51 protein-coding genes (2 of these 51 running past the window's edge) are annotated in these 57,671 nt (G+C 65.3%); 27 read left to right on the top strand and 24 right to left on the bottom strand.

Annotated features, from left to right (window positions below; translation table 11 throughout):
* The 17 genes from FQK05_RS18040 to FQK05_RS18120 form a co-directional block, all read right to left on the bottom strand.
* Positions 1 to 87, bottom strand: partial view of an arylsulfatase gene (locus FQK05_RS18040; RefSeq protein ID WP_233270564.1) — the 5' portion only. The gene continues 1,623 nt to the left of window position 1, outside the view; 87 of the gene's 1,710 nt are visible here — the first part of the coding sequence; it begins with the start codon at positions 85 to 87; its stop codon lies beyond the left edge, outside the window.
* A gap of 112 nt (positions 88 to 199) precedes the next feature.
* Positions 200 to 1,066, bottom strand: coding sequence for a fumarylacetoacetate hydrolase family protein (locus tag FQK05_RS18045; RefSeq protein WP_158969438.1), 867 nt, complete (start codon positions 1,064 to 1,066; stop codon positions 200 to 202).
* Positions 1,067 to 1,076: 10 nt separating this feature from the next.
* The gene (locus FQK05_RS18050; protein ID WP_158969440.1) at positions 1,077 to 1,466 is read right to left on the bottom strand and encodes a nuclear transport factor 2 family protein; all 390 of its coding nucleotides are present in this window, start codon (positions 1,464 to 1,466) and stop codon (positions 1,077 to 1,079) included.
* Positions 1,467 to 2,200: 734 nt separating this feature from the next.
* Positions 2,201 to 2,524, bottom strand: coding sequence for a non-heme iron oxygenase ferredoxin subunit (locus FQK05_RS18055; protein ID WP_158969442.1), 324 nt, complete (start codon positions 2,522 to 2,524; stop codon positions 2,201 to 2,203).
* Positions 2,525 to 2,553: 29 nt separating this feature from the next.
* On the bottom strand, positions 2,554 to 4,152 hold the full coding sequence (locus tag FQK05_RS18060) for a gamma-glutamyltransferase family protein (protein ID WP_158969444.1): 1,599 nt from the start codon (positions 4,150 to 4,152) through the stop codon (positions 2,554 to 2,556).
* A gap of 17 nt (positions 4,153 to 4,169) precedes the next feature.
* Positions 4,170 to 4,535: a putative quinol monooxygenase gene (locus FQK05_RS18065; protein ID WP_158969446.1), complete on the bottom strand. Its 366-nt coding sequence runs from the start codon at positions 4,533 to 4,535 to the stop codon at positions 4,170 to 4,172.
* A gap of 33 nt (positions 4,536 to 4,568) precedes the next feature.
* The gene (locus FQK05_RS18070) at positions 4,569 to 5,408 is read right to left on the bottom strand and encodes an ABC transporter permease (RefSeq protein ID WP_158969448.1); all 840 of its coding nucleotides are present in this window, start codon (positions 5,406 to 5,408) and stop codon (positions 4,569 to 4,571) included.
* Between the two features lie 3 nt (positions 5,409 to 5,411).
* Positions 5,412 to 6,212, bottom strand: coding sequence for an ABC transporter ATP-binding protein (locus FQK05_RS18075; RefSeq protein ID WP_158969450.1), 801 nt, complete (start codon positions 6,210 to 6,212; stop codon positions 5,412 to 5,414).
* Between the two features lie 15 nt (positions 6,213 to 6,227).
* Positions 6,228 to 7,268 (bottom strand): ABC transporter substrate-binding protein, encoded by a 1,041-nt coding sequence (locus FQK05_RS18080; protein WP_158969452.1) that lies wholly within the window; start codon positions 7,266 to 7,268, stop codon positions 6,228 to 6,230.
* A gap of 96 nt (positions 7,269 to 7,364) precedes the next feature.
* Positions 7,365 to 7,892: an aromatic-ring-hydroxylating dioxygenase subunit beta gene (locus FQK05_RS18085; protein ID WP_158969454.1), complete on the bottom strand. Its 528-nt coding sequence runs from the start codon at positions 7,890 to 7,892 to the stop codon at positions 7,365 to 7,367.
* Complete coding sequence (locus tag FQK05_RS18090) at positions 7,889 to 9,166, bottom strand: aromatic ring-hydroxylating oxygenase subunit alpha (RefSeq protein WP_158969456.1); 1,278 nt, start codon at positions 9,164 to 9,166, stop codon at positions 7,889 to 7,891. The genes FQK05_RS18085 and FQK05_RS18090 overlap by 4 nt, the downstream gene beginning before the upstream one ends.
* A gap of 357 nt (positions 9,167 to 9,523) precedes the next feature.
* Entirely contained in the window at positions 9,524 to 10,642 is a 1,119-nt protein-coding gene (tcuB, locus tag FQK05_RS18095; RefSeq protein ID WP_158969458.1) for a tricarballylate utilization 4Fe-4S protein TcuB, read from the bottom strand.
* Positions 10,635 to 12,038, bottom strand: coding sequence for an FAD-dependent tricarballylate dehydrogenase TcuA (gene tcuA / locus FQK05_RS18100; RefSeq protein WP_233270565.1), 1,404 nt, complete (start codon positions 12,036 to 12,038; stop codon positions 10,635 to 10,637). Before tcuA ends, tcuB begins: the two co-directional genes overlap by 8 nt.
* Positions 12,031 to 13,038 (bottom strand): NADPH:quinone oxidoreductase family protein, encoded by a 1,008-nt coding sequence (locus FQK05_RS18105; RefSeq protein WP_158969460.1) that lies wholly within the window; start codon positions 13,036 to 13,038, stop codon positions 12,031 to 12,033. Before FQK05_RS18105 ends, tcuA begins: the two co-directional genes overlap by 8 nt.
* Positions 13,035 to 13,442 carry a PaaI family thioesterase gene (locus tag FQK05_RS18110; protein ID WP_158969462.1) on the bottom strand — a complete coding sequence of 136 codons (408 nt, stop codon included), beginning with the start codon at positions 13,440 to 13,442 and terminating at the stop codon, positions 13,035 to 13,037. The genes FQK05_RS18105 and FQK05_RS18110 overlap by 4 nt, the downstream gene beginning before the upstream one ends.
* Complete coding sequence (locus FQK05_RS18115) at positions 13,442 to 15,121, bottom strand: class I adenylate-forming enzyme family protein (RefSeq protein ID WP_233270566.1); 1,680 nt, start codon at positions 15,119 to 15,121, stop codon at positions 13,442 to 13,444. Before FQK05_RS18115 ends, FQK05_RS18110 begins: the two co-directional genes overlap by 1 nt.
* Before the next feature lie 159 nt (positions 15,122 to 15,280).
* Positions 15,281 to 16,534 (bottom strand): amidase, encoded by a 1,254-nt coding sequence (locus tag FQK05_RS18120; RefSeq protein WP_158969466.1) that lies wholly within the window; start codon positions 16,532 to 16,534, stop codon positions 15,281 to 15,283.
* A 152-nt stretch (positions 16,535 to 16,686) separates the two neighbouring features.
* Between FQK05_RS18120 and FQK05_RS18125 the strand changes: the two genes are divergently transcribed.
* The 13 genes from FQK05_RS18125 to FQK05_RS18185 all read left to right on the top strand — a co-directional run bounded on the left by FQK05_RS18125 (position 16,687) and on the right by FQK05_RS18185 (position 31,041).
* A complete protein-coding gene (locus tag FQK05_RS18125) occupies positions 16,687 to 17,592 on the top strand; it encodes a helix-turn-helix domain-containing protein (protein WP_158969468.1) in 906 nt (301 codons plus the stop codon).
* A gap of 259 nt (positions 17,593 to 17,851) precedes the next feature.
* Complete coding sequence (locus FQK05_RS18130) at positions 17,852 to 18,841, top strand: TAXI family TRAP transporter solute-binding subunit (protein WP_158969470.1); 990 nt, start codon at positions 17,852 to 17,854, stop codon at positions 18,839 to 18,841.
* A 76-nt stretch (positions 18,842 to 18,917) separates the two neighbouring features.
* A complete protein-coding gene (locus FQK05_RS18135) occupies positions 18,918 to 20,858 on the top strand; it encodes a TRAP transporter permease (protein ID WP_233270567.1) in 1,941 nt (646 codons plus the stop codon).
* A gap of 4 nt (positions 20,859 to 20,862) precedes the next feature.
* The gene (locus tag FQK05_RS18140; RefSeq protein ID WP_158969474.1) at positions 20,863 to 23,199 is read left to right on the top strand and encodes a xanthine dehydrogenase family protein molybdopterin-binding subunit; all 2,337 of its coding nucleotides are present in this window, start codon (positions 20,863 to 20,865) and stop codon (positions 23,197 to 23,199) included.
* Positions 23,196 to 25,529 (top strand): xanthine dehydrogenase family protein molybdopterin-binding subunit, encoded by a 2,334-nt coding sequence (locus FQK05_RS18145; RefSeq protein ID WP_158969476.1) that lies wholly within the window; start codon positions 23,196 to 23,198, stop codon positions 25,527 to 25,529. Before FQK05_RS18140 ends, FQK05_RS18145 begins: the two co-directional genes overlap by 4 nt.
* A complete protein-coding gene (locus FQK05_RS18150; RefSeq protein WP_158969478.1) occupies positions 25,526 to 26,251 on the top strand; it encodes a class II aldolase/adducin family protein in 726 nt (241 codons plus the stop codon). Before FQK05_RS18145 ends, FQK05_RS18150 begins: the two co-directional genes overlap by 4 nt.
* Positions 26,248 to 27,108: an FAD binding domain-containing protein gene (locus FQK05_RS18155; RefSeq protein WP_158969480.1), complete on the top strand. Its 861-nt coding sequence runs from the start codon at positions 26,248 to 26,250 to the stop codon at positions 27,106 to 27,108. The genes FQK05_RS18150 and FQK05_RS18155 overlap by 4 nt, the downstream gene beginning before the upstream one ends.
* 12 nt (positions 27,109 to 27,120) lie before the next feature.
* Positions 27,121 to 27,615 carry a (2Fe-2S)-binding protein gene (locus tag FQK05_RS18160; RefSeq protein ID WP_158969482.1) on the top strand — a complete coding sequence of 165 codons (495 nt, stop codon included), beginning with the start codon at positions 27,121 to 27,123 and terminating at the stop codon, positions 27,613 to 27,615.
* Complete coding sequence (locus FQK05_RS18165; RefSeq protein ID WP_158969484.1) at positions 27,612 to 28,508, top strand: polysaccharide deacetylase family protein; 897 nt, start codon at positions 27,612 to 27,614, stop codon at positions 28,506 to 28,508. The genes FQK05_RS18160 and FQK05_RS18165 overlap by 4 nt, the downstream gene beginning before the upstream one ends.
* Positions 28,505 to 29,197, top strand: a complete 693-nt coding sequence (locus tag FQK05_RS18170; RefSeq protein WP_158969486.1) for a cysteine hydrolase family protein — start codon at positions 28,505 to 28,507, stop codon at positions 29,195 to 29,197. The genes FQK05_RS18165 and FQK05_RS18170 overlap by 4 nt, the downstream gene beginning before the upstream one ends.
* A complete protein-coding gene (locus FQK05_RS18175) occupies positions 29,194 to 29,922 on the top strand; it encodes an isochorismatase family protein (protein ID WP_158969488.1) in 729 nt (242 codons plus the stop codon). Before FQK05_RS18170 ends, FQK05_RS18175 begins: the two co-directional genes overlap by 4 nt.
* A 96-nt stretch (positions 29,923 to 30,018) precedes the next feature.
* Positions 30,019 to 30,267, top strand: coding sequence for a C-type lectin-like domain-containing protein (locus FQK05_RS18180; RefSeq protein WP_158969490.1), 249 nt, complete (start codon positions 30,019 to 30,021; stop codon positions 30,265 to 30,267).
* A gap of 54 nt (positions 30,268 to 30,321) precedes the next feature.
* Entirely contained in the window at positions 30,322 to 31,041 is a 720-nt protein-coding gene (locus tag FQK05_RS18185) for a calcium-binding protein (RefSeq protein WP_158969492.1), read from the top strand.
* A 285-nt stretch (positions 31,042 to 31,326) separates the two neighbouring features.
* On the opposite strand, the gene FQK05_RS18190 is transcribed toward FQK05_RS18185, so the two are convergent.
* Positions 31,327 to 33,048 (bottom strand): flavin-containing monooxygenase, encoded by a 1,722-nt coding sequence (locus FQK05_RS18190; RefSeq protein WP_158969494.1) that lies wholly within the window; start codon positions 33,046 to 33,048, stop codon positions 31,327 to 31,329.
* 124 nt (positions 33,049 to 33,172) lie between these two features.
* Entirely contained in the window at positions 33,173 to 33,844 is a 672-nt protein-coding gene (locus tag FQK05_RS18195) for a TetR/AcrR family transcriptional regulator (RefSeq protein ID WP_158969496.1), read from the bottom strand.
* A 358-nt stretch (positions 33,845 to 34,202) separates the two neighbouring features.
* On the opposite strand from FQK05_RS18195, the gene FQK05_RS18200 reads away from it, so the two are divergent.
* Genes FQK05_RS18200 through FQK05_RS18225 form a run of 6 tightly spaced genes read left to right on the top strand, consistent with a single transcriptional unit; the run spans position 34,203 to position 40,945 of the window.
* Positions 34,203 to 35,471 (top strand): aminotransferase class III-fold pyridoxal phosphate-dependent enzyme, encoded by a 1,269-nt coding sequence (locus FQK05_RS18200; protein WP_158969499.1) that lies wholly within the window; start codon positions 34,203 to 34,205, stop codon positions 35,469 to 35,471.
* Positions 35,472 to 35,505: 34 nt separating this feature from the next.
* A complete protein-coding gene (locus tag FQK05_RS18205) occupies positions 35,506 to 37,092 on the top strand; it encodes an ABC transporter substrate-binding protein (RefSeq protein WP_158969501.1) in 1,587 nt (528 codons plus the stop codon).
* A 4-nt stretch (positions 37,093 to 37,096) separates the two neighbouring features.
* Complete coding sequence (locus tag FQK05_RS18210; protein WP_158969503.1) at positions 37,097 to 38,110, top strand: ABC transporter permease; 1,014 nt, start codon at positions 37,097 to 37,099, stop codon at positions 38,108 to 38,110.
* Positions 38,110 to 38,967: an ABC transporter permease gene (locus FQK05_RS18215; RefSeq protein ID WP_199252704.1), complete on the top strand. Its 858-nt coding sequence runs from the start codon at positions 38,110 to 38,112 to the stop codon at positions 38,965 to 38,967. Before FQK05_RS18210 ends, FQK05_RS18215 begins: the two co-directional genes overlap by 1 nt.
* On the top strand, positions 38,964 to 39,950 hold the full coding sequence (locus FQK05_RS18220; RefSeq protein ID WP_158969505.1) for an ABC transporter ATP-binding protein: 987 nt from the start codon (positions 38,964 to 38,966) through the stop codon (positions 39,948 to 39,950). The genes FQK05_RS18215 and FQK05_RS18220 overlap by 4 nt, the downstream gene beginning before the upstream one ends.
* Entirely contained in the window at positions 39,947 to 40,945 is a 999-nt protein-coding gene (locus tag FQK05_RS18225; protein ID WP_158969507.1) for an ABC transporter ATP-binding protein, read from the top strand. Before FQK05_RS18220 ends, FQK05_RS18225 begins: the two co-directional genes overlap by 4 nt.
* An 11-nt stretch (positions 40,946 to 40,956) precedes the next feature.
* On the opposite strand, the gene FQK05_RS18230 is transcribed toward FQK05_RS18225, so the two are convergent.
* The 3 genes from FQK05_RS18230 to FQK05_RS18240 are packed head-to-tail and all read right to left on the bottom strand — an operon-like array spanning position 40,957 to position 44,174.
* Positions 40,957 to 41,889, bottom strand: a complete 933-nt coding sequence (locus tag FQK05_RS18230) for a CobW family GTP-binding protein (RefSeq protein ID WP_158969509.1) — start codon at positions 41,887 to 41,889, stop codon at positions 40,957 to 40,959.
* A complete protein-coding gene (locus FQK05_RS18235) occupies positions 41,886 to 43,535 on the bottom strand; it encodes an amidohydrolase (RefSeq protein ID WP_158969511.1) in 1,650 nt (549 codons plus the stop codon). Before FQK05_RS18235 ends, FQK05_RS18230 begins: the two co-directional genes overlap by 4 nt.
* Before the next feature lie 27 nt (positions 43,536 to 43,562).
* Positions 43,563 to 44,174: a helix-turn-helix domain-containing protein gene (locus tag FQK05_RS18240; protein ID WP_158969513.1), complete on the bottom strand. Its 612-nt coding sequence runs from the start codon at positions 44,172 to 44,174 to the stop codon at positions 43,563 to 43,565.
* Positions 44,175 to 44,375: 201 nt separating this feature from the next.
* Here FQK05_RS18240 and FQK05_RS18245 point away from each other — a divergent pair, with 201 nt between their 5' ends.
* From FQK05_RS18245 to FQK05_RS18270, 6 genes are all read left to right on the top strand, one after another.
* Positions 44,376 to 45,896: an ABC transporter substrate-binding protein gene (locus FQK05_RS18245; protein ID WP_158969515.1), complete on the top strand. Its 1,521-nt coding sequence runs from the start codon at positions 44,376 to 44,378 to the stop codon at positions 45,894 to 45,896.
* Between the two features lie 66 nt (positions 45,897 to 45,962).
* Positions 45,963 to 46,931: an ABC transporter permease gene (locus FQK05_RS18250; protein ID WP_199252705.1), complete on the top strand. Its 969-nt coding sequence runs from the start codon at positions 45,963 to 45,965 to the stop codon at positions 46,929 to 46,931.
* Positions 46,928 to 47,800 (top strand): ABC transporter permease, encoded by an 873-nt coding sequence (locus FQK05_RS18255; RefSeq protein WP_158969517.1) that lies wholly within the window; start codon positions 46,928 to 46,930, stop codon positions 47,798 to 47,800. The genes FQK05_RS18250 and FQK05_RS18255 overlap by 4 nt, the downstream gene beginning before the upstream one ends.
* On the top strand, positions 47,800 to 48,795 hold the full coding sequence (locus FQK05_RS18260) for an ABC transporter ATP-binding protein (RefSeq protein WP_158969520.1): 996 nt from the start codon (positions 47,800 to 47,802) through the stop codon (positions 48,793 to 48,795). Before FQK05_RS18255 ends, FQK05_RS18260 begins: the two co-directional genes overlap by 1 nt.
* The gene (locus tag FQK05_RS18265) at positions 48,792 to 49,799 is read left to right on the top strand and encodes an ABC transporter ATP-binding protein (protein ID WP_158969523.1); all 1,008 of its coding nucleotides are present in this window, start codon (positions 48,792 to 48,794) and stop codon (positions 49,797 to 49,799) included. Before FQK05_RS18260 ends, FQK05_RS18265 begins: the two co-directional genes overlap by 4 nt.
* 89 nt (positions 49,800 to 49,888) lie before the next feature.
* Positions 49,889 to 52,357 carry a GcvT family protein gene (locus tag FQK05_RS18270; protein ID WP_158969525.1) on the top strand — a complete coding sequence of 823 codons (2,469 nt, stop codon included), beginning with the start codon at positions 49,889 to 49,891 and terminating at the stop codon, positions 52,355 to 52,357.
* Between the two features lie 85 nt (positions 52,358 to 52,442).
* On the opposite strand, the gene FQK05_RS18275 is transcribed toward FQK05_RS18270, so the two are convergent.
* Together FQK05_RS18275 and FQK05_RS18280 are read right to left on the bottom strand one after the other, a co-directional pair.
* Entirely contained in the window at positions 52,443 to 53,501 is a 1,059-nt protein-coding gene (locus FQK05_RS18275; RefSeq protein WP_158969527.1) for a ParB/RepB/Spo0J family partition protein, read from the bottom strand.
* Complete coding sequence (locus FQK05_RS18280; protein WP_158969529.1) at positions 53,498 to 54,808, bottom strand: AAA family ATPase; 1,311 nt, start codon at positions 54,806 to 54,808, stop codon at positions 53,498 to 53,500. The genes FQK05_RS18275 and FQK05_RS18280 overlap by 4 nt, the downstream gene beginning before the upstream one ends.
* A 376-nt stretch (positions 54,809 to 55,184) precedes the next feature.
* Between FQK05_RS18280 and FQK05_RS18285 the strand changes: the two genes are divergently transcribed.
* Positions 55,185 to 55,865 (top strand): hypothetical protein, encoded by a 681-nt coding sequence (locus tag FQK05_RS18285; RefSeq protein ID WP_158969531.1) that lies wholly within the window; start codon positions 55,185 to 55,187, stop codon positions 55,863 to 55,865.
* 402 nt (positions 55,866 to 56,267) lie between these two features.
* A protein-coding gene (gene mprF, locus FQK05_RS18290) for a bifunctional lysylphosphatidylglycerol flippase/synthetase MprF (RefSeq protein ID WP_158969533.1) crosses the window boundary here: on the top strand, positions 56,268 to 57,671 show its 5' portion. 1,224 nt of this gene lie beyond the right edge of the window; 1,404 of the gene's 2,628 nt are visible here — the first part of the coding sequence; the start codon lies at positions 56,268 to 56,270; the stop codon falls past the right edge of the window.

The raw sequence follows: 57,671 nt of genomic DNA on the forward strand, positions 1-57,671 counted from the left end.
CTGCGCCTCTACGGGCTGTCCGAGCGCCAGCGTCGCGGCTCCAAGCATGAAACACGCCGCCGATCTGTTTGAAAGAAACCCTGTCATTGCACTCCTCCATTGCTGACAGATGCGGTACTGGCTCGTGTCCGAGCCATTCGCATGGCCACCGCGACGTACTCCTCGACGTGGCGGGGCTCTCGACGTGTCCGTCCGTCGTTCATTCGCTGACAGCTACGTTCCGGATATGCCCAAGACCCGTGATCGCGGCATGCATCACGTCGCCCGGCTTGACGAAGGTCGGCGGCTGCATGGCGATGCCCACCCCGCCGGGCGTGCCGGTCGCCAGGATGTCGCCTGGCTTGAGCGTCATGACCTGCGACAGGTAGGACACTTGCTCGGCGATGCTGAACACCATGTCCCGGGTATTGGCGCTTTGCCGGATCTCGTCGTTGATCCGCATCTCAAGGTCCAGGTTCTGCGGATCTTCGATCTCGTTGTCGAAGGTCAACCAGGGACCTGTCGGTCCGTGCGTGTCAAAAGACTTGCCCAGCGTCACGCTGGGGGACCTCATCTGCCAGTCGCGCGCGGAAACATCATTGGCGACCATGTAACCGCCGATCACGCTGCGCGCCTCGGCTTCATCGACATATCGGCAGCTCTGCCCGATCACGACGGCAAGTTCGACTTCGTAATCGACCTTTTCGCTGACCGAAGGAATGACCACCTCGTCTACCGGACCGACGATGCAGGACACTTGCTTGTTGAACCACACCTGCGTTTCCGGCGGCTTTAGGCCCAGCCGCTCCGCTTCCGCGCCGTGCGCCTTGTAGTTCAGCCCGATGCCGAGGAACTTCTCGGGAGCCGGGATCGGAGCAAGGAGGCGCACATCTTCAATCGCGATCCGGCCCGGCGCATCCGGCCCGATTGCATCGAAGCCCGCACGGGCTTCCGAAGCCGGGTCGAGATAGGCCACGATTTCGCGAGGAAGATCCGGCGCGGCGACGGAGAGATCCACCATGAAGCCGTCGAACACCTTTGCAAGTGCCGTCGCTCCATCGGATTTGCAAATGCGGGCAATAGGCATGCTCTGTCCCTCACCCTTCCTGCGCCAGCATGGCGTTGTGACAGGTGTTCAAGAGCCACCGTCGATCCTGCTTTCGCCAGACCTGGGTGGACATTGCGGTTGCCGACAGGCGCTGTCCGGTGTCGTTGGCCACTATGGTCTGGCGCAGCTCGCCGATCATGACGGCGAACCCATCGTAGACGCGGATCTGCAACGGACCCCGCTCGATGTGTTCGACGCTGAACTTCGTTCCCACACTGGCCAGATAGCCCACCTTGTCATCAAGCACGCCGTTCAGGTGAACATGCGCAAGATCGTCGCTGAGCATTGGGCCAAGCGCATCAAGATTGGCGGCGAGAATATAGTCGCAGCGCTCCCGTTCCCGGGCTTCAAGCTCTGCGGTTTCGGTTTCCTCCAACATGCCTGTCCTCCCTGACGCATGCCCCGTTCATTGCGGGGGGGCTGTGACAGCCATTACTTCCCCGCGTCGTCAAACCTATGCCCGCGGCAACCGGTTTGCCTCGATACCAATATCCCCGCCACGATGCCCCCAAGGCATCGCAACGGCCTGTCAGTCAGACTGATCTAGACACCGGCACTGAACTGATGCGGTGGATGCCCCCACGGAACGGCATCTCATATGCCCTGATCGTTCCATCGGAACCAAACGGAGGGCGCATCGATGACGACGAAGATCGGTATGCTGGCGATCGACCTGGCGAAGGGCACCCTCCAGGTCTGAGCAAGCGGAGCGGATGGGGGGTTCTATACAACCGAGTATTATCACGGACGCGCCTGATGACGCTTCTCGCCGGGCAGCCGACCTGCATTCTTTGCGATGGACGCTTGCGCCCCGTCGCATCGCTGGGCCCGAGTGGCGCTTTCGCACGGTCACGAGGTGCGCCTGGTTCCGGCGGCGTATGTGAAGCCGTTTGTCAAACGGCAGAAAGACGACAAGGCCGAAGCTACAGCGGAGGCAGCCGCCCGAGGCCATCTCGATGTCTACGAGTTCGCCGACGGGCGCTTGCGGGTCTGGCCTGCTGCCGGTTTCGTGTACGGCAGTTTAAGCGCTCATATCCCGCTGCGCCCACAGCCTCCGGCCATAATGCGCGAAGCCGCTGGGCAGCCGATAGGCGCTGGTCGAATCGGGACGGATCAGACCTTGGCGGTCTCGGTGATCTCGACCATCAGGCGGTCGTTTTCCACCTTCACCGGATAGGTTTTCAGCGGCCGCTTCGCAATGCGCGACCGGGCTTCGCCCGTGGGTACGTGGAACAGCGCCTGGTGGACCGGGCATTCGATGCAGTCGTCTTCCAGATACCCGTCCGACATCAGCGCGAAGGCATGGGTGCAGATGTTCGAGGTGGCATAAAACACGCCTTCGATCCGGTAGAGGGCGATCATTTCCTCGCCGATGGTCACGCCCAGCACCTGGCCTTCGGCCACTGCGCTTGTTTCGGTCACGTCATGCCAAGCCATGGGTCTTCGTCTCCGTCAAATCCAAATGTTCACCAGGCCACCGCCGCGCCGTCCTTGCGGCTGTCGGTGGCGGCCAGCCAGGCGTCGTCCAGACGCCACAGCATCTGTGCGGACCCGAAATCCATGTAGCCGGGCACCGGCGGCACGATCTTGTGCCCACGTTCGGCCAACGCCGCTACGACATGGGGCGCGATGCCCGCCTCCAGGTTGATGTCCAGCCCGGCGACGTGGCGGTGGCGCGGGCCGTCGATGGCAGTCTGGGGTTCGCCCCCCGCCGCAAGCAGGCGCAGGGCCAGCGCGATCTGCACCTGCGGCTGCATGTTGCCGCCGGATACGGCGACAGCGGCCTGTCCCAGTCCGTCCACCGTCAGAAGCGACGGCATCAGCGTGTGCAGCGGCCGTTTCCCTGCCACCAACAGGTTCGGATGACCGGGTCGCAGGGAAAAGCCGCCCATCCGGTTGTGGAAACTGATCCCCGTACCGGGCACCACGACGCCGGATCCGAAGCCCACGAAATTCGACTGCAGGAAGGACACCATACGCCCTTCGCGGTCGGCGGCGACCACGGCCACAGTGCCGCCACGTCCCGGCAGGCCAGGCTTCCGCGCCGCGGCCCTGCGTTCGACCCGTGCCGCCCGCCTCGCTGCATGGTCCGGGTCGCGCAGTTCGTTCAGCGGCAGCCGCTGCCCGGCCGGATCGCCAAGAGCCGCGGCAACATCGGCCGAGGCGCATTTGAACGCCTCGATCTGAAGATGCCGGCCTTCGACGCTGTCGGGGTCCTGCAGGGGCGCATCGAAATGCGACAGGATTCCCAGCGTCAGTTCGATCACCAGCGCCTGCGTGTTGGGCGGTGCGACGTGCATCACGGCCTCGGGCGCGCCCGGGGGCGTGGACGACAGCGCCACACCCCATTCGGACCGGTGTTGCACCAGATCCTCGTGCCTCAGAAGGCCTCCATGTTCCACCGCGTGCGCCACCATCGCATCGGCCAGCGGACCCTCGTAGAAGGCGCGCCCCCGTGTGGACGCGATCAATTCAAGGCTGGCGGCCAGGTCGGGCTGGCGGAAGATCGCGCCGGGTTGTGGCACCAAGCCCTGCGGCAGGTAGGCCTCGGCAAAGCCAGGCTGGTCCTTCAACCCGTCGACCTGGATCTGCCAGCGGCCCCGGACGCCCGGGGCCAGCGGCGCGCCTTCGCGGGCCCAGTCGATGGCCGGTTCGAACAGGGTCTCGAACGGCAGACGGCCGAAACGCTCCGACAGGTCGACCCAGGCCGCAACGGTGCCGGGCGTGGTGACGCTGCCCCAGCCACGGGGTGGGATCCTGTCCAGTGCCGCGACCCGGTCTTCGGTCCAGGCCAGGGGGGCCCGGCCGGTGCCGTTCAGAACGACCGGATCCTGACCCGGTTCGGACACCATGGCAAAGGCGTCGCCACCCAGCCCGGTCGACACCGGTTCCAGCACGATCAGCGCGATACCTGCCGCGAGCGCCGCATCCACCGCGTTTCCACCGGCGCGCAACATCGCAAGCCCGGCCTGCGCGGCAAGCGGGTGCGATGTCGCGACCGCGTCGCGGCCGATGGCGGGCGCCCGGGCGACGGTCTTGCGGCTGTCCCAGCGGACGTCCTTCACGTCAGGCGCTCCGGTCTTCAGGCCCGGTCGAGGATTTCCTGCGGGGTCGAAACCACCACCTCGACATAAAGCGGCTTCATCGACGCCGGGCCATCCGCCAGCAGCGGCGCGTAGTCGGGCTTCAGTTCGGCGATCAGGGGCAGGATTTCCTTGTGCTCGGCGATGCTTTTCCATTCGCCGATCAGGAAGAACCGGTTGGGATCGTCCGACGCCCGGCACAGCACGCCGTCACGGACCTGCGCGGGGGACTTGTGCATCGGGTTCTCGTCCGAATAGTCGAACTTTTCGAACCGCTTGATGAACTCGTCGCCCATCCCGTCCTTCACCTTGAAGTCAAAGATGTGGAGAATGTTGCCCTTGTCGGCAAGTGCGGTCATGGCCATGGGTTCTGGTCCTTCAGTTTGATATGGGTGGGATCACGCCTTGGCGTCGCTGGCGACGGGCTGTGCGACAGGTCCCTTGGCGGGCTTGGACGGGGCGGTCGGCCGGGCATGGCTGCGGCGGCTTTCGTGCCAGGGGATCAGCTTCGCCTCGGCATATTCCATCATGTAGTAAAGCGCGGTGCCGATGGCGGCCAAAACGATGATCGAGGCATAGACACGGTCGGTCCGGAAGGCGCCCTGCGACGACAGGATGACGAAGCCCAGGCCGTTCTGCGCGGCCACGAATTCGCCCACGATGGCCCCCACCAGTGCCAGCGAGATGGCGACCTTCATGCCGGCCAGGATCGACGGCATGGCATTGGGCAGGCGCAGCTTCATCAGCACCTTGAATTCGGACCCGCGCATGGCGCGGCCCAGGTCGATCAGGTCGGGATGAAGCGAGCGCAGGCCCAGCACCGTGTCGATGACGATGGCGAAGATGGAAATCAGGACGCCCATCGCGATCTTGGACGCGTTCCCCGTGCCCAGCCAGATGACGAAAAGCGGCGCCAGCGCCACCTTCGGCACGTTGTTGACCGTCACCAGCAGGGTATAGAGCGTCTTTTCCAGGAATTTCGAATAGACGATGCCGATGGCCATGCCGACGCCCGCGACGACGGAAATGGCAAAGGCGATCAGTGTATTGCCCAGCGTATGACCGCCGTGGCGCAGGTAGAGGCCGAAATTACCGAAAAGTTCACCCAGAACCTTGGGCACGGGTGGCAGGATGATCGGCTTGATGTCCAGCACCATCACGCAGGCCTGCCAGACGGCAAAGATGCCGACGATGGTCCAGACCTGCATCGGGATATAGGCCAGAGGGTTCTTCTTCATGGCTCAGGCCCTCCGGGCGCTGTGGCCGTCCAGCACGCCGCGCAGGTGGCGGGCGATGCGGCCGAATTCCGGTTCTTCCCGGATTTCAAGCGGACGGGGACGTTCGAAGGGAATTTCCGTAATGTCGACGATCCGGCCCGGCTTGTCGGAAATCACGACGACACGGTCCGACAGATAGACGGCTTCGTTGATCGAGTGGGTGACGAAGACGGCGGTCTTTTCCGGATCGGGCCACAGGGCCTGCAGTTCGAAATTCAGGTCGTCCCGGGTCAGCGCGTCCAGCGCGCCGAAGGGTTCGTCCATCAGCAGAAGCTGGGGATCGTCGATCATGGCGCGGCAGATCGCGGCGCGCTGGCGCATGCCGCCCGACAGTTCCCACGGGTTGCGATCCTCGAATTCTGCAAGACCGAAGGTGGCCAGCAGGTCCCTGGCCCGCTGATATGCGGCTTTGGTCCGGCGGCCCTTGAATTCCAGGGGCAACAGCACGTTTTCGATGATGGTGCGCCAGTTGACCAGAGCATCGCGCTGGAACACGAAGCCCAGGCCATCCAGCCCCCGACCCGGCAGCCAGATGCTGCCCTGGGTCGGGTCTTCAAGCCCCGCGATCATGCGCAGAAGCGTCGTCTTCCCGCAGCCCGAAGGGCCCAGCAGGCTGATGAATTCACCCTTGCGCACGTCCAGGTTTACCAGGTCGAGTGCCGTCACCGCACCGTCGCCAGAGCCGTAGGTCTTGCCCACGCCGTCGATCTCGATGGCGTAACGCGGGTGCGTTTCGGGGGCGGGTGCGGTGAGGGTCTCGGTCATGGTCCCTTGGTCTTCTTACTGGCCGACGATGCTGCGGCCGTAGTCGGCATCGTTGTAGGTGGTGGCGATGTAGTCCGCCGGATCGGTGCTGGCGTCGATGATGCCGGCGGCCTTCATCTCTTCCAGGACGGTGGCCCATTCCTCGACCGACATGGTGCCGGGGAAGGCGCCGTCGCCGGCATAATAGGGCTTGTTCAGGTTGAATTCGGACACCAGCCGTTCGACCGAGGTCGGCGCGTCGGGGCGCTGTGCCATCACCGCTTCGGCGGCTTCCTGTTCATGGCCGTCCAGGATGTATTCCCAGGCTGCCGAAACCACCGAGGTGAAGCGCTTGATCGCGTCGCCCTTGTCGGCCAGCGAATCCGTGTTGGCGATGATGCCGAAGGCCGGCAGGTTCAGGCCGTGATCGGCAAACAGGAAGTAATCCGAGTCACGCTCTTCTTCGACGTGGGGCATGTCGCCCGGCACGGTGGTGATGAAGGCATCGGCATTGCCGGTGGCATAGGAAGAGATCTTGGCCGACGCCTCGACGCCCACCAGTTCGATGTCCGACGGGTCGATGCCGTTCATCTTGAAGAAGGGTTCGATGAAGGGCGTTTCGAAGGACCCGGGCGTGTAGATGACGGTCTTGCCCTTCAGGTCTTCCAGCGTCTCGATGCCGGCATCCTCGGCATATATGATCCCCAGCGGGCTTTTCGCCATGTAGGAGGCAAGCGCCGTCACGTCGAGGCCCGCGGCCGCACCCACGGCTGCAGACGACAGCGCGGCATGGCCCAGGTCGAACTGGCCGGTCCCGACCAGGTTGACGGTAGTGGTGGATCCGTTGCCGTCCTCGATCATCACGTCAAGGCCGGCATCCTTGAACCAGCCCTTCTCGACCGCCAGATGCAGCGGCAGGTGGGCGACGAAGGCGGTCCATTCCAGGCGCATCGTCAGCGGATCGAGGTCCTGCGCCCTGGCCGCACCCGGGATCGAGGCCAGCGGCAGCATCGCGGCCAGGCCGGCCAGCAACGTCCGCCGGCCGAACCGGCCGGAAAGGAAGGAATGTCTGGTCATTGCACGTCTCCTTGTTGGCCAGTCTGGCCGGTCCAGTCCTGGTCGATTTTTTCTTGTTGTGAGTGGTGGCCCGGACGGGCCGGGGTCGTTTCGAGTTTAAGGCGGAAACACGACGCTGACCGGCACGCAGACCGTGTCGTAAAGCGCGCAGCGTTCCTTCAGCAGAAGCGTTTCGCCATCCAGCGCGAACCGGTCGTGATAGCTGCCGACCTGCAGGATCCGGGTCGGTTCATCCACATGGGTTTCGAAGATGACATAGTTGGACCGGGCCGACAGGATGTTGCCCTCCAGCCCAAGGATACGGGTGTTCGTCACCTGGTGCTTGCTGTAGCGGGGGCCGAACATCTCGGTATTCTCGATCGCATAGGCCCGGTCCTTCAGCATCCCCCGGCCGTTGCAGTACATCAGCGACAGCGGCAGCCCGGCTTCGGCATTGTCCCGCGCCAGCAGGCGATAGACGCCGTCTTCGGTGAAGAAATCGGGCCAGTCCGCGATCCGCCCGGCATCCAGCACCTCGGCATAGAGGCTGTTGAACTCCTCGACCAGGAAGGTCAGGCGGAGGCGTTCGTCGACCGGCAGGGTCGAAATCACGGAAACGGGTGGCTCCATCTCGGCGATGTTCACAGGCCCATCTCCTTGCGATACCACGCGTACATGCCGCGCAGGGCACGGTCGGTGATGACGGTGTCGTCGGGCTCGTCGTCCTTGCCCAGAGGGATGACCCCGTCGCGTTCCGACCCGCGCAACGCGCCGTCGGACACGAACTTGATCACCTCGTTGTCGTCGATCCCGATGAACCCGCCCGGGCCGAAGATGTTGTTCTGTTTCAGCCGGTGTTCCTGCATCGCCTCGTCATCGTCGGCATAGCCGTAGCTGGCCCAGATCAGCATGAACTTGTCCGGCCCCATCGGCACGATCTGCCGGGCGGAAAAGATGTTGGTCTGCCGGATCAGGATCATGTTCGGCCAGATCGTCAGCGCATTCGACGTCCAGGGGCTGTCGGATTCCTTGACGATGTTCAGCACAGACGGATCTTCCAGCTGCATCGCCGAATGGAAGGACCCGATTTCGGCCGTGGTCTCGTCGTTTTCGGGGCGGCCTTCAGGGCGGCGGTTGCAGGTCGCGCTGTGGCGGCCGGCCTCGTCGGTGATCACGAATGTCTCGTTCGATGCCACGAACAAGCCGAAGGTCGTCAGGTAGGTGTGCAATAGCGTGGCGTGGTACGTGTCCTTCAGGTTTTCCTGGTACAACTTCCAGTTGCCTTCCAGGATGTTCCGGTGGACCCCCAGCAGCCGCAGCGGACGTCCGTCCATCGCGGTGTCGAACTGTTCCAGCATCTGCGGACCCAGATAGTCTTCGAAGGGTTCCATGTCGTCATGGGCCGACACGAAGATCGCACCGTTGCGCGTCGTGACGTTCAGGCGGCGCAGCGAATTCGCCCCCATATCGAAGTCCTTGGGCATGCCGCCCTTGCCCTTCACGCCACGGCGGAACGGGACCGACTGCAGGCTGCCGTCCAGACCATAGTTCCACTGGTGGTACGGGCAGGTAAAGCTTTCGGCCTTGCCGCGATAGCTGCGGCAGAACTCGGCGCCGCGATGGGCACAGCGGTTTTCGAAGGCGCGGATCACGCCTTCCTCGTCGCGGACGACGATGATCGGCATGGATCCCAGATAGGACCGGATGAAGCTGCCGACTTCGGGCACCTCGACTTCCAGTCCGGCATAGTTCCAGGTGCGGCCCTGGAAGATGCGCTGCTGTTCCAGCTCGGCGATGTATTCGTCCGTATAGATCCACTCGGGCACATGGTGGGGATCTTCCGGCCACGTGTAGTCCTTCAGCCGTTCGGCATCCGGGGCAACCTTCGAGCGGTCGGGGAATTGGGTCATGTTGCCCATGGCAGTCCTCCGCATCGGTACGCCCGTCCAGAACGGTCGGGCGGCCTGTCGTTCCGGGATCAGACTGCGGCCCGCAAAACGTCCTGTCAAAGCAAACCGTACGAATTTTGAAACTTTTCGTATTTTTGGTGAGGCTGAGCAAATCTTATGCGCACCCACCCCATGACCTCGCCCATTCCGTGTGGGTTGCCGAAGAATCAGGCGAATTCTTGAGAAACGGAGATGGAAACGGGGCCGCACCGACCCTGCATCCTGCCGGGACCGGTGCAGATTCGCCGCGCTCGGCGCACGGGCGGATCAAATGTAAAATTTCCGGAACAAGTACCGAAAACAGAACGTCCCGACCGCGATACGCGATCAATGACCGGCGCGGCGCTGCTCCCACGCGTTTCGGGCCAGGGCCATGCCGCGATAGATGCCGTGCACGAACTTGCCATAGGGCATGGTCAGAAACAGCGTCATCACCGCACCCAGATGCAGGACCAGCATCGGCCCCATCGCAGGGGTGTGACGCAGGAAGGCCAGCAGCAGCCCGGTCAGACCCGTCGCGAACAGCATCGCGATGAAGGCCACGTCCATGCCGCGGCTTTCGGTGTCCCACAGATGGGCCGGGCGCTTCATCTTGGCCAGGAACAGGCCCACCGGCCCCACGACCAAACCGATACCGCCCAGCGTGCCCAGCACGACGGGCAGATCCCAATAGGGATAGGGCGCCTCGCGCCCCAGCAGGTAGTGGTACAGCGTCGCGATGCAGGTCGCGGCAAAGCACAGGCCGAAGCCATAGAAGGTAAGATGGTGCCACAGCTTGCGCGGATCGCCCCCCTGCCCTTCGTTCCCGGCACAGCCCGGCCCGCCCCCGTCCAAATGGGTTAGCCGCGCGGCCTGGTGCCCGGCGCGCGCCAGGTCGATCGCGGCGGGCGCCCCGCCCGCCAGATCGCGCCAGAAGGCCAGCGCCCCCATGCCGATAGCCACCAGCATGTACAGGAACGCGGCCCCGAACAGCGCCGCCATCACGTTGTGGGGCATCAGGGCATAAAAGTTCTCGGGGTGCAGATAGGCGGTGAACAGGTCGCCGCCATGGACCACGATCATGCCCAGCAGGAAGGCCGAGACGACGACCAGGAAACCCAGCCCGATCCACAAGCCGTTTCGCCTGAACACCGGCTGCAGCGCGGCGGGCCAGGCGTATTCGGCGTAGCTGTCGTTCCTGACCTTCGCCAGAACCTGGGGCACGTTCACGTCGAATTCGTGCGGGGGCGAAAACTGGCACGCATCGTGGCAGGCCCCGCAGTTGTGGCAGAGGTTGGCAAGATAGCGCAGGTCCGCGTCGTGGAAGGCACGGCGCAGTTCCATCGCCGGGAAGACCGGACAGATCCCTTCGCAATAGCGGCAGGAATTGCAGACCGTCATCAGGCGGTCGGCCTCGGCCAGCATCGGCGTGGCGTGGGGCAGGATGGGTGCTCCGGCGTCAGACATGGGCCGCGGCCTCCTCTCCGGCGATGCGCCCGAAGACGCTGCCGATTGTCATGCCGATCCCGGCGGCATAGCCCTGCCCCAACACGTTTCCGGCCATGATCTCGCCCGCTGCGAACATGTTGTCGCTGGGCGTGCCGTCGGCCATCAGGATCCGCGCCTGCGCGTCCACCCGGACGCCCAGATAGGTGAAGGTGATCCCCGGCCGTACAGGATAGGCATAGAAAGGCGCGGATTCGATCTTCTGCGCCCAGTTCGTCTTGTCGATGTCCAGCCCCTCGGTCCGGTTCCCGTCGGGTTCCGTGTGATCGAAGGGCTTGCCACCCACGACATGAGCGTTGAAGCCTTGGATCTCGGCCATGAAGGCCACGGGATCCAGGTCCAGCTTCGTGGCCAGTTCGGCCAGCGTCGGAGCAGAGATCGGCGGGTAAAGCGACGGCATGAACCGTTCCAGGTTTGGCGCATCGAAGACGATATAGGCGATCTGGTCGGGCTGGTTCGCCACCAACCGGCCCCAGATGGCATAGCGCTTGGGCCAGATATCTTCGCCCTCGTCATAGAAACGCTTGGCGTGCTTGTTCACAACGACCCCGAAGACGACACAGTCCAGCCGGGTGATGATGCCCCCATCGAACTTCGGCGCACGGGCGTCGATGGCCACGGCGTGGCATTGGGTCGGGTCGCCGATCTGCTGCATGCCGCCGTCGATCAGCATCCGCGTGACCGTGCCCCGGTTATAGGGCGTGCCGCGGATCAGGAAGTTCTCCGCCTTCTCACCCCAGCCTTCCTTCAACCATTCGACATTCGCCTCGAACCCGCCGCAGGCCGCTACGAAGACCGGAGTTTCCACGCGATGATCCGCACCGCCCTGGCGCACGGTCAGTGCCCGGCAGGTGCCCCCGTCGATATCCAGGCCCACGACTTCGGCATCATAGGCAATGTCCACCCCAAGGCTTTCGGCCGTGCGGTAAAGCGTGTTCAACATCGACCGACCGCCACCCAGGAAGAAGGAATTGGTCCGCCCAAGGCTGAGCGTTCCGCCCAGCGAGGGCTGAAACCGCACGCCCTGCTCCTGGATCCAGGTCAACATGTCCTTGGACAGGTGGATCATGTGCCGCGCCAGCGTCTGGTCGGTGTTGCCGCCGGTGACGCGCAGCAGGTCGTCGAAGAACTCCTCCTCGGTATAGGGCCCGGTCAGTGTGTCGGTGGCGTGGTCATGGGCGCAGCGCATGTTGCGGGTATGACGTGTGTTGCCGCCGCGATAGAATTTCGGTGCAGCTTCCAGCACCAGCACGCGCTTGCCCGCCCGCCGCGCGGCGATGGCCGCGCAAAGCGCGGCATTGCCCCCGCCGGCCACGATCACGTCGCGGGGCACCAGGAAATCGACGGCATCAGTCACGGGGCGGCACCAGCAAGACGCGGCCCCTGGCCTTGCGGGACAGAAGATCGTCCAGCGCCGTAGCCCAGTCCTTCAGCGGGTAATGCACCCGCGACCCGGCCTTGATCCGGCCTTCGGCGGCCAGCGAGAGGATTTCGGTAAAGGCGTCCTGCATCAGTTCGGGCATCCGTTTGCGATAGTCCGAAACCTGGATACCAGAGACTTCCATGTTCTTCAGCATCAGGTAGTTCGCCTTCACCTCGGGGATGCGACCCGCGGCAAAGCCCACCACCACGACCCGGCCGCGCCAGGCCACGGTCCGCAGGGCGGCGTCGAAGACGTCGCCTCCGACGGGATCGATCACCACATCGGCGCCCTTGCCACCGGTCTGGGCAAAGACCTGTTCGCGGAAGGAATTGCGCAGATCCGGCTGCGACAGGTCGACGATGCCGTTTGCCCCGGCCTCCATCACCTCGGCCGCGCGATCGGGGGAGGACACGGCCGCCAGCACCTTCACGCCACGGGCCCGGGCCAGCTGGATCGCGGCATTGCCAACGGCGCCGGTGGCGCCCAGGACCAGGACGGTTTCGCCATCCGCCAGGCGCCCGCGTTCGAAAAGCGACACCCAGGCGGTGTCAAAGGCCAGCGACAGCACGGCCGCGTCTTCGCAGCTGACACCATCGGGCAGCTTATAGGCGGTGATGGCCGGCACGATAGCCGCACCCGCGTAGCCGCCGCTTTCCGCCATTGCCAGCACCCGGTCGCCGGGGGCAAAATCCGTCACGTCGGGCCCCACCGCCAGAACGGTTCCGGCCGGACCCTTTCCGGGGGTAAACGGACGTTCGGGCAGGAACTGGTACTTGCCGGTGAAGACCAGCGTGTCGACGAAGTTCGCCGGGACGAAGTCGACCTCGATCAGAAGCTCCCCTGCTCCGGGCTCCGCAAGGGTCACATCCCGGAAATCGGCGGCTTCGATGGGGCCGAAATCGTCGATGACGACAGCCTTGGTGGTGATGCTCATTGCGCACCTCCGGTATTGGTGAAATTTCCCCGGGCGATGGCCACAAGGCTATTGTCGGCGTGGATCTCGACATCGACGCGCAGCAGCGACCGGCCCAGCCGCCGGACCGTCGCCGTGGCGATCAGATCGACCGGCGACGCGGGGCGCAGATACTCGATGTGCAGCCCGATAGTGGGTGTCCGGCCCCCGGTCGCGATGGCCGACACGGCGTAGCCTGCGACATCGGCCAGACTGGCCAGGATCCCGCCGTGAAAGAGGTAGGGATCGGTGCCGCCCGCCAGTTCCGGCCGGAACGGCAGTGCGACCTGGACCCGGTCCGGCTCGACCGTGACCGCGCGCAGGCCCAGCCAGGCATTGAAGGGCGGGCGGGTCAGTTCCTCGGTCAGGCGGGCCAGCGGATCCATCACGCGGCCCCGGAGAACCGCACCGGCACCGGCTTCAACCGGCCCGCGTCGATATCCGGCAACAGCGCGCGTTTCAGCATCTTGCCCGAGGCAGAAAGCGGGATTTCGTCCACCTCCAGATAGTATTCCGGCATGTCGTATTTCGACAGGCCCGCGTCATGCAGGTGTGTCAGAACGTCCTGCGGATCCAGGCCCCCGTTCTTGGGCATGACCACAAGGCAGACCTTTTCGCCCAGCCGTTCGTCCCTGACGCCCAGGGCCGCAACCCGCTCGACACCGGGATGGCGCATGGTCAGCTGTTCGATCCGCGCGGGGTGGATGTTGTGACCGCCGCGGATGATGATTTCCTTCAGGCGGCCCGTCAGCGTCAGATAGCCGTCCTCGTCCATCCGGCCCAGGTCGCCGGTCATGAACCAGCCATTGGCGTTGAAGGCCCGTTCGGTCGCGTTCTGGTCGTCGAAATAGCCCATCATCAGGCTGGCCCCGCGCCCGCCGATATGGCCGATCTCGCCCGCCGGCAGTTCGCGGTTCGGGTCGTCGATCGCAAAGACCTTCACCTCGTAACCCGGACAGGCCCGGCCCGAGGTGCCCACCACCCGTTCCGGCGCATCGCCGGGATGGGTGTAATGGTGCGAACAGGCCTCGGTCATGCCATAGCCGGACTGCGGGGTGATGCCATGCGTCAGCAGCCGTTCGACCACCCAGCCCGGCACCGCCGCACCGGAAATGCGAAAGCCCTTCAGGTCCGGCAGCACCGGGCGGGCGGTTTCGGTCTCGATCTCGACCAGCAGGTCCATTGCGTGGGCCGGCACACCGAACAGGAACGTGGCCCCCAGTTCGCGCAGCCGCGGCAGCAGGGCCTGGCCCCGGGGCAGATCGTGGATCACCAGCTCTCCCCCGCTCAGAAGAGTCAGGACCAGCGCGCCAAAGCCCAGATTGTGGCTGAGCGGACCAAGGGTGTAGGTCACGCTGTCCGCGTCGAAGCCCCAGTCGGCGGCGATGGCGCGGGCATTGGCCAACAGCGTGTTCGACGAGTGCATTACGCCCTTCGGCTCTCCCGTCGTGCCGGACGTGAAGGCGAGGTAGACGATATCGGTCCCTGTGCGCGACGCGGGTTCTGCGCCTTCGCCCAGGTCCAGCGCCGTGGCGATGTCGTCCGCGGTCCGGGCGGCGGGACGCGACAGCAGGCAGGTATAGGCCAGGTCCGCGATCTCTGCCGCGCCTTTCAGGATATCGTGGCGGTCGGCATCGGCGCCGAAGCCGGCCTCGACCACCAGGGCGCGGGCGCGCATCCGACCCAGAAGGATGCAGATTTCGCCCACGGTGTGATTGCGGTGCAGCGACGGGCACAGGACGAAGCCCCCGGCGGCACAGGCCGACAGAAGGACCGCAAGCTCGGCACGGCTGCTGATCCAGGCGGCGACCCGATCTCCGGGCTTCAGACCCGCGGCGGCCAGGCGGGCCGCAAGGCCTCTGGCCAGATCGGCCAGATCGCCGTAGGTCAGCGCGATGCCCTGATCCCGCACGGCAATGGCATCCGGCCGGGTGGCGGCCCGGTTCAGTACACAGTCGTGAATGGTGTCGTCGGACCAGAAGCCGGCCTTGGTGAAGTCAGCGACCATATCGGGCGTCAACCGGGTAAGCATGTTCTGGGGGGAACGAGGCTGATCTGCTGCCATCTGGCCCTCTTGTTCGGGATCGGGGCGATGCCCGACTAGAGTTCCATTTCTGGTACTTCACCCCCCGTATCGTTTCAATAATAAAATGCCGGGACAAAAAATTCCGTTTCCTGAACGGCGCCCGTGCCTATTTCCGCGGCTGCTCCAAGGCCGGCACGCTCAGCTTCGCAGCGTCTCCAGCCAGCGGGCGGCGTCCAGAAGTTGAAGATCGCTCCAGGGACGCGCCACAAGTTGCACGCCCAACGGAAGGCCCCCCGTGCCGGTGCCGAAGGTCACGGTCACGGCCGGGCAGCGCAGGGTGCTCCACAATTCCTGCAAGCGCGGGTCGCCGGTGGACCCCAGCCCCACTGGCGCCACGCCGGGTGTGACGGCGGTCAACAGGATGGCATGGTCGCCGAACAGTGCATCCAGGTCGGCCCGGGCCCGGTCCAGCGCGGCGGCCGCAGCGATGTAGGACGCGCCGTCCACGGTCAGCCCGCGGGAAAAGACTTCCTGCGATTCGGTGCGGGCGCTGCCGATGGCCCCGGCCCAGCCTTCCATGTTCGCGGCACGCTCGAAGGCGTTAACCAGCCTGCGATGGGCCGTCAGGGCGGCGAATTCCTGGGGAAGCGGCACATCGGCAACCCGCGCGCCCGCCCTGGAAAAAGCCTGCGCGGCGGCCTCGACCACACGTGCTGCCTCTTCGGAAACGGTGTCCCACAGATGCGTACGGCACAGGCCCACCGACGGCACCGTTTCAGGGGCAGAGGGGACGGGCAGGCGCATCATGGCGGCGTGCACCTCGGCCAGGTCATTGGCGGAACGGGCAATCACGCCCACGGTGTCGAAGCCATGGGCGGCCGGCAGCATGCCCGAAATGGGCCACGACCCAAAGGTCGGCTTGAACCCCGCAACACCGCAAAAGGCGGCCGGACGCATGACGGATCCCCCGGTCTGGGTGCCCAAGGCAAAGGTCGCCATACCCGCCGCCACCGCCGCGGCCGACCCGCTGGACGATCCGCCCGGCGTGCGCGACGGGTCCTTCGGATGACAGGTGGCGGCAGGTGCCGTGCCCGCGAATTCCGCCGTCGCGGTCTTGCCCAGGACGATGCCCCCGGCATGGCGCAGCCGCGCCACCGACCCCGCGTCGAAGGGCGGCTGGTAGTCGCTGTAAAGTGTACTGCCCTGTTCGGTCGGCATGTCGGCAGTATCCAGCACGTCCTTCACGCCAAAGGGAATTCCGGCAAGCGGCCCCGCGGGTCGGGCCAGTGCCGCCTGCCGCGCGCCATCCGCGTCGACATGGACATAGGCGCCGATCCCGGCGTCCAGCGCGGCGATCCGGTCCAGGTGCGCCTCGACCACCTGCGGCACCGACAGACGGCCACTGCCGATCTCGGTCCGAAGGGTGGCAATGTCGGCCTGGGTCACGTCCATGACAGAATCCTGTATCAGTTCCGTTTCTGGTACGGTTTCCGGCATTCCGCCCGGACGCAAGCGAAATGCGTTCCGGTGCCGGTTCCGATTGCCCAGGCGCGCCGCATTTGCTTCATTCCCGGAAACGATACAAAATCAGGCGAGGGTCCACCGTGACAGTGCAATACGAGGAAATCGGCAAGCGGCTGCGCGCCTTTCGCCTGGGATCGGGCATGAGCGCCGAGGAAGTGGCCCGCCGCATCGGCATCTCTCGCACCGCGGTCTATCGCTTCGAGAAGGGCGAAGTGGTCAAGATCGAGGCGCTGACCGGTCTGGCCGACCTGCTGAACGTCTCTCTGGCCACGCTGCTGGGCGTGGAAATCGAATATATCCCGTCCGCCGTGACCTATTTCGAACGGCTGCGGCAGCTGGAGACCGAGGCGAACCAGATCATCGTGCTGGCCGGGCCGATCTCGTTCCTGCTGGCGTCCGACACGTTCCACGAGGCGCTGGAACGGCTGCTGAAGGAAAGCGTGCCCGAAGGCGCCGACCACCGGGAACGGACGCTGGCGGATATCGACCGGATCGTCGAAATCCTCCATGAAAGAAAGCGGAACTACCTGTCGCGACGCCCCACCATCGTCAACCTGATGTCGGCCCATGACATCGTGCGGCTGCTGCGGTCAGGCTTTGTCGGCCAGCCCTTCGTGCCGCCCGACGATCTGGAAGAACGCCGCGCCCGGGCACGTCACGAGGTGATGCACTTCATCGAACTGATCGAAAGCGAGCCGATCGGCATCCAGGTCGGCCTGATCACCGGCACCCTGCCCCACACCAGTTTCCAGATCTTCCGCAAGGGTGACGCCAAGACCCTGTCGATCAGCCCGTTCCGCCTGGGGGAACAGCCCAATGTCCGCCTTGGCGTGGCCACGATCACCAATACATCCGAGGCCATCGCACTGCACGAAGGCATCGTCGACCAGATGTGGCGCGAGGCGCTGAAAGGCCGCGAGGCCGCCAATTACCTGCGCGGCCTGCTGGAGGCCGTCGACCGCGAAAACGGCCGCATCACCAACTGAGTCCCCCCAAGGGACTATGGGTTGCCCGAGTTTTGGGCAATCCAGCCGCCATTTCGGGCGAGGCAGACCGCGCTCAACCCCCGCGGGCAGCCCACAAAAGATAATTTGTACCATTTTTGAGATTTCTCTGGGCCAGGGTCCAATCCTGTGCTTCGCTGAAGTCGAGACATGGAATGTTCATGTCCCACTCCGCCATCGGAGCCATCGAACCCGCCAGATTTCCAGGCGGGCACAAATGACACTCAGACAGGGTTGGAATATGAAATTCTCCGCGATTGCCACCACCACGGCACTGTGCCTCGGCACTGCCATCGCTGCGCCCGCCATGGCACAGGACATCAACGAATCGGTCTGCGGTGCCAGCCCGGGCGGCCTTTGGTCGCTGGTCGGAACCGGCCTGGATGCCGCCGTTAAGGAAGAGCGTCCGGGATCGACCATCACCTACCAGACCTCGTCGGGCGGGCTGGCCAACGTGGTGCAGGTCACCAAGGGCACCTGCGCGCTTGGCATGGCCAATGATGGAGACCTGGCCTTTGCCAGCGCCGGCACCGAACCCTTCAAGGCCCCGGTCGAAGGCCTGCGTGCCCTTGCCGTCCTTTATGACTGGGCGCCGGTCTGGTGGATCGCCCGCCGCGACTTCGCCGAGGAATACGGGCTGGAAGACCTGTCCGACCTGGCAGAAAAGAAGCCGCCGGTCCGCCTGGTCTTCAACCGCCGCGGGCTGCTGACCTCGGCCATCACGGAATCCACGCTGGAGGCGCTTGGCGTCAGCCTGGACGATATTGAGGACTGGGGCGGTTCGGTCCAGTTCCAGGCATCGGGGGAACAGACCGGACTGATGCGCGACGGCCGGGTCGACCTCCTGGCCAACACGCTGTTCGAAGGCCATTCGTCGCTGACGCAGATGTCCGAGGCGGTGGACCTGAAACTGCTGGCCGTGCCGGACGATGCCGCCGCCGCGGTGATCGAGACCTACAAGCTGAAGCCCTGGACCATCTCGGCCGATGCGAACCCTGGCGGGGACGGCGACGTCAAGACCGTCACCACCTCGATCATCCTGTTCGCGACCCAGGATCTGGACGACGACACCGCCTATGCCGTGACCAAGGCGATGCTGGACCATCCCGATGCGATGGCGGCCGTCAGTTCGGCCATGTCGCGGTTCGCGCCGGCGGGCATGATCGATCAGGACGTGGTTCCGTTCCACGAAGGCGCCATCCGCGCCTACAAGGAGGCCGGTCTGATGTGACCCGGCCTGCCCCTGCCGACCTCTCCCCCCGCAGGGGCACCCCGTTTCCCACGCCAGCCACGATCAGATCGCACGCATGACCCAAGACCGCCCCTCGCCCATGTCCAGACTTCTTGCCGCCAGCGTGGGAACCGGCCCGCGCCGCGATCTTGAAGGCCGACTGGGTTTGGCGATCAAGGGTTTCGCCGTGCTGACCGCGCTTTACACCGTCTATGCGGCGACGATGTCGACCTGGGACGTGCTGGCCCGGACCATTGTCTTTCTGTGCCTGATGCTGTGCATGCTGTTCCTGGTGGTCGGATCCGGCCCAAACGCGCGCACCGACCGGCCCACTGTCCCCGATCTGTTCCTGGCGGCCTTCAGCCTGGCCTGCCTGGCCTTCTTCACCATCGAGATGGAGGAGATCGCCCAGCGGATCACGCTTTTCGACCCGATGCCCCTGTCCTACTGGATCTTCGGCTATGGCCTGCTAGCCCTGTCGATCGAGGCCGCGCGCCGCACCGTCGGTCCGGGCCTGACGCTGCTGGCGCTGGCCTTCATGGCCTATAACCTCTGGGGTCACAATTTCGACGGACCGCTGAAGCACGGTCTGATCACATTCGAACACTTCCTGGACGTGACGATGTTCACGACCGACGGCGTCTTCGGCGCGCCGATCCAGGTGACGGCGACCTATGCCTTCCTGTTCGTGATGTTCGGCACGCTTCTGGAAAAGGCCGGCGGCGGCGCGTTCTTCTTCAATATCGCGGCCGCCCTGACCGGTCGCCAGGTGGGCGGTCCGGCCAAGGTGGCCGTCGTTTCCTCCGGCCTGTTCGGGATGCTGTCCGGCAGCCCCACGGCAGACGTGGTCACCACCGGGTCCGTCACCATCCCCGTCATGAAGCGTCTGGGCTATTCGCCGACGCTGGCCGGCGCGGTGGAGGTGGCGGCCTCGACCGGCGGGTCGATCCTGCCGCCCGTAATGGGGGCCGCCGTGTTCATCATGGCGGAATTCACGGCGATCCCCTACCTGACCATCGTCTTCGCGGCGGCGGCTTCGGCGATCCTTTATTACATGACCGTCTTCCTGCAGGTCGACCTTCGGTCGCGCAAGGAAGGCGTGGGCACGCTTGACCCGTCGACCCTGCCCCGCGTCGGCGCAGCCTTTGCCGCCGGCTGGATGTTCCTGATCCCGCTCGGTGTCCTCTGCACCGCGCTGGTGATGCACTACAGCCCGACCTATGTGGCACTTTACGGCACGGCGGCGCTGCTGCTGACCTGGCTGGTGCGCTGGCGAACCTTCACCCTCGGAGCGTTGTTTGACGGAATCGCCCAGACGACGCTGTCGATGGTCGCCGTGACCGGCGCCTGTGCCGCTGCAGGGATGGTGATCGGCGGCATCACAATGACCGGACTGTCGGGCAAGGTTTCGGAACTGCTGGTCCTGATCGCCGGGTCGAACGAGCTTTTAACGCTGATCTTCGCCGCGATGATGACGATCCTTCTGGGCATGGGGATGCCCACGCCCGCGGCCTATGCGCTGGCGGCCGCACTGGTCGCGCCCACACTGGTCGCCGATTATGGCTATAGCCTGATGCAGGCGCACATGTTCCTTCTGTACTTCGCCGTGCTGTCTGCCATGACCCCGCCGGTTGCCGTCGCCGCCTATGCCGCGTCGGGCATTGCCGGGGCCAACCCCGTTTCCATCGCCGGGCAGGCCTGCAAGCTGGCGGTGGCCGCCTTCGTCCTGCCCTTCGCCTTCATGTACGCGCCGGGTCTGCTGCTGCAGGCGTCCCCCGTATTTATCGTGCTGGACATCCTGCGGGCGCTGGTGCTGGTCCTGGCCATGGCCGTCGCTGCCGAAGGATACTGGCGCGCACCCATCCCGGGGCTGGGCCGGCTGGCGCTGGCCCTTGGCGGGCTGGCGATGATTTCGCCCCAGCCGCCGATCGTCGCGGCCGGGCTGGTGCTTCTGGCGATCGGCGTCATGATGGCCCGCAACACCAGTATTGCCGCCGCATCCGTGGCGAAGGACTGAAGACATGACTGCCCCCAAACTGCCGAACGCCCGCCGATCTGCCTGGATCGGGCAAAGCGTCCCCCGACTGGAAGACCGCCCGCTGGTTGCGGGCCTTGGCCGCTTCGTCGCCGACCTGAACCGGCCGCGACAACTGCATGCGCGGATCGTCCGGTCTGCCCATGCCTGCGGCCGCATCGCAGAGATCGACACCTCGGACGCCCTGGCCATCCCTGGCGTCACCGTCTGGACGGCCGAAACCCTGGGCGATGTCCCCCGCATCCCCTTTCGCGCGACAAGGATCAGCGGGCTGGAGCCCTACGTCCAGCCGATCCTGGCAGTGGAACGCGTGCGCTACGTGGGCGAGCCGGTGGCCGTGGTCTTCGCCGAAGACCCCTATGTCGCCGAAGACGCCACTGAACTGGTCATGGTCGACATCGACGAAGACGTGGCGCCGATCCTGGATGCCCGGGCCAAACCGGGGGAGTTCCTGCCGGGCATCGGCAGCGAACCCACCGTCGTCCGCAAGGGCTATGGCGATGTCGAGGCCGCCTTTGCCGCCGCGGCCCATGTCGTCGAACTGGACCTGGCCACCGGCCGCCATTCCGGCATTCCGATGGAACCCCGCGGCGCGCTGGCCGACTGGGACGCCGGGCGCCAGCATCTCGACCTCTGGGGCGCCACCAAGCGTCCCCACTGGAACCGGGACCGCCTGGCCGAGATATTTGGCCTGTCGCCCACACAGATCGACCTGCACGAACCCCATGTCGGCGGCGGCTTCGGCATCAGGGGAGAGCTTTATCCCGAAGACCTGCTGGTCTGCCTTGGCGCGATGCGCCTTGGCCGCCCGGTGAAATGGATCGAAGACCGGCGCGAGCACATGATGGCCGCGAACCATTCCCGCGAACAGCAGCACCTGATCCGCGCCGCCGTCGATACCGATGGCCGGATCCTTGCCATCGACGAAACGCTGCACCACGATCAGGGCGCCTATGTCCGGACCCACGGCGCGCGGGTGGCGGACATGTCCATCGGCCTGCTGTTGGGCCCCTACCGCGTGCCGGCCTATGCCGCTCGCGCCCATTTTCGCCTGACCGCCAAGACCCCCGCCGCCACCTACCGCGCGCCGGGGCGCTTCGAAGGCTCCTTCGTGCGGGAACGCCTGATGGATGCCATCGCGCAGAGGCTGGAGATGGATCCGCTAGAACTGCGTCGCCGCAATTTCATTCGCGCAGATGAGATGCCGTTCGAACGCGGCCTGACCGCGCTGGAGTCCGAGGTCGTGCTGGACAGCGGCGACTATGACGGGCTGCTGAGCAAGGCGCTGGAGTTCTGCGGCTGGTCGGACATGCACGCCAAGGCCGCGAAACGCCGGGCGGATGGCGAAGCGGTGGGCGTCGGCCTTGGCTTCTTCGTGGAAAAAAGCGGCCTTGGCCCGTCCGAGCTGGTCCGTATGTCCGTCGCGACCGATGGGTCTATCGAGATCGTGACCGGTGCCGCCTCGCTTGGTCAGGGCATGGAAACCGCCATTGCCCAGATCGCCGCCGACACGCTGGGCGCGGACTATCGGACATGCCGTGTGATCCACGGCCAGACGGCACGGATCGACCATGGCTGGGGCGCGCATGCCAGCCGGGTGACGGTGATGACCGGGGAGGCCACGCGCCGCGCCGCGACCGAGCTGAAGGACCGCGCGCTGGACATGGCGGCAGAGCTTCTGGACACCGAAATCACCTATCTGGTGCTGGACGACGGCCTCGCCACCGATACCGCGACCGGCCATTCGGTCACGCTGGCCGAAATCGTGAAGGCGCTGGACCCGGTCTCGCCGAAACGCGGCCACCGTACGCCGGGCCTGACGGCAGAGGCGTGGTTCCACAACACCCACATGAACTATCCCTATGGCGCCCATATCGCCATGGTCGCGGTAGACCGCGACACCGGGCGAACGTCGGTCGAACGCTATGCGATCAGCTATGACGTCGGCCGCGCCGTGAACCCGGCGATGATTGAAGGGCAGATCATGGGCGGCCTGGCCCAGGGTCTGGGCGGCGCGCTGCTGGAGGAGTTTCGCTATGACGAGGACGGCCAGCCCCTGTCGGTGACCTTCGCCGATTACCTGATGCCCACCTCGGCCGAGATGCCGGAGGTCGCGATCCAGATCCTTCAGGACGCGCCGTCGCCGCTCAATCCGCTGGGCCTGAAGGGCTCGGGCGAGGCCGGTGTGACCGCCGCCGGTGCCGCCATCGCCGCGGCGGTGGACGATGCCCTGCAACGCCCCGGTCTGGTGAAGCGCCTGCCGGTCACACCGCAGTACCTGCACGCCCGGATCGCCGAATACGATGCGGAGCGCGGCCAATGACCCTTGTCGGCACCTCCCTTCCCCGGATCGAGGACCGGAAGCTGATCACCGGCCACGGCCGCTATCTGGACGACATCAAGGCGCCTGGGGGGCTGCACGCGGCCTTTCTGCGCAGCCCCTATGCCCATGCTTCCATCCGCGAAACCGACCTGTCTGCGGCGCTGGCCATGCCCGGAGTCGTCGCGATCTATACCGCCGCAGACCTGGCCGCACTCCTGCCCGGGGGCGACCGGCTGGCAACGGGGCTGCCATCTTCAGCCATCGCCTTCCCGCTGGACCGCCCGATCCTGCCTGCGCGGGAAACCGTCTTCGTCGGCGAACCGCTGGCCCTTGTCGTGGCCACAACGCGAGCAGAGGCCGAGGATGCGGCCGAAGCCATCGAGATGGACATGGACCCCCTTCCCGTCGCCGCAACGCTGGCCGATGCGGTCGCCGAAGGCGCCCCGCCCGCGCATCTGGATGCCCCTCACAACAAGCTGGCGCAGTTCGGCTTCGACTATGGCAACGTGGATGCGGCCTTTGCAGATGCGGCCCATATCGTCCAGGGCACCTATGAGATCGACCGTGGCGGCGCCCATTCGCTGGAAGGCCGCGGCGTGCTGGCCGCGCCCGACCCGATCGGCGGGCGCCTTGCAATCTGGTCTTCGACCCAGACGCCACATGCTCTGAAAAGGCACCTCTGCCGCCTGCTGGACATGGCAGAAGATACGGTGACCGTCACCGCCCCCGACCTGGGTGGCGGCTTCGGTCCGAAGCTGGTCACCTACCCCGAGGAAATCGCCATCGCCGCCACGGCGCGCGCGCTGGGTCGCCCCGTCAGATGGGTCGAGGACAGGCGCGAACATTTCCTGTCCGCCTGTCAGGAACGCGAACAACTGTGGCAGGCGGAAATGGCCGTCGATGCCGAGGGCCATATCCTTGGCGTCCGCGGGACCCTGATCCATGACCACGGCGCCTGGACGGCGCGGGGGCTGAACGTGCCCTATGCCTCAGGCATGATGCTGCCGCTGATGTACGATGTCCCGGCCTATCGCCTCGATATCTGTGTCGCGGTGACCAACCGCGTGCCCGTGACCCCTGTCCGGGGCGCCGGTCAGCCCCAGGCGACCTATGTGATGGAGCGTCTGCTGGACGCCGCCGCAAGGGCCACGGGGCTGACGCGCGAGGAGATCCGGCGGCGGAACCTTGTCACACCCGACCGCATGCCATGCCCGCGTCCGTTGCTGCTACGGTCTGGCCTGCCGGTGGTACTGGACAGCGGGGATTATCCGGCGACACAGGCGGCCGCGCTGGAAGCGTCCGACTGGGCCGGTTTCGAAGCCCGCCGGGAAGCTGCGCGCAAGGACGGCCGCCGGCTGGGGATCGGCCTTGCGAACTATGTCGAGGGCACGGGCCGTGGGCCTTATGAAACCGTGACCGTCCGCGTCGCGCGGGACGGGCGTATCAAAGTGAACACCGGCGCCGCCGCGATGGGACAGGGTGTCGGCACCGTGCTGGTCCAGATCGTCGGCAGCCACCTGGGCGCCGACCCGTCCCGCATCGACCTGACCCTGGGTGACACGGCCGAGCCCTACGGGTTCGGCGGGTTCAACAGCCGCCAGACCGTGGTCGCTGGCGCCTCGGCCGAGGCGGCGGCGAAGACCGTCCGCGCCAAGGTCCTGAAGGTCGCGGCCCATATCATGGACCTGCCGACCGACGGGCTGGAGATCGACGGCGACCGGGTGGTCATCAAGGGCAGCAATTCCGGCCGGTCCCTGACACTGGCCGAAATCGCGGGCGCGGCCGAAGGGCTGCCCGGCTACCGGCTGCCTGGGATCGACGTGCCGGGCCTGATGGCGACCGAGCGCGTGGTGATCGACGGAATGGCTTTCGCCAACGGCTGCCTTGTGGCCGAGGTCGAGGTCGACGTGGAAACCGGCCTCGTCCGGGTCGAGCGGTTGGAGCTGGCCCACGATTGCGGCCGGATGGTCAACCCGGTCATGGTCGACGGCCAGATCATGGGCGGGCTGGCACACGGGCTGGGCAATGCGCTTTACGAGAAGATGGTCTTCGACGAGGAAAACCAGCCACTGACCGGCTCCTTCGCCGATTACCTGATGGTCACGGCGGCCGAGATGCCGCCCGTTGGCATCGTCCATTCCGAAACCCCCAGCCCGATCAACGCATTGGGCCTTAAGGGCGTCGGCGAAAGCGGCGTGATCCCCACCGCCGCAGCCATCGCGAGCGCGGTCGAGGATGCGTTGAAGGATCTGGGCGTGACCATAGACACCGCCCCCCTGACGCCCGCCGCCCTGCGAGCCGCCATCGTGGCTGCAGAGGCTTCGACATGACCCTGAAACGCCCAAACGACCTGCTAGCCGACATGGTCACCGCGACCCGTATCCTGATCCACCAGGGGGTTCTTGACGTCTTCGGCCACCTCGCCGTCCGCGATCCGAAAAATCCGGAGATCTTCTGGCACCCCCGCGCCGTGGCACCCGCCCGGCTGACCGCCGAGGATATCCTGCCCTTCGGCATGGACGGCGAACCGCTGGTCGCCACGGACGCACAGCTTTATTCTGAACGCGTCCTGCACCCCGCCCTGCTGGCGGACCCGACGAAGAACGCGAGCCTTCACTGTCATGCCGCCGACCTGATGCCCTATTGCATGGGGAGCCGGCCGCTGGTGGCGCTCAGCCAGACCGGTGCGTGGATGGGGGCCGAAGTGCCGCTGTGGGACAGCCGCGCGGCATTCGGCGACACGAACATGCTGGTGACCGATACGGCACAGGCGCGCGACCTAGCCGCCACTACGGGTGCCGGGCACATCGCCCTGATGCGCGGCCATGGCGCCGTGATCACCGGCAACAGCCTTCTGGCCGTCGTCTTCCACGCAATCCATGCCGCGCGCGAAGCAGCGACGCTGACCCGGGCGCTGGCGCTTGGCCCCGTCACGCCGCTGTCGGCCGGAGAAATTCAGAAGGCCGGCACGCCGGCACCCGCCGCCATCCGGCGCGGCTGGGACCACTGGACGGCGCTGCTGCCCGGTGACGCAGAAGGACAGACCCGATGAAACCCGCCCCCTTCGCCTATTACCGCCCGACCTCGCTGGAAGACGCCGCCGCCAGATTGGCCGAAGGTGTCGACGACGGCGCCATGATCTTGGCCGGCGGGCAAAGCCTTGTGCCGATGATGGCCCTTCGCGTGGCCTATCCGTCCGAACTGATCGATCTGAACGTCCTGCCTGACCTGGGCACGCCCTTCATCGACGGGACCGCACTTGTCGTCCCGGCCCTGACCCGGCATGCGAGCTTTCACAAGGCGGATCCCGCCTTCGGCGTCACGGGCCGGATGATGGCCGAGGTTGTCCGCCACATCGCCCACTATCCGATCCGCCAGCGCGGGACCTTCTGCGGCAGCCTGGCCCATGCCGACCCTTCGTCGGAATGGGCACTGACCGCGAACGTGCTGGGCGCAGAACTGGAACTGCTGTCGACCCGGGGCACCCGCAGGGTTCCCATCGCCGACTGGTGCGACGGTGCGATGTCCACGACCCGCGAACCGGACGAGATCCTTGTCGCCACCCATCTGCCGTTGCTGTCCGAAACGACCCGGACGGGTTTCTGCGAAATATCGCGCCGCGCCGGCGACTTCGCCCTGGGCATGGCGCTGGTGGCCATAGAAGTGCAGGGCGACACCATCACCGCCGCACGCGTGGGTCTTGGCGGGATCGAGGATGCGCCCCGCCGGATCGCCGAGGCCGAGGCCGAACTGATCGGCCAGCCCGCCACGCCCGACACCTTCGCGAAAGCCGCAGACGCCGCGATGGCGGTGGTCGAGGCGATGGGCGACGCCACCACGCCGCCCGAATACCGCCGCGACCTTGCCGGCACCGTGATCCGCCGCGCCCTTGCGCAAGCCATCGCCTGAGGAGATCCCAAGATGACCGACAAGACCAAGATCACCCTCACCGTCAACGGTACAGGTCACGCCATAGACGTGGCGCCGCGGAAAACGCTGGCCGATGCATTGCGCGAGGATTGCGGGCTGACCGGCACGCATCTCGGATGTGAACACGGCGTCTGCGGCGCCTGCACCATCACCGTCGACGGCGCACCGGTCCGGTCTTGCCTGATGTTCGCCGTGCAGGCCGAAGGCGCCGACATCCGGACGGTCGAAGGGCTGGCCAACGGTCCCGACCTGTCCCCCCTGCAGCAGTTCTTCATCGAGGAACACGCGCTGCAATGCGGCTTCTGCACACCCGGGTTTCTGATGCTGATCGACGGCACGCTGAAGCAAAGCCCCGACATCACCGACGATGAACTGACCGAAATCCTGTCGTCGAACCTGTGCCGCTGCACCGGCTACCGCAACATCATCCGCGCCGCCCGCCGCGCGCTGGACCATGCCCGCACCACGACGGAGCCCGCCGCATGACCCTTCTGAAACTGCGCTATCACGACCGCTATGACTACAGCCCCCTGCCCGACCGGCCGCAATTCACCTGGCCCGGGGACAAGAAACTGGCCGTCTCGATCTGCAACAATATCGAGGTCTTCAGCTTCTGCGACGGCATGGGCAGCGACAGCGCGCAGGTGGGTGCGCCGCAGACCAGCCGGAATTATGCCTGGCGCGACTATGGCAACAGGGTGGGGCAGTGGTATCTCTTCGATCTGCTGGACGAGATGGGGATGCCTGCGTCCCACAATTTCAACTCGCTCCTCTTCGACACCTGCCCGCAGATCGCCGACCGGATGCTGGCCCGCGGCGACGAATTCGTGGGCCACGGCCGCACCAACGGCGAACGGCAGGACACCCTGCCCCGAGGCGAGGAACAGAAGCTGATCGAGGAAGCCTATGCCGCGATCACGGCCTATACCGGCACCTCGCCCGCCGGCTGGCTGGGGCCCTATCTGGCCCAGACGGACGAAACGTTGGACCTGCTGCGCGAGGCAGGTTTTTCCTATGTCCTCGACTGGCCGGCCGACGACCAACCCTTCTGGATGCGCACCCGGACCGCGCCCATCCTGTCGGTCCCCTATTCGATCGAGGTGAACGACAGCCCCGTCATGGTCTTCCGCCAGCAGGGCGCGGAAAGCTTTGAACGCATGATGATCGACCAGTTCGACGAGATGCTGCTGCAAAGCCGGAAATACCCCTTGTGCTACACCGTCGTCCTGCATCCTTTCGTGATCGGCCATCCCTATCGCCTGCGGGCGCTTCGGCGGGCGCTGACCCATATCGCGGCCCATCGCGATGACATCTGGATCACGACCCCGGGCGAGGTAGCCCAGCATTATGCCAGGCTTTTCCCCGCGGTGACCGCATGACCGCCAAACCCTGGGACGCCTTCATCACGGACCGCGACCGCAAGGTCTTTGCCGCCGCGGGTTATGGCGTGCGGGGTGCATTCCCCCGGCGTCCGGCCGTTCTGCTGGTCGACTTCATCGCCGCCAACACCGAACTGCCCGGGTTTCAGGCCGCGATGGACAAGGCGACCGACCTGGCGACGGCGGCCCGCGGGGCCGGCCTGCCGGTCATCCACGTGGGCGGCGCGGCACGCCCCGATGGCTGGGACCGCCCCGGCATCGACGGACAGGTCTTCGATCGCGATCCGGTCCGGGCGACCGGGCTGGTCATGGCCATCGAACCGCAGGACATCGTGGTCCGCCGCCAGGCACCGTCGGGATTTTTCGACACCGACCTGATGAGCTTTCTGAACCTTCTGGGGGCCGACGGCATCGTCGTCGCGGGCGGCCAGACCGCAGGCGCGGTCCGGGCGACCGTGATCGACGCCTTCTCGCTGAACCTGGGGGTGACCATGGCCGCCGACGCCTGCTTCGACGCGTTCGAGGCCAGCCACGCCCTGGCACTGTGCGATCTGGATGCGAAATATGCGGATCCGCTGGAAACGGCCCCGATCCTGGACTGGATCGCCACGTTTCCGGCAGATCTCTTCGACCTGCCCAAGGGCGCGCCCGACCGCCGCCTGAACCTGATGCCCGGAGAGACCACATGATCTGGGACGACTACCTCTCCCCCGCCGACCGGGCGCGTGTCGACAAGACCGGCCTGACCGGGCCCGACGGGCTGGGATCGAAACCGGCCCTGATGATCATCGACGTCAGCTGGGGCTTTGCCGGCGACGACCCGGCCGAGGACATACTGGATGCGATCCGGCGCTGGCCAAATGCGTGCGGTGCCGAAAGCTGGGCCGCGGTCGAAAAGATCATGGCCCTGGCCGAAACCGCCCGGGGCTTGGGCGTTCCGGTGATCTATTCCACCGGCCGGGCCCGGAGCGATGCCTGGGACATCGGATCCTGGGCGTGGAAGAACAACCGCACGGCGGAACAGATCCCGGCCACGCCGATGAACCGCGACGCCAACCAGATCGTGGCGCCGCTGACACCTGGACCTCAGGACATCACGGTCTACAAGCGCAAGCCATCGGCCTTTTTCGGCGCGCCGACGGCCACCCATCTGCGGCGGCTGGGCTGCGACAGCGTGCTGATGACCGGCACCACGACCTCGGGCTGCGTCCGGGCCAGCGCCGTCGACGCATTCAGCCACGGTTTCCGGGTCGCCGCGATCAGGGACGGCTGCTTCGACCGCTCGCAATCCAGCCATGCCGTGGCGCTCTTCGATATCGCCATGCGCTATGGCAGCGTCATCGACACGGAGGCCGCCAATGCCCACCTGAACGCGCTGCCAGATCCGGCCAGCGCCACGCTGCCCTCCGCCTGACGGGGGGCGTCCGCAATACCCAGATTGACTTGTTCATGCCCCGAAGCAAAAGAATGACGGCAGGACAGGTCCATTTCCCAGGTACGGCGGTCAGATATGCCCAGTTCGACAAGTTCCGATTCCTTCGCGATCCTGAAGACCTTCAGCTACAACAGCCATTCCTACATTGTCGTCTACGCCCCCGACGGCGTCACCTGGGACGCAGCCCAGGCCCAGGCCAGCAGCCTGAATGGCCAGCTCACCTCGATCGAGACCGAGGCCGAGAACGACGCGATCTTCGGCGCCCTGAACGGCATTGGCCTGGCCTGGTACGCGGAAAGCGGGACGGTCCAGGTGGGGCCCTAGATCGGCGCCACCGGTACAGTCGACGGCGGCTTCACCTGGCTCAGCGGTGCCGCGATGACCTATGCCGCCTGGGCCAGCGGCGCGCCCGACGATTTCGGTGCCGATGAAACCGCCCTGCAGTATTTCTCGCTGACACCGGCGAATGCACTTGAAGGCACCTGGAACAACGCGCCGGTGGATGGCACGCCGCCCGCACTGGCGCAAAGCTTCGTGGTGGAATTCGACAGCCCCAACCCGCCGGTGCCGAACGTCATCCGGGGCAACAACCGACCCAACGATCTGATCGGCACGTCCGGCCAGGACGCCATCTATGGCTATGGCGGCAACGGCAACGACAGGCTCTTTGGCGGCAAGGGCCGCGACGTGTTCCTGGGGGGCAAGGGCGCGGACCTCGCGAAAGGCCAGGCAGGGAACGACACGCTGGAAGGTCAGCGCGGCAAGGATACGCTTTTCGGCAATACCGGCAACGATACCATCGTCGGAGGTACCGGGAACGACACGATCGTCGGCGGCACGGGCAAGCATACGCTCTATGGCGGTGCCGGCAAGGACACCTTCGTCTACAACGACCTGAAGGAAGGCCGCGACCAGATCGGCGCCTTCCAGGTCGGTATCGACGCGCTTGACCTGGACCGGGGCATGTCGATCACCCGCATCAGGCTGATCGACGACGATCCCGACCACGCCTACACCAAGGTCGTGCTGTCCTCGGGCACGGTGATCGAACTGCTGGACCTTACCCAGCACGTCACCGCCCAGGACCTCCTGATCTGACGCCCCGATCCGACCCGGGGCGCGGCCCCCGCTTCTTTGGTCTTCAAATACCTCGGGGGGAGTCCGCGCGTCAGCGCGGGCGGGGGGCAGAGCCCCCCTCCCCGGCCCAGCCGGCGCAAGCCGCCCGTTCTACTTCCGCACGCGAACGCACGGAATTCTTCCGCCCTGCCTGACCGGCTGCGGTGGGCACTGCCGCCACATTCGCGCTGCAAGATACCGGCGATCGGTCCTGCCAGGACGGGATCAGCAGCAAGGATGCCCGCGCAAACTCTGCGGCCGGGTGGGTCAGGCGGTGACCGGATCGACGGCCAGGCCTTCGAACCGTGCCTTCAACTGCAGACCCAGAACCCCGGAATAGAACCGCGCCTGCGCAAGGTTGCCGCCCATGAACCACAACCCCTCTTCGGCCGTGGGCTTCCACATGTTCCGCAACTCGCCGACCCATGGGCCTGGATCGCCCTTGGCGCCGGACCCATAGCCCCAGCAGCGCCCGATCTTCGCAGCCGTTTCCCCATCGATCAGCCGGGCGACCCATTCCTCCATCGACCCGAAGCCCGTGGCATAGACGATCATGTCGGCCGGGATCAGTTCGCCGGTCTCAAGCTCCATCCCCTCGGGCGTCAGCCGGGCGATACCCGCACCGGAGCGGAGGCCGATGCGGCCGTCCACGATCATCTCGCAGGCGCCCACGTCGATGTAATAGCCCGAAGCCGACCGCTGATACTTCATCAGCCCGGTCCCGTCCTCGCCGAAATCGATGGCGAAGCCTGCCGCGGAAAGACGGTCATAGAACGGCGCCTCGGCCTCGCGGATCCGTTCCCACAGGACGCGGTGGTGCGCCTCCTGCATCCGTATCGGGACCGAGGCGTTCAGCAGGTCCGCCATGTCCGTCGTGATGCCGGCATCCACCGCGTCCTGCGAATAGATCGGCTTCAGCAGGACATCGGTCATCGTGTGCTGCCGCAGGATCAGGGTCGAAGACCGCTGGATCATCACGGGATGCGCGCCATTTTCGACAAGGTTCGCGGCGATGTCGTGGGCCGAATTGTTGCTGCCCACCACGATCACCCGCTTGCCCGCAAGACCTTCGCCATCGGTGAAGGCGCTGGAATGAAGCTGCGGGCCGGGGAAGAGGTCCTGCCCCTCGAACTCGGGCATTCGGGGGAAGCCCGCATTGCCCAAGGCCATGACCAGGTGTGTCGGCCGCAGCGTCACCCGATCGCCGTCGCGGACCATGTCGACGGTCCAGGTCTCGCCCATCTTGCGGGCGCCGATCACCTCGGTCCCGGTCCAGACGGCCAGTTCCAGCATGTTGGCGTAGGTTTCCAGCCAGTCCCCCATCCGGTCCTTCGGCGTGAAGACCGGCCAGAAATCGGGGAACGGCAGATAGGGCATGTGGTCGTACCAGACCGGGTCATGCAGCGTCAGAGACCTGTAACGCGACCGCCACTGGTCGCCGACCCTGGGGTGCTTGTCGACGATCAGGTAGGGCACGCCCTGCATCTCCAGCCGGGCGCCAAGCGCCAGCCCCCCCTGCCCCCCGCCGACGATCAGGACGTAGGGCTGTTCGGTCACCCCGAAGGCCGAAGTCTTATCCGCCAGCCGTTCGGCCCAGTTGCGGGGATCGCCATCGTTGTACAGCCCGCTGGGGCGGCGGCCCCGCAACGGTTCTTCGAATCCCTTCAGCTCGTCCAGCGTCGCAAGGAAGGTCATGCCCAGCCCGTCTTTCAGGCGGACATAGCCGCGGCCGCGGGCCTGCGCCGTCTCGATGGTCAGGAAACCTTCGGATTCGGCATCGGTCACGGCGGTGACGGTCAGGCCGGCGGCAGGCGCGGCCTTGGCCGCAAAGGCGCCGATGGCATCCGCACCTTCGACGGTCTGCAAGGTCCATCCCAGCGCCAGGAAGTCGCGCCACAGCCCGTCCGGCTGGAACAGCGCGGCGATGTCCGCCGCGTCGCCCGCGGCCAGCGCTTGGTTCAGCTTTTCCACCCAGGTGGCAATGGACATGACAGGGCTCCTTGTCGAACGGGCCCACGAACCGGGGCAGACTGACCCGAATAGTCATATGAAATTCGATCAGATCAAGAACTATTCGCCAAACAACCGAAGACTTGGCTCAAATAATGCAAGATTATTCGATTATTCCCGTCACTGTCGGCTCCTCGGCCGGGCGCTGGGGCAAAAGTTCGGGCAGGTAGCTGCGCAGATACGCGACCGATGCACGGGTGGATTCGTCCAGGAAAGCCCCAGTGATGCAGCGGTGGCGGCTGTAGGACAGCGCCCAGACCCCGTCCATGATGGCGATCGAGGTGGCCAGCATGTCCTCCAGCGGCAGCCCTTCCCCGATCACGAAGTACTTGTGGAACAGTCCGACATAGGCCTGCGCCAGTTCCGCGTTGCCGGTCAGGTCGGTATTGCGCACCTCGACACTGACGCCCGCGCCCAGGAACAGGCGCTGCGCCGCCGGGTTCGCGTTCAGGAAGGCCGAGCCCTGCCGCTGGCGATAGGCGATGATATCCTGCCATTTCTGCGGACGGGGCACGATCTCGTGCTGGACACGTTCGGCCATCCAGGTGTTGAAGCGTTCCGCCAGCATCACGAAGGCCGCGTTGCGGTTCGGAAAGAAGTGATAGACCGAGGCCAGCGGGATATCCGCCCGCGCGGCAATATCCGCCAAGCTGATGTTCTCGTCCTGGCGTTCCTCCAGCAGGGCAGCCGTAGCGTCCAGCAGTTCCTCCAGCCGCTGCTGCCCGCGCTTGCGCAACTTTCGCGGCTTGCCGTCGATCTCGACTTTCTTTTCCATTCGCCCATTCAATCCCGGTGCGGCCCCATCTGGCCCCAGGCGCTGGGAAAATCAACGCAATCGGCCCGCGCGCCGGTTCGCTCCGGAACAGGATCGGACCACAGGTTGACCACAGAGGCGCCCTTTTAATCGAATTTATAATCACCTTCCTAAATGAATCAAACACGAAGAAAGACCAAACCCAAGGCGCGGAGACGCAGAGTACACCCATAACAGGCAGGAAAACCCTTGTTACCCTTCATCATCCGGGCCTCCTGCACCGGCCGTCTCGCACAGCGAAAGTTATTCGAAATTTCTCTTGCCAGCTATTTCGAACAATCCTAGCCTCCGGACAACTTGATCCCGGAAAAGGTGTGCCATGTGGACCAATGAGAAGGACAAGGCCCTGCGCGAACGGGCCGCGGAAGTGATCCCCGGCGGCATGTATGGCCACCAGTCGACCTTGCTGATGCCGGAGGACTTTCCTCAGTTCTTCACGAAGGCGCACGGCACCCGGATCACGGATGCCGACGGCAACGTCTATATCGACTATATGTGCGCCTATGGCCCGAACCTGCTGGGCTATGGTCAGGCGGATGTCGCGGCCGCCGTCACCCGCCAGCAGGCGCTGGCCGACACCTGTACCGGCCCGGGGCCGGTCATGGTCGACCTGGCCGAGGCAATGGTCGGCATGATCAGCCACGCCGACTGGGCGATGTTCTGCAAGAACGGTGCCGATTCGACGATGATGGCGCTGATGATCGCGCGAGCCTATCGGGGCAAGCGCAAGGTGCTGGTCGCCAACCAAGCCTATCACGGATCGATGCCCTGGAACACGCCGCGCCCCGGCGGTGTGGTGGCCGAGGATCGCGCCCACATCATCTATTTCGACTATAACGACACGCAGGCGCTGGCCGACGCGGTAAAAGAGGCCGGCGATGACCTGGCGGGCATCTTTGCCGCCCCCTTCCGGCACGACACGTTCCACGACCAGTCAATGCCAGATCCGGAATATGCCCGGGTCGCTCGCAAGCTGGCCGACGAGCACGACGCCCTTCTGATCGTCGACGACGTGCGCGCGGGTTTCCGCATGACGCGCGACTGTTCATGGGAAACCGTGGGCGTGCAGCCGGACCTGTCCTGCTGGGGCAAGGTGCTGGGCAACGGCCAGCCGATTTCGGCGCTTGTCGGCAACAACCGGGCGCGCGAGGCCGCCAGCAAGATCTTTGTCACCGGATCCTACTGGTTTTCGGCCGTGCCGATGGCCGCGGCCTTGGAAACCCTGCGGATCATCCGCGAAACCGATTACCTGGAACGCATGGAAAAGGCCGGCGAAGGCTTCCGCGCCGGTCTTGTGAAACAGGCGGCCGATTTCGGCTTCGGCCTGCGGCACACCGGCCCCGCGACCATGCCCATCGTCCTGTTCGAGGACGACCCCGATTTCAAGATCGGCTACGGCTTCTGCAGGGCGGCGATGAAGCGGGGCGTCTACATGTCCCCCTACCACAACATGTTCATGAACGCGGCCATGACAGACGCAGATCTGGAAGAAACCCTTGAAGCGACCGGCGCCGCCTTCGAGGAGATCAAGAAAAACCGGGCGTCGTTGAAGCCGTCGGCTGTGCTTGCCGCGCTTGCCGACGCGTGACCCGAAATAACAAAATCAACAGGGAAGACAGAACATGAAACACTTCACACTCAAGAGAGGGCTGGCCGCGGCCTTCCTCGCCTCCTCGGCGCTGATGGCGCCGCCCGCACTGGCGCAGGGTAGCGACACGCTTGTGATCGCCCGGTCGATGGACGTGAACTCCCTCGATCCGGCCCGCGCCTTCTGCGACACATGCCAGTTCTACCTGACGGCCGTCTACGAGACGCTGGTGACGCTGGGCGCCGACAACAAGACGCTGGTTCCGAACCTGGCGACCAGCTGGGAAATGAACGACGACCTGACCGAATTCACCTTCCATCTGAAGGACGCGACCTTCGCCGACGGATCCCCGGTGGAGGCCAAGGACGTCGTCTGGTCGATGGAGCGTCTGAAGAACCTGAAGGGCTCGCCCTCGTTCCTGGTGGACGACCTCGTTTCGGCCGAAGAGGTCGACCCCAAGACGGTGAAATTCACGCTGGGCGCGTCGAACTCCGAATTCCTGAACAAGATCTCGGCCGCCTATACCGGCGTGATCAATTCCGACGTGGCCAAGGAACACGGCGCGCTGGATGGTGTGGACGCGGCCGAGAAGGATTCGTCGGAACCGTGGTTTCTTGAGAACTCCGCCGGCTCCGGCCCCTTCATGCTGAAAAGCTACTCGCCCGAGGCCGAGCTGCGGATGGCGCGGAACGATGCCTATTACGGCGACAAGGCGGCCTTTTCCGAAGTCGTCGTGACCCAGATCCAGGACGCCGTCAGCCAGGCGCAGGCTCTGGAAACCGGCCAGGTCGACATCGCCATGCAGATCGACCCGGATACCGCGGCCTCGATCCGGTCGCCCGACGTGAAGACGGAAATCGTGCCGTCCTTCAACTTTGTCTACATGGGCTTCATTCCGGGTGCCAAGGGCATGAAGGACGTGCTGACGCCCGAAGTCCGCCGGGCGCTGGCGCTGGCGATCGACTATGAAGGGATGCTGGACTTCACCGTCGGCGGCAACGGCGCCCAGCAGGCGGCACCGATCCCGAACGGCTTCCCCGGCACAGAAAACCTGGTGCCCCGCACCTATGACCTGGAAAAGGCCAAGGCGATGCTGGCCGACGCCGGCGCCACGGACCTGAAACTGGTGGCGGGCTATCCGAACGACAACGTCTATGGCGTCGACTTCAACATCATGATGCAGAAGGTCCAGCAGGACTTTGCCAAGGCAGGGGTCGAGCTTGAGCTGAAGCCGCTGACCTGGGCCGTCTGGCGGGACGAACTGGGCGCCGGCGAATGGCCGGTAACCGCGGTCTACTATGCGCCGGACTATTACGGGTCCGCACAATACGTGCAGTATTTCGGCATGATCGATGGCTACCCCTGGGCCAAACGCGCCAGCGTGGGCGACTTCCCCCTGGTCGTGAACCCGGCAGAAGGTCCGCTCTACGAACAGGCGCTGCGGTCATCGGGTGCGGATGCCGATGCGGCCTATGCCAAGCTCGGCCAGCAGATGATGGACGACGCGATCATCCTGCCGCTGGTGTCGCCGAACCTGGTCCTGGCCTATCGCGACGATATCGAGGGCGTGCGTTATTCCGCATGCTGCAACCTGCCCCTCGCCGAAATCTCGCGGAAGTAAGACATTGCTCGCATACATTCTCAGACGGTTGATCTCGATCCCCTTCCTTCTCCTGGGTGTGGCGAGCGTCTCTTTCCTGCTGTCACAAATGACCAAGGGCGACCCGCTGGCCGCCCTGGTCCCCGAACGGCAGATGTCGAACCCCGAAATCGTCAATGCCGTGAAGGCGCAGTGGGGACTGGATGAGCCCATGCCCATCCGCTACGTCCGCTATCTGGGCAACCTGCTGCAGGGCGACATGGGCACGTCCTTTTCCACCCGCCGCCCCGTCGCGCTGGACATCGCCGAACGCCTGCCCGCCACGCTGGAACTCGTGATCGCCGCGATGATCATAGGCACCGCGATGGGGCTGGCGCTGGGGCTTCTGTCCGCGCGCTTTCGCGGGACGGTCATCGACAGCCTGGCGCGGATCTTCGCGCTGCTGGGATCTTCGCTGCCCGTCTTCTGGTCCGGCCTGATCCTGCTTTACGTCCTGTCCGTTCGTTTCTCGATCGTGCCCGGCACCGGGCGCCTGCCGCCGCGGGTAGACCCGCCCCCCGATGTCACCGGGTTCTACACCGTCGATGCACTGCTGGCCGGTAATTTCCCGCTCTTCCTTCAGGCCCTGTCCCATCTTGCGCTGCCGGCATTCGTGCTGGGCTGGGCCGTCACGGGCATCATCACAAGGCTGGTCCGGTCGTCGCTGGTCGAAGGGCTGTCGCTGGACTATGCCCGCACCGCCCGCGCGAAGGGCGCGCCCGAACGGGTCGTTCTGGTCCGCCATGCGCTGCCCAACGCGATGATCCCGCTGCTGACCATCCTGGGCTTCACCTTCGCCTACCTCATCACCGGCGCAGTGCTGACCGAGGCGATCTTTTCCTGGCCCGGCATCGGTTCCTATGCCGTGCGGGCCGCGGCATCGCTGGATTACCCGGCCATCGGGGGCGTGACCATCGTGGGCGCCGTTGCCTTCCTGCTCGCAAATCTGGTGACCGATATCGCCTATGCCTGGGCCAACCCGCGGATCAAGGTGCACTGATGGCCGATACAACTGCTTCCCTGCCTGGTCAGACCAGCGGCGCAATGCGTCTTGTCCGCAAGTTGCCGCCCACCGCAATGATCGGCGCGCTGATCCTGCTGTTCTGGATCTTCACCGTGCTGACGATCCAGTTCTGGCCCCTTGCCAACCCGCTCGACATGGTGGGCCGCCGGCTGCAACCGCCATCGGCCGCGCACTGGCTGGGCACCGATGCCCTGGGCCGCGACGTCTTTTCCCGCACCATGCACGGTGCGGTCTGGTCGATCCCCATCGCATTCCTTGTCGTGGCCTGCGCCGTGGCCGTGGGATCCGTGCTGGGCGCCCTGTCGGGCTTCTTCGGCGGCTGGACAGACGGGATCATCATGCGGCTGGTCGACGTGACCGTGGCCTTCCCGCCGATCCTGCTGGCCATGGCCGTTGCCGCCATGCTTGGGCCCGGCCTGACCAATGCCTCCGTCGCCATGGTGATCGTCTGGTGGCCGATCTATGCCCGCCTGATGCGCGCCCAGGTGCTGGAGGTGAAGGAACGCGAACATGTCGAGGCCGCCATCGCCGGTGGCGCCGGACCCTTGCGCGTGCTGCGGGTCCATGTCCTGCCGCTCTGCTGGACGCCGACGCTAATCAACGCGACGATGGATTTCGGGCAGGTCGTCCTTCTGGCCGCTTCCCTGTCCTTCATCGGCCTGGGGGCCAAGCCGCCATCGCCCGAATGGGGCAGCATGATTTCGGAAGGCGCCACCCGCTTCTATTCCTGGTGGATCGCATTCGGGCCCGGCATGGCCATCCTGACCGTGGTTCTTGCCACGTCGTTCCTGGGCGACGGCCTGCGCGACGTCTTCGACCGGAGGTCGTCATGAACACCCTGCTGGAGACCAAAGACCTGCGGATCGAATTCCCCGCCGGAGATGGCAAATGGGCCGAGGCGCTGTGCGGCGTCGACCTGAGCCTCGACCCCGGCGAGGTCCTGGGCATCGTCGGCGAAAGCGGATCGGGCAAGTCAATCGCGATGATGGCGCTGCTGCAACTGCTGCCCAAGGGCGCACGCGTCACCGGCAGCGCCCGTTTCAAGGGGAAGGAGCTGATCGGCATGGCTCCGTCCCGGATCCGGCAACTGCGTGGCAAGTCCATCGGCTGCGTCTTCCAGGACCCGCTGTCGGCCTTCAATTCGGTCCTGCGGATCGGCGACCAGATCGCCGAGGCCATCACCCTGCACGACCGTTCGATTTCGAAACGCGCCGCACTGAAGGAAGCGGAACGGCTGTTCGAACTGGTGGCCATTCCCCAGCCGGCCAAGCGCGTCAGCCAATACCCGCACGAATTCTCGGGCGGGATGCGGCAGCGTGCGATGATCGCCATGGCGCTGGCCAACCGGCCCGAGCTTCTGATCGCGGACGAGCCCACAACCGCGCTGGACGTGACCGTGCAGGCCCAGATCCTGGACCTGCTGCGCGACCTGCGCAAGGACCTGGGGATCGGTCTGGTGCTGATCACCCACGACCTGGGCGTGGTCGCGGGCCTCGCCGACAAGATCGCCGTCATGTATGGCGGCCGGATCGTGGAACGGGGAACGACCGACGACGTCTTCTATCACACGGCGCATCCCTATACCGCCGGCCTGATCGGCGCCGTGCCCTCGCTGGATGGCGACGGGCCGCTGCAGCAGATTGACGGCACGCCGCCATCGATCTTCAACCGTCCCGCGGGCTGTAGCTTCCATCCCCGGTGCTCGTACACGCAGCCCGCCTGCCAGGCCGGGGTGCCGAGCCTTATGAACACCGGACATACCGACTGCGCCTGCCATTTCCCGCTGGTCAAACCCCGGGCCGAGGTGGCGGAATGAAGGATACCATGCCCTACGAAACCGTCCTGAGCGTCCGCAACCTGATCAAGGAATTCCCCATGCGGGGCGGCCTGCTGGGCGGCGAAGTCGGCGCCGTTCAGGCCGTGTCCGACATCTCCTTCGACATCCGCGCGGGCGAAACCTTCGGCCTTGTCGGCGAAAGCGGCTGCGGCAAGTCCACGCTGGGCCGGTCGATCCTGCGGCTGATCGAGCCCACGTCGGGCACCGTGATGCTGGGGGACAAGGACGTGACCGCCGCGGGCAGTGAAGACCTGCGGCAGTTGCGGCGCGAAATGCAGATCGTGTTCCAGGACCCGATGGGCTCGCTTCATCCGAAGATGACCGTCTCGCAGATCCTGGCGGAAGGGCTTAGGCTGGCGAACCTGCCGCGCAGCGAACTGACCGCCCAGATCGCCCGCCTGATCGACATGGTCCGCCTGCCCGCCGACATGGTCGACCGCTATCCGCATGAACTCTCGGGCGGGCAGCGGCAACGGATCGGGATCGCCCGCGCCCTGTCCCTGAACCCCAAGCTGATCGTTCTGGACGAACCCGTTTCGGCGCTCGACGTGTCGATCCAGGCGGGGGTCCTGAACCTGCTGGAGGAGTTACAGTCCGAACTGGGCTGCGCCTACCTCTTCATCGCGCACGACCTGGGCGTGGTCCGGCACATCTCGCACCGGGTGGCGGTCATGTATCTGGGCCGCATCGTGGAACTGGCCCCGGTACAGGACCTCTATGCCAACCCGCAGCACCCCTATACCCAAACCCTGCTGTCGGCCATTCCCCGCGCCGATCCGCGGCTGGAACGGGAACGCAAGCGGATCGTGCCGAAAGGCGACCTGCCGTCACCCATGGATCCGCCGCCGGGCTGCCGGTTCCACACCCGATGCCCAAAGGCCACGCCGCTTTGCGCGATGGAAACCCCGCCCCTGGCTGCGAAGAACAGCGCCGATGCGCTGGTGGCCTGCCACCATCCCGGCCCTGTTGCCTGACCAGGAAGACCTTACGCGCCGGCCCCCAAGGCGGCCGGCGCGGTGCAGGCATCCAGCCGCGCCATCGTCCGGTCCAGCGTGCGATCCCCGCCCGCAGCGATCAGCACCAGGCAGGGCTCCGGGCTTCCGTCTGCGGGACTGACGGTCAGCCGCCGGCCCACCAGCTGGACCAGGGCCCCCTGCCCCGTCGCCGCATCGGTGACAAAGCCCTTCGCCCGATGCACCTTCGGCGGCAGGTCGCGCAGCACCGCCGCCAGGGCCGCGACATCGACCGGACCGTCGGGCCGCCAGGTTCGGGTCGTGAAATGCGCGTGATCGTGGTTGTGAGCCTGCCCGGAAAGCGCGCGCGCGGCTGTCCCCGGCCCGATCATCAGGTCGGTCGGAACGCGGCCCTGCGGGGCCGAAACAATCCGTGCCTCGGGGTCCATGTTGCGCAGCCATTGGACGACACGCTCCAATGCTGTGTCCGACACCAGATCGCCGCGCGTCAGGACGACGATGTCCGCGGCCTTCAACTGGCTGCGGACAAGCGTTCCGACGAACTTGTCCTTGGCCCGCGCCTCGACGGTTTCGGCATCGGCGGCGACAAGCACCGCGTCCAGTTCGAACCCCGGCCAGTGGCCCACGGTCATCGCGATCCGTCCGGGCTGGGCCACGCCGCTGGCTTCCAGGATCAGCCGTTCGGGCGGGTCGGGCCAGGCGGCGACGGCGGTCAGCGTATCGCCCAGGTCGTCGCCGATGGCACAGCAGACACAGCCGTTCGACAGTTCCATCACCCGGTCGGTGCGGCTGCGGACCAGTTCGGCGTCGATGTTGACCGACCCGAAATCGTTGATCAGCACCGCAATCCCGGCCGAGGACGGGTCCGACAGGACATGGTTCAGGATCGTGGTCTTGCCGGCGCCCAGATAGCCCGACAGGACCGTGACCGGGATCCGGGTCATGACCGGATCGGAAAAGGCCGGCCTTCGAAGACCGTGCCCCAGATCGGGATGTCGCGCAAAGCTTCGGGCGCGACCTCGTAGGGGTCCTGTTCCAGCACCGTGAAATCGGCCTTCTTGCCGGCACGGATGGACCCCACCTGATCTTCCATTCCGATGACATAGGCCGCGTCGATGGTGATCGCCCGCATCGCGGCATGGACGGAAATCCGCTCCTCGGGGCACAGCACCGCGCCCGACTCCGCGATCCGGTTCACCGCCACCCAGGCGGAGTTCAGCGGCATCGCCGGCGCCATGGTGAAATCCGAATGCAGCGCAAAGGGGATCCCCGCCCGTTCCAGCGACCCCATGCGCGCCATCTGGCTGGCGCGTTCAAAGCCGATGGATTTCTTCCAGTAGGCTTCGCCCAGTTCGTGCAGGTAGTAGACATTAGCCGAAACGATCGCGCCCAGATCCTTGATCCGCCGCACCTGTTCGGGGTTCGACACGCCGAAATGTTCGATCGTGAAGCGGTGGTTGAAACGGGGCTTTTCGTCCTGCAGCTTCTGCAGGACGTCCAGCGCCAGCTCCAGCCCCATGTCGCCGGTGCAGTGGACGTGTATCTGCTTGCCCCGCAGCCACAGCATCCGAGCATAGGTTTCGAAGGCTTCGGGCGCCATCAGCCATTCGCCGTCATGCCCGTCGATGAAGCCCGGATCGCGCATCTGCATCAGTTCCGCAAAGAACCCGCCATCGGTGAAGAGCTTGACCGCGTTGCCGAAGAAAAGCCGGTCGGTGTTGCGGTCGGCATAGGCCTCGATCCTGTCGGCGTCTTCCTCGGCGTTGGCTCTCAGGTCGCCGCGCTGGACGGCGCGGGGGACCATCTTCATGCGGAAGGGCGTGTCGTCGTGGTCCAGTGCCAGCTTCAGGATCTGCCATTCCATCTGGTCGTTCATCAGCGGATAGGCCAGTTCGCCGATGGTCGTGTGCCCGCCCAGGTGGACCGTCTGCTTCACCAGATCCAGCCCGCGCATGTAGCGCTGGGGCGACAGCAGGACCTTGTTCATCCCCGCCACCGCCACGGCCATGCCGGTTTCGAAGAAACGGCCCGTTTCGACATCGATCTGGGGATGGCGTTCCAGATCCTCGCGCGCCGTGCCCAGCCACCGGATGGCCGCGTCGTTCGCGATGATCTCGTGGAAGGACCGCTGCCAGACGAAGATCGGCTTGGTGGCGGATACCTCGTTCAACCGTTCCCGGTTGATGTCGCCGTGCCAGATCCGGTGGAAGCCCCAGGTGACGACGATTTCGTCCTCCTTGCCATCGCCTTCCACGATCTCCGTCAGGCGTGCCAGATAGGCCTCTTCCGACGTCACGGCCGCGCAGATCCGGTCCGGCAGCTTCCATTCCATCGCGGTGATGAAATGGGTCGTCATCAACGTGGCGCCCAGCGTCGGATGCAGGTGGGGGTCGATGAAGCCCGGCATCAGCACGTGGTCCCTGAACCGGTCGTCCACCACATGCTCGTGGCTGTCCAACCAGGGCTTCAACGTCTCGAAGGTACCGACCTCGACGATACGCCCGTCCCGTACCGCAACGGCGGTGCCTTCGGGCATCGGGTCGTTCATCGTGATGATCTTCCTGGCCGTGAAAACCGTGATGGGTGCCATCGGGCCGCTCCCTTCAAAGATGTGGTCTCAGAACTTCGTCGAACCGAAACACCAGACGATGACGGCATCGGTGGCGCCGGGATTGCGGCAGCGGTGATGGCCCTGTCCGGCCAATTGGAAACTGTCGCCGGCCTCCAGCAGGATGGTCAGACCGTCGACCACCAGCTCCAGCTGGCCCGAGACGACGAAGCCGCCTTCGTCGCCCTTGCGCGCGCGCCCTTCCTCCCCTGTGCCGCCGCCGGGGCCGAAGGTGGTCAGGACCATCTGGATCGAACCGCTGAGGTTCGGCGACAACAGTTCCTCGCGCAGGCCGGCCGAGCTCAGGTTGATCTCGCGCCGGCCGCCCTTGCGGATGACATACCGGCTTTCCGGCGATTTTTCGGCCGAGGGCGCCGAGAAGAACCAGCTGACCGACACGTCCAGCGCATCGGCGATCCGCGACAGCGTTTCGATCGTGATCGGGGAAATCCCGCGTTCCAGCTCGCTCAGGTGGCCGACCGACCGGCCGACCTTACCCGCAAGCTCGGTCAGGGTCTGGCCGCGCGCCTTGCGCAATTCGCGAATCTGCTTGCCCACCGCACTTGCGGCCCGGTCCTGGCCCGGGATGTCGTCGTCCTTCAGGTCCGTGTCTGTCTTCATCGCTTCCCCTGCCATTTCCGCAGAAATTTCGTGCTTGCGAAATTCTTGTTGCTTTTTTTCAGCATTGCCACAATCAATGAAAAATCAAGATCAAATTTTCAGCCGCCCGAACGGCTATACATCGACCATCAGGGGGTCCCAATGTTCGCAAAGCCAGCAATACCATTTAATCGAATTGTGTCTGCGGCCTTTGCCGCGACGATGGCAACGTCCGCCCTGGCGGATGGCGGCACGCTGACGGGGTACACGTCGGGCTATCGCACGTTGAACCCGGCGGTGCAGTCGGGTGCGGCCACCGGTGCCCCGGGCTCGCAGATCTTTGCCGGGCTGGTGCTGGTGGGCAAGGATTACGAGATCCAGCCCTACCTGGCCGACAGCTGGACCGTGGCAGACGACGCGCTGTCCGTGACCTTCAACCTGGTCGACGGCGCCACCTTCCACGATGGCGAGCCGATCACCTCTGAAGACGTGAAGTTCTCGCTGGAGGCGGTGAAGGCCAACCACCCGTTCGGCAAGGCGATGTTCGGCAAGATCACCGAAATCGACACGCCCGACCCCGACACCGTGGTCGTGCATTTCAGCGAACCGGTTCCCGGCTTCCTCTATTCCCTGCAACCGCTGCTGATGCCGATCATCCCGGAACATATCTATGGCGACGGACAGGAACTGAAGACCCACCCGCGCAACATGGAAAACGTCGTGGGATCGGGGCCCTTCAGGGTGGTCGAAAACAACCCGGCCGAACGGTTGGTACTGGAAAAGAACCCGGACTTCTTCATCGAAGGCAAGCCCAAGCTCGACCGCATGGTCTATCCGCTGGTCAAGGATCCGCTGACCCGGATGCTGATGCTGGAAAAGGGCGACGTGGATTATGCAGCCTTTGCCGGCATTCGACCGACCGACTGGCCGCGGCTGGAACGCGCCGACGGGGTCGAGGTGACGACCGACGGCTATGACGCCATCGGTTACGTGCACTATCTGGAACTGAACCTGCGCGAAAAGCCCTTCAGCGATCTGGCGGTCCGCAAGGCGCTGGCCCATGCCATCGACACGGATTTCCTGGCCAAGGTCATCTTCGGCGGCAAGACCGCGGCCGGCACAGGGCCGCTTCACACCGGCAACCCGTTCTATACCGCAGATGTCGAAATCTACGAACCCGATCTGGATCTGGCGGCCAAAATGCTTGACGAGGCCGGGTACCCAGTGGGCGCGGACGGCAAGCGGTTTTCCTTCGTGCTGGACGTGCCCAGCTGGGCGCCCCAGGCTCATGTGCCGATGGCCGAATACATCCAGGCCCAGCTGGCCAAGATCGACATCGCCGTCGAACTGCGACGGGCGCCCGATTTCGGCACCTGGGTGAAACGCATCGCGGCCTGGGACTATGACGCGACCATGAACGGGTCGTTCAACTATCCCGACCCGATCATCGGCGTGCACCGGCATTTCGACTGCGACAACATCCAGAACGTGATCTGGTCCAACACCCAAGGTTACTGCAACCCGGAGATGGACAAACTGCTGGATGCCGCCGCCATCGAAACCGACCCGGCCAAGCGGATGGAGCTTTATGCCCAGATCCAGAAGCTGGAGACCGAAGACCTGGCGCTGATCTACATGCCGCAGGACTTTTCGGTCACCGTCTACCGCGACGACGTGAAGGGCCTGCCCGACACGCCCTTCGGCGCGCTGGCCCCGTTCCTCGACGTGACCGTCGGCGAATAATCCGATCGATTCAGGCATAGGGGCCGGCCCGCCGGCCCCCTCCCCCACTTTCCAAGAGGATCCGACGTGCTTCAGGGAACGTTGAACAGGCTGGTCAATGCGGCGATCCTGCTGGTGGCCGTGCTGGTCTTGAACTTCACGCTGATCCACATCGCCCCCGGCGACCCGGTAGAGGCCATCGTGGGCGAGATGGGCGGCGCCACGCCCGAGATGATCGCCCAGATGCGCGCCCAATACGGGCTGGACCAGCCCTTCATCGTCCAGATCGGCACCTATCTGGGCAATGTCCTGACCGGCGATCTGGGCATGTCGACCTATTACAGCCGCCCCGTGACCGGCCTGATCGCCGAACGGATCGGTGCAACGCTGCTGCTGGTCGTGACCGCCCTTCTGGTCGCGCTGATCCTGGGGACGGTGCTGGGCGTCTTTTCCGCCCGCAAGCGCCGATCCGTCCTCAGCCACCTTGTCACCGTGATCGCGCTGGCAGGGTTCAGCGCGCCCGTGTTCTGGGTCGGCATCATGCTGATCCTGCTTCTGTCCGTGTCGATCCCGCTGCTGCCGATTTCGGGCATGACCAGTTCCAGCGCGGACCTGACCGGCATTGCGCATGTGCTGGACGTGCTGCACCATCTGGTCCTGCCGGCGCTGACGCTGGCCACGATCTATCTGGCCTTCTACAGCCGCCTGTCGCGCGCCAGCATGCTGGAGGTTCTGGGATCGGACTATATCCGCACCGCACGGGCCAAGGGCCTGCCGCAGCGGATGGTGATCTACAAACACGCCCTGCGGAACGCGATCCTGCCTGTGGTGACCTTCGCCGGACTGCAATTCGGCCAGCTGATTTCTGGCGCGGTGCTGGTCGAAACCGTCTTTGCCTGGCCCGGCCTTGGCACGCTGGCCTTCGAATCCATCCTGCGGCGGGACACACCGACGCTGCTGGGGATCCTGTTCTTTTCGTCGATGATGGTCGTGGTGATGAACCTTCTGACTGACGTCGTCTATCGCCTTGTGGACCCAAGGATCCAGGCCCGATGACCGACACCACCCTTGCCGCCCCGAAGCCCGTTTCCCCATCCACCCAGGCCTGGCGGATGTTCCGCCAGAACCACGCTGCCGTCCTTGGCCTGGCGATCCTGCTGGCGATCATCGTGATCTCGCTGGCCGGGCCTTTCATCTATACCGTGGCGCCCCGGGAAATGGTCTGGATGCCCCTGACCCCGCCGGGCCAGTCCGAATACGTGCTGGGCACCGACTATCTGGGCCGCGACCTGCTGGCCGGACTGATCAACGGCGGGCGGGTGACGCTGGCCGTGGGCTTTACCGCGGCACTGATCACGGTGGCCATCGGTATCACCGTGGGCGCACTGGCCGGCTTTTTCGGCGGCCGGGTCGACAACCTGCTGATGCGGGTGACCGAATTCTTCCAGGTCCTGCCCAACCTGCTGTTCGCCATGGTCGTGGTGATGCTGTTCGGCGCGGACCTTCTGAACATCTCCATCGCCATCGGCATCGTTTCGTGGACCTCCACCGCGCGGCTCACGCGCGCCGAGTTCATGCGCATCCGCGAGATGGACTTCGTCAAGGCCGAACGCTCCATCGGGGCCGCCAACGGGCGGCTGATCTGGAAGGTAATCCTTCCCAACGCCGCCCCGCCCCTGATCGTGGTCAGCGCCCTGTCCATCGGCACCGCCATCCTGTTCGAGGCCGGCCTGTCCTTCCTGGGCCTTTCGGACCCCAACACCACCAGCTGGGGTCGGATGATCGGCGACAACCGCCCCTATATCCTGGACAGCCCCTGGGGCGTGACCTTCCCCGGTCTCTGCATTTTCCTGACCGTTCTGGCGATCAGCCTGATCGGCGACGGCATGAACGACGCCTTCAACCCGAAACTGAGGGAACGCTGATGACCGCCCCCCTCCTGTCCGTGCGGAACCTGGAAATCGCCTTCCGCAGCGGCCGCGACGACATCCCCGTGGTGCGCGACCTGTCCTTTGACCTTGGCGCCGGAGAAACGCTGGGCATCGTGGGTGAAAGCGGCTGTGGCAAGTCGATCACCGCGCTGTCGCTTCTGGGCCTTGTCCCCTCCCCTCCCGGCCGGGTGACCAGGGGCCAGATCCTGTTTCAGGGCGAAGACCTGGTGCAGGCCGGCGAACGCCGCCTGAACGAGGTGCGCGGCAACGAGATTTCGATGGTGTTCCAGGAACCCATGACCTCGCTCAACCCGGTCTATACGATCGGCGAACAGATCGCCGAAACAGCACGCGTCCATTTCGGCCTGTCGCGGGCGAAGGCCTGGGCGCGCGCGGTCGAAATGCTATCGCTGGTCGGCATCCCCTCGCCCAACCGCCGCGCGCATGACTATCCGCACCAGTTGTCAGGCGGGATGCGCCAGCGGGTGATGATCGCGATTGCACTGGTGTGCGAGCCCAAGATCCTGATCGCGGATGAACCAACCACCGCGCTGGATGTCACCGTTCAGGCACAAATATTCGATCTTTTCAATGACTTACGACGCGACTTCGGCGCGGCGATCATCCTGATCACCCACGATATCGGCGTCGTGGCCCAGATGACCGACCGTGTCATGGTCATGTATGCCGGCCGCAAGATCGAGGAAGGACCGGTCGCGGATTTCGTCCGCGATCCGCGCCATCCCTATACGTCCGGCCTGGTCTCCTGCATCCCGCGCCTGACCATGCCGCCGTCGGACGATCCCGAACCTTTGTTCGAGATCCCGGGCGTTGTCCCTGCGCCCAGGGACCTGAACCGCCCCGGCTGCCCCTTCGCGCCCCGCTGCGCCCGGGTAATGCCCCGTTGCCGGGACGAAAACCCCGGGCTGGAACCCCTTGCCCCCGGCCGCATGGTCGCCTGCTGGCAGGAACAGGAGGTCGCGGCATGACCAACGTGCTGGAGGTTCAGGACCTGAAGGTCCATTTCCCGATCAGGAAGGGCGGTAAGGTTCACGCGGTCGACGGCGTGTCCTTCACATTGGCGCCCGGCACTGCCTTCGGGCTGGTGGGCGAAAGCGGATCCGGCAAGACCACTGCCGCCATGGCCTGTGCCCGCCTGACGCCGATCACGTCCGGCACCGTCCGCCTGAACGGCCGCGACATCACCCATGCTGCTGGGGCCGAACTGAAGGCCGCGCGGCGCGAGGTGCAGGTCGTCTTCCAGGACCCCTATGCCAGCCTGAACCCCCGCGAACGTGCAGGCGCCATCGTCCGCCGCCCCATGGACCTGCTGGACATTGGCACACCTGCGGAACGCGAGGCGCGGGTCGATGAACTCTTCGCGCTGGTGGGCCTGCGGCCGGACCAGAAGGACCTGTTCCCGCACCAGTTTTCCGGCGGGCAACGCCAGCGGATCGGCGTAGCGCGGGCGCTGGCCACGCGCCCGGGGCTGATCGTCTGCGATGAACCCGTGTCCGCGCTTGACGTCGCCATCCAGGCGCAGATCCTGAACCTGCTGGGCCGGCTGAAACGCGACCTGGGCCTGTCGTACCTCTTCATCAGCCACGACCTGGCCGTGGTGCAGCACCTCTGCGACCAGATCGCCGTCATGTACCTGGGCCAGGTCGTGGAAATAGGGTCACGCCGGGAACTCTTCACCCGGCCAATGCACCCCTATACCCACGCCCTGATTTCCGCCGTGCCCAGCCCTGAACGCATCGGGATGGAGGCCGGCGCCCGCATCCGCCTGCAGGGCGATCCGCCCAGCCCGATCTCTCCACCGCCCGGGTGCCGCTTTGCGGGCCGCTGTGACTTTGCACAGGATCGCTGCCGCCAGACCGCACCGCAGTTGCAAAGGAAGGATGGCAGCCATGCTGTCGCCTGTCACCGGGCAGAGGACCCCGACGTGATGGCCGCTGGCACAGCCCAAGCGCTGGCACTGCAACCGGGCTGACACCGCCCTGCCCTGAATGCTTCACCGGCCCCTTCCCCACGGGGCCCGGCCCCCGGAACCGTCTGCCGACCCGGCAAGGAGATCACCCCATGACCAAGACCCTGCCGACCCGGGCCCGTGCCGTCATTATTGGCGGCGGCATCGCCGGATGTTCCGTCGCCTATCACCTGGCCAAGCTGGGCTGGAAAGATGTCGTCCTGCTGGAACGTAAACAGTTGACATCTGGCACCACATGGCATGCCGCCGGCCTGATCGCGCAGTTGCGGGCGACCAAGAACATGACCCGCCTGTCCCGCTATTCCCAGGAACTCTATGGAACGCTGGAGGCGGAAACCGGCGTCGCCACCGGCTTTCGCCGCAACGGGTCGATCACGCTGGCCCTGACCGCGGAACGGCGCGAGGAGATCTTTCGCCAGGCGTCCATGGCGCGGGCCTTCGGTGTGGAGGTCGAGGCTTTGTCAGAGGCAGAGCTTCAGGCGCTGCATCCGGACCTGAATACCGATGGCTTCCAGGGCGCGGTCTATCTGCCGAAGGACGGGCAGGGCGATCCGGGCAACATCGCGCTGGCGCTGGCCAAGGGCGCGCGGATGAACGGCGCGCAGGTCTTCGAACATGTCCGCGTGACGGCCGTCACTGAAACCCAGGCGGGCGGTCAGCGGCGGGTGTCGGGCGTCGAATGGATCAGCGACGAAACGGGCGAGGGCGGCACCATCGCCGCCGATTTCGTGGTGAATTGCGGCGGCATGTGGGCGGCCGAGCTGGGCCGGATGAACGGGGTCAACGTGCCCCTTCAGGCCTGCGAGCACTTCTACATCGTCACCGAAAACGTCCCCGGGCTGACCCAGCGCCCCACGCTGCGCGTCCCCGACGAATGCGCGTACTACAAGGAAGACGCGGGCAAGTACCTGCTGGGCGCGTTCGAGCCGGTGTCGAAACCCTGGGGCATGGATGGCATCCCGGCCGATTTCTGCTTCGATCAGCTGCCCGAGGATTTTGCCCATTTCGAGCCGATCCTGGAACAGGCCATCGCCCGGATGCCCCTTCTGGAAAGCGCCGGGATCCACACGTTCTTCAACGGCCCCGAAAGTTTCACCCCCGACGACGCCTATCACCTGGGCGAAGCGCCGGAACTGCGCGGCTACTTCGTGGCGGCGGGTTTCAATTCGGTGGGCATCCAGTCTTCGGGCGGGGCCGGCATGGCGCTGGCCCACTGGATGGAACACGGCCACCCCCCCTTCGACCTGTCGGACGTCGACATCCGCCGGATGCAGCCCTTCATGGGCAACCGCACCTACCTGGTCGAACGTGCGAAGGAAACGCTGGGCCTGCTTTATGCTGACCACTTCCCCTATCGTCAGAAAGCCACGGCGCGGGGTGTCCGCCGGTCGCCGGTGCATGACGCACTGATCGCCCGCGGCGCCGTAATGGGAGAAACCGCCGGCTGGGAACGGGCCAACTGGTTTGCTGCGCCGGGGCAGGAGGCGTCCTATGACTATTCCTGGAAGCGGCAGAACTGGTTCGAAAACTCTGCCGCCGAACACCGTGCGATCCGCGAAGGCGCGGGGCTTTACGACATGACCTCCTTCGGGAAGATCATCGTCGACGGGCGCGATGCCCAGGCTTTCCTGAACCACATCTGCGGTGGCGACATGTCGGTCGGGGCGGGCCGGATCGTCTATACCCAGTTCCTGAACGACCGGGGCGGGATCGAGGCCGACGTGACCGTAACCCGACTGTCCGAGACCCGTTATCTGGTCGTGACACCGGCCGCGACAGTGGTCCGCGACATTTCCTGGTTGGAACGTCACCGGGGGGATCACGCGGTTTCGATCCTCGACGTGACGTCCGGCGAAAGCGTGCTGGCGCTGATGGGTCCCGATGCCCGCGCCGTCCTTCAGGCCGCGGCACCCTGGCATGACTGGTCGTCGGACGGGCATCCCTTCGGTTCGGCGCAGGACATCGATATCGGCCTGGGCCGCGCACGGGCCCACCGCGTGTCCTATGTCGGTGAACTGGGGTGGGAGATCTATGTCCCCACCGACCAGACCGCCCATGTGCTGGAAACCCTGCTGGAGGCCGGGGCCGATCACGGCCTGACGCTCTGCGGTCTGCATGCCATGGACAGCTGCCGGATCGAAAAGGGCTTCCGCCATTTCGGCCACGACATCACAGAGGAAGACCATGTGCTGGAGGCCGGGCTGGGCTTCGCCGTGAAAACGGCCAAACCCGCCTTCATCGGCCGCGAGGCAGTGCTGAGGAGAAAGGAACAGGGGCTGGCCGCCCGCATGGTCCAGTTCCGTCTGACCGATCCGGAACCGATGCTGTATCATGCCGAACCGATCCTGCGGGATGGGCAAATCGTGGGCTACCTGAGTTCCGGGGCCTATGGCCACACACTGGGGGCAGCGGTCGGGCTGGGCTATGTCCCCTGCCCCGGCGAAGACGCCGCCGGCGTCCTTGCCTCGACCTACGAGATCGAGATCGCCGGCACCCGGGTTCGCGCCGAAGCCTCGCTGAAGCCGCTCTATGACCCGACCGGCGCTCGCATGCGGGTCTGAACAGCCGGCCCGATACGCCAAAGACAAAGGGCGGTAACCCGTGGGTTACCGCCCTTCTCATTTACGCCGCCGGGTAACCCGTGGGTTACTCTGCCTCGTTGATCACCGCGTCGAAGGCTGCGATGGCGCGTTCCAGCTTTTTGCGGTCGACGGATGAAAAGTCGGTCCGGGACAGGATCCGGCATTCCCCCTTTCGGGCGGTGACCTTGGACGATCCCACGTGGAATTCGTACTTCACGCCCTTCTCCCTCACCGGCTTCGAACGTTCGGACACGACGGTTTGCTGTGCCAGGAAGCCGCGCAGCACCTCGGCCTGCGCGTCGGCATCCGCAAGCCCTGCCAGCGCGGCCTTCAGATCCGCCGCACGTCCCGGCTCTGCCTGCAGCCGTCGCGCCACGTCCACACCCAGGTTCCGCGACACGGCCTTGGGAAACGGCAGCGCGTCCCCCAGCTGCGACAGCAGGAACACAAAGCTGCGGATATAGGACCGTTTCATCTTGTGGAGCGAGGCATAGATCCGGCCCACCAGCGCCTCGGCATCGCTTTCGCCCAGGCCCGCATCGGACGCCGCCGACAGCGCAACCTGCGCCATCTCGGCAAAGGACAGGTCCTCGCGGATCACATTCTCTTCGACCATGTCGATGTAAAGATCGATCCGGCTCGACTCTCCATGCGCCACCCGCGCTACGACCGAACCGAAGGCCGCGTCCCCGGTTTCCAGGTGCAGTTGCCGCAGCGCGGTCAGCCGGCGCCAGCCCTTCTTTAGCTGATAGACGCCGGGCGCGGATTCATAGACTTCCACCGGTTCCTTCTGGCCCCGCGCCCGGATCGAGGCCTTCAGTTCCTCCATTTCGTCCGAGGCCGCGACGGCATCCAGGTCCAGGCGGTCGCGGGGCAGGTCGTCGGCCAGAATCCGGTCCAGAGGCAGGCGGACCAACACCAGCCCTTCGTCCTGCGCCGCACGAAACGCCTTGGCATCGGCCGCGTTCCTGCGGCGCTGCTCCACCAGGTTCTCGGTGCTTTCGTTCACGCTCGACGCTGTCTCGCGCACGGCGGCACCCATGGGGCCGACCTCCCGCCGGCGCGGGCGTTTCATGTCGCTGTCGTCGATGGGGCCGAAACCGAACTTGTTCTTGCCGCTCATGCCTCAAGCTCCTCGACCAGGGTGCGTTCCTTCCACGACTTCAGGACCGTCGTCTTGAACTCGGCATAGGCATTGTCGAAGCTCAGACGCGCGCGCTTCCACGTGTCCCGCGTCATCTGGCGATAGTCCTGCTCATAGACCGACATCTGGAAACGTCCCGACTGTTCGACCGCGCGCGTCATTTCGATCGGGTGCTGGCAGACATCGGCGCCGAAGACGTTCCGGAACGCCTCCATCATCGCCAGGTGCAGCGGGTTCGACGCCTCGAACCGAGTCATCAGCAGGCGGATGTCGTCGAACCGTTTCGGCAGTTTGATCCCGGCATCTGCCGCAACCTTCTCGAACCCGTCCGAGATATCTTCCAGCGCATCGCCAAGCTGCCCCAGGAAACTGGTGGTCGAGTCGTATTCCCAGTAGCCGGGGCCGGACGGGATATAGAGGATGTCGGCCGCGAAGGCCGCGTTCAGCGACTGGTAGCCGATAGCGGGCGGACAGTCGAAGATGATCAGGTCGTACTGATCGTCCGGCAGCTCTTCCAGATAGCGGGCGACACAGCCAAAGAAACTCCACGCCTTGTGGATCGACCGGTACTGGGCCGACGCGAATTCCACGAAGGCCGCGTTGGCGCAGGACGGGATGATGTCGATGGTGGGCCAGGCGGTCTTCTGGATGAAGTCCTGCGTCCGCTGCGCTCCGATGGATTGCACGTCCTCAGGCAGTTCGTCCGAGGTGGGGTAGGGGCAATCGGCCGGGTCGTCATAGGCCGCGGCGATGCGATCCGCCTCGCGGCACAGGTCGCGGCACATGATGCCCCAGACGGTGTTCCATTCCTTCACCTCGACCAGGCCCATGGAATGGGTCAGCGTCGCCTGCGGGTCGAAGTCGACGACCAGCACGCGGTATCCGTCCAGTGCCGCCGCATTGGCCAGGTGCTGCGCCACCACGGTCTTGCCGACGCCGCCCTTGAAGTTCGACACGGCCACCCGCATCGCGCGCCCTTCGGGACGCTCCGGTTGCAGTGCCTTGCCCCGGAACCGCAGGCGGCGGCGCAGTTCGTTGATCTCGGCCAGCGAGAACCAGCGCTGGCGGCCGTCCTCTTCCACGGTCCCCTGCGGCAAGGACGGATCGTCGGCCAGTTTCTTGCGCAGGGTATCGGCGGGGACATCGAACATGAACTGGCTTATCTCCCAGATGGAGAAGGGGCGCAGTTCCTTCACCTCTGCCGGAGAAAAGGTTGCCCGACGCACGGCGGCCTGTTGCGCCAGGCTTCTTTCGTTCATTCTTTGCAGGTCGGAATGGTCACGCATTTGCACTGCTCTCGTTTTATGGTTCTATGCAGTGAATAACGCGAATTCGGGAACGGGCCAAATGAAATTCCCGATTTTTCGCGTTTTTCGCGGAGGTTCGGGAATATGCGGGACCTGCCCTGTCGGAACGGGGATTTTTTGGTGACACGACCGGCACAGACAGGCATCCATTGGTGACAGATGGCCCGTGTTGGGGTGACGCCCTGGCTGACACCCTTATCCTATTAACCAATATTTTCCTTGAATTGGATTGCGGGACCATTTTTCCCGTAATTTACTTCCTGTTGACAGATCACGGGAATTCGCCACACTCAGGGTCAATACAGGAATCGGTGAACAACACCGGACCCGGCAGGCAAACGAGCAGAACAGAGACATGGACGCAAAACGTTTCACCGGGCCACAGGCCGGGGCGCAGAAGTATGACCTTCTGACCGCTCTTTCGGTCATCGGGCTGCGCGGCACCGTGACCGAACGGATGTCGATGCTGCGCCTGATCGCCCTGGTAACGGCCCGCTACAACTGGGCCCGGGACGAGGTGACGGTCGGACAGCGCGACATGGCCCGACTGTGGGGCGTGGACGAACGGACCGTCAAGCGCGAGGTAAAACGGCTGGTGACTGCGGGCATACTGTTGCAGTTGCGGCCCGGGCAGCGGGGCAGGGTGGCTGCCTATCGCCTGAACCAGGCCGAAATCGCCCGCAGGTCGTCGGAAACCTGGTCCGAGGTCGGGCCCGACTTTTCCGCCCGGATGGAGGCACGAACGCTAGAGCCGGAGGAGAAGGTCGTTCGCGTAGATTTCGGAACCCGCCCGCAGGCCGAGGTCAGCGGGAACACGCCCTGGGGCCGGGTCCAGCAGCGGCTGCAACTGTCGGACCCTGGCCTTTACAGGAACTGGTACGCCGGCCTGACCTTCGAGACTGTCGAGGACGGAACGTTGCGGGTCCGCTCTCCGTCCGCCTTCGTGGCCCAGTACATTGACACGCACCACCTGCGCCCGCTGCATGGTGCGGCCGAGCTGGAATTCGGGCCGCTTCGTCGCATCGTTTTCGTCTAAGTCCGGACTGCCGCGGCAGGGATCGATTTTACATGCGTCAAGTAACGGAACGATATCCGGTTTTTCGTTCGTTGAAAGTGCGAAGGGGACTGAAACCATGTTGCGACATTTGGATGCCCGGACTGCGGGACAATAGGACAGGGGACAGTCCCGCGACGCCGCGGGATGGAGACGCAGCCGGACAGGTTCAGGCGCATCTAGCCGGCACCTTCAAAATTCTGTAAACGCTGCATAGTTGCCCGGGCAGGGCCTGCCCGTGTCGGCGGGGCGGGCTAGGGAAATGGTAATTGTCCATCGCTAAAACCAAGGTTCTCCGGGACGTACAACGTGGTCGTTCCGGTTGCGGGCTTGTCTGTCGGCAAGGCCTGCCGTTACCGTCGGGAAACGAATGATGACGCAACGATGACGGAAACCCAGCTGATTTCCTCCGAAGCGCCGGCGGCGGAACACGCCGCCCGGTCTGACGCCACGGGACTCGTGGCCGGGCTGAAACGCAATGCGCCTCGCATCATCACGGTGCTGCTGTTCCTGGCGGGGGCCTGGGCGCTTTACCACCTTCTGGAACCTCTCGACCTGCGGACGGTGCTGCACCAGGTACTGAACACGCCGCCCCATCTGGTTGCCGGCGCGCTTCTGGCGACGGTGGCCAGCTACGCCTCGCTGATCTGTTACGACTGGTCGGCCCTGCGCTACCTGGGCAAGACGGCACCGGCGTCCTCGGTCGCGCTTGGCGGGTTCCTGGGCTATGCGCTGGGGAACACGATCGGGCTCAGCCTCGTGTCGGGGGGCGCGGTGCGCTACCGGATCTATTCGGCGCTGGGAATGAACGCCTACGAGGTGGCGGCGATTTCCACATTCGCGGCCACGGCCTTCGGCGTGGGATCGACCCTGATCGGCCTGGTGGCGCTGGCCGCGATGCCCGATGCGCTGGCAGACCTGCTGCCCTGGTCCGAAACCACGATACGCAGCGGCGCGCTGACGGCCACGGCGGTGATCCTGGCCATTGGTGCCGTGGTTGCCGGACGGCGGGGCACGCTGAAGATCGGTCATTTCAGGCTGACGGCGCCGGGCCGCGGCGACATGGTGCGTCAACTGCTGATCACCTTCGCCGATATCGTGACCGCCGCGCTGGCGCTTTACATCCTTCTGCCCAACGGCGCGTTGCCCTTTGTCGAGGTGCTGGCGATCTTCTCCATCGCCACCATCATCGGCGTGGCCAGCCACGTGCCGGGCGGCATCGGCGTCTTCGAAAGCATCTTTATCGCGGCCATGCCCGCCGCCGTCCCGGTCGAGGACGTGGTGACGGCGCTGCTGCTTTACCGGCTGATCTATTTCCTGCTGCCCTTCATGCTGGCGCTGGTGCTGCTGTCGGTCATGGAAATCTGGAGCGCGGCTGGCGCGCGGGTGCCGCAGGTCAAGGCGCTGGCGCCGGTGGTCAAGGCCGGCCGGTCGATGATCCCGGCCGCGACCGGTACGCTGGTGCTGGCTGCGGGTCTCTTCATGATGTTCGCAGGGCTGTTCCCGGTGTTCGATCGCAGGTTCGAGGAACTGGAGACGCTGCTCCCCCTGGCCATGGTGGCGGGCGGTCCGCTGATATCGTCGGTGGTGGGGGCGCTGATGTCGGTGCTGTCGATCCCGCTGATGCACCGGTCGCGCATGGCCTACTGGATCGTGCAGATCGCCCTGCTGTTCGGTATCGTCCTTGCGGTCGTGCAGACCCACGATGCGGGACGCGTGGCCACGCTTGCGGCGGTGGCCGCGATCCTGTGGCCCTGCCGGCGCGAATTCTATCGCACTGCGCGGCTG

This window comes from Chachezhania sediminis (genome assembly GCF_009765275.1).
Taxonomy (GTDB): Bacteria; Pseudomonadota; Alphaproteobacteria; order Rhodobacterales; family Rhodobacteraceae; genus Chachezhania; species Chachezhania sediminis.

Bases quoted from the DNA above. Each gene is read 5' to 3' on its own strand.
- FQK05_RS18045 (WP_158969438.1), bottom strand. From the start codon at position 1,066: ATGCCTATTGCCCGCATTTGCAAATCCGATGGAGCGACGGCACTTGCA.
- FQK05_RS18050 (WP_158969440.1), bottom strand. From the start codon at position 1,466: ATGTTGGAGGAAACCGAAACCGCAGAGCTTGAAGCCCGGGAACGGGAG.
- FQK05_RS18055 (WP_158969442.1), bottom strand. From the start codon at position 2,524: ATGGCTTGGCATGACGTGACCGAAACAAGCGCAGTGGCCGAAGGCCAG.
- FQK05_RS18065 (WP_158969446.1), bottom strand. From the start codon at position 4,535: ATGGCCATGACCGCACTTGCCGACAAGGGCAACATTCTCCACATCTTT.
- FQK05_RS18070 (WP_158969448.1), bottom strand. From the start codon at position 5,408: ATGAAGAAGAACCCTCTGGCCTATATCCCGATGCAGGTCTGGACCATC.
- FQK05_RS18075 (WP_158969450.1), bottom strand. From the start codon at position 6,212: ATGACCGAGACCCTCACCGCACCCGCCCCCGAAACGCACCCGCGTTAC.
- FQK05_RS18080 (WP_158969452.1), bottom strand. From the start codon at position 7,268: ATGACCAGACATTCCTTCCTTTCCGGCCGGTTCGGCCGGCGGACGTTG.
- FQK05_RS18090 (WP_158969456.1), bottom strand. From the start codon at position 9,166: ATGGGCAACATGACCCAATTCCCCGACCGCTCGAAGGTTGCCCCGGAT.
- tcuB (WP_158969458.1), bottom strand. From the start codon at position 10,642: ATGTCTGACGCCGGAGCACCCATCCTGCCCCACGCCACGCCGATGCTG.
- FQK05_RS18105 (WP_158969460.1), bottom strand. From the start codon at position 13,038: ATGAGCATCACCACCAAGGCTGTCGTCATCGACGATTTCGGCCCCATC.
- FQK05_RS18110 (WP_158969462.1), bottom strand. From the start codon at position 13,442: ATGGATCCGCTGGCCCGCCTGACCGAGGAACTGACCCGCCCGCCCTTC.
- FQK05_RS18115 (WP_233270566.1), bottom strand. From the start codon at position 15,121: ATGGCAGCAGATCAGCCTCGTTCCCCCCAGAACATGCTTACCCGGTTG.
- FQK05_RS18120 (WP_158969466.1), bottom strand. From the start codon at position 16,534: ATGGACGTGACCCAGGCCGACATTGCCACCCTTCGGACCGAGATCGGC.
- FQK05_RS18130 (WP_158969470.1), top strand. From the start codon at position 17,852: ATGAAATTCTCCGCGATTGCCACCACCACGGCACTGTGCCTCGGCACT.
- FQK05_RS18135 (WP_233270567.1), top strand. From the start codon at position 18,918: ATGACCCAAGACCGCCCCTCGCCCATGTCCAGACTTCTTGCCGCCAGC.
- FQK05_RS18140 (WP_158969474.1), top strand. From the start codon at position 20,863: ATGACTGCCCCCAAACTGCCGAACGCCCGCCGATCTGCCTGGATCGGG.
- FQK05_RS18145 (WP_158969476.1), top strand. From the start codon at position 23,196: ATGACCCTTGTCGGCACCTCCCTTCCCCGGATCGAGGACCGGAAGCTG.
- FQK05_RS18150 (WP_158969478.1), top strand. From the start codon at position 25,526: ATGACCCTGAAACGCCCAAACGACCTGCTAGCCGACATGGTCACCGCG.
- FQK05_RS18155 (WP_158969480.1), top strand. From the start codon at position 26,248: ATGAAACCCGCCCCCTTCGCCTATTACCGCCCGACCTCGCTGGAAGAC.
- FQK05_RS18160 (WP_158969482.1), top strand. From the start codon at position 27,121: ATGACCGACAAGACCAAGATCACCCTCACCGTCAACGGTACAGGTCAC.
- FQK05_RS18165 (WP_158969484.1), top strand. From the start codon at position 27,612: ATGACCCTTCTGAAACTGCGCTATCACGACCGCTATGACTACAGCCCC.
- FQK05_RS18170 (WP_158969486.1), top strand. From the start codon at position 28,505: ATGACCGCCAAACCCTGGGACGCCTTCATCACGGACCGCGACCGCAAG.
- FQK05_RS18175 (WP_158969488.1), top strand. From the start codon at position 29,194: ATGATCTGGGACGACTACCTCTCCCCCGCCGACCGGGCGCGTGTCGAC.
- FQK05_RS18180 (WP_158969490.1), top strand. From the start codon at position 30,019: ATGCCCAGTTCGACAAGTTCCGATTCCTTCGCGATCCTGAAGACCTTC.
- FQK05_RS18185 (WP_158969492.1), top strand. From the start codon at position 30,322: ATGACCTATGCCGCCTGGGCCAGCGGCGCGCCCGACGATTTCGGTGCC.
- FQK05_RS18190 (WP_158969494.1), bottom strand. From the start codon at position 33,048: ATGTCCATTGCCACCTGGGTGGAAAAGCTGAACCAAGCGCTGGCCGCG.
- FQK05_RS18195 (WP_158969496.1), bottom strand. From the start codon at position 33,844: ATGGAAAAGAAAGTCGAGATCGACGGCAAGCCGCGAAAGTTGCGCAAG.
- FQK05_RS18200 (WP_158969499.1), top strand. From the start codon at position 34,203: ATGTGGACCAATGAGAAGGACAAGGCCCTGCGCGAACGGGCCGCGGAA.
- FQK05_RS18205 (WP_158969501.1), top strand. From the start codon at position 35,506: ATGAAACACTTCACACTCAAGAGAGGGCTGGCCGCGGCCTTCCTCGCC.
- FQK05_RS18215 (WP_199252704.1), top strand. From the start codon at position 38,110: ATGGCCGATACAACTGCTTCCCTGCCTGGTCAGACCAGCGGCGCAATG.
- FQK05_RS18220 (WP_158969505.1), top strand. From the start codon at position 38,964: ATGAACACCCTGCTGGAGACCAAAGACCTGCGGATCGAATTCCCCGCC.
- FQK05_RS18225 (WP_158969507.1), top strand. From the start codon at position 39,947: ATGAAGGATACCATGCCCTACGAAACCGTCCTGAGCGTCCGCAACCTG.
- FQK05_RS18230 (WP_158969509.1), bottom strand. From the start codon at position 41,889: ATGACCCGGATCCCGGTCACGGTCCTGTCGGGCTATCTGGGCGCCGGC.
- FQK05_RS18235 (WP_158969511.1), bottom strand. From the start codon at position 43,535: ATGGCACCCATCACGGTTTTCACGGCCAGGAAGATCATCACGATGAAC.
- FQK05_RS18240 (WP_158969513.1), bottom strand. From the start codon at position 44,174: ATGAAGACAGACACGGACCTGAAGGACGACGACATCCCGGGCCAGGAC.
- FQK05_RS18245 (WP_158969515.1), top strand. From the start codon at position 44,376: ATGGCAACGTCCGCCCTGGCGGATGGCGGCACGCTGACGGGGTACACG.
- FQK05_RS18255 (WP_158969517.1), top strand. From the start codon at position 46,928: ATGACCGACACCACCCTTGCCGCCCCGAAGCCCGTTTCCCCATCCACC.
- FQK05_RS18260 (WP_158969520.1), top strand. From the start codon at position 47,800: ATGACCGCCCCCCTCCTGTCCGTGCGGAACCTGGAAATCGCCTTCCGC.
- FQK05_RS18265 (WP_158969523.1), top strand. From the start codon at position 48,792: ATGACCAACGTGCTGGAGGTTCAGGACCTGAAGGTCCATTTCCCGATC.
- FQK05_RS18270 (WP_158969525.1), top strand. From the start codon at position 49,889: ATGACCAAGACCCTGCCGACCCGGGCCCGTGCCGTCATTATTGGCGGC.
- FQK05_RS18275 (WP_158969527.1), bottom strand. From the start codon at position 53,501: ATGAGCGGCAAGAACAAGTTCGGTTTCGGCCCCATCGACGACAGCGAC.
- FQK05_RS18280 (WP_158969529.1), bottom strand. From the start codon at position 54,808: ATGCGTGACCATTCCGACCTGCAAAGAATGAACGAAAGAAGCCTGGCG.
- FQK05_RS18285 (WP_158969531.1), top strand. From the start codon at position 55,185: ATGGACGCAAAACGTTTCACCGGGCCACAGGCCGGGGCGCAGAAGTAT.